53 protein-coding genes and 1 pseudogene (1 of these 54 only partly in view) are annotated in these 55,864 nt (G+C 67.5%); 25 read left to right on the plus strand and 29 right to left on the minus strand.

The features are described from left to right. The 8 genes from EXE42_RS19570 to EXE42_RS00830 form a co-directional block, all read right to left on the minus strand. The coding region (locus EXE42_RS19570; protein ID WP_206750712.1) for a hypothetical protein at positions 1 to 238 on the minus strand (238 nt) is incomplete at its 3' end. After that, positions 231 to 1,430, minus strand: a complete 1,200-nt coding sequence (locus EXE42_RS00800) for a signal peptidase I (RefSeq protein ID WP_137693444.1) — start codon at positions 1,428 to 1,430, stop codon at positions 231 to 233. The genes EXE42_RS00800 and EXE42_RS19570, both read right to left, overlap by 8 nt. After that, complete coding sequence (locus EXE42_RS00805; RefSeq protein WP_137693445.1) at positions 1,430 to 2,419, minus strand: hypothetical protein; 990 nt, start codon at positions 2,417 to 2,419, stop codon at positions 1,430 to 1,432. The genes EXE42_RS00800 and EXE42_RS00805 overlap by 1 nt, the downstream gene beginning before the upstream one ends. 137 nt (positions 2,420 to 2,556) lie before the next feature. Then, complete coding sequence (locus EXE42_RS00810) at positions 2,557 to 3,294, minus strand: hypothetical protein (RefSeq protein ID WP_137693446.1); 738 nt, start codon at positions 3,292 to 3,294, stop codon at positions 2,557 to 2,559. A 320-nt stretch (positions 3,295 to 3,614) separates the two neighbouring features. Then, positions 3,615 to 3,941: a SipW-dependent-type signal peptide-containing protein gene (locus EXE42_RS00815; RefSeq protein WP_137693447.1), complete on the minus strand. Its 327-nt coding sequence runs from the start codon at positions 3,939 to 3,941 to the stop codon at positions 3,615 to 3,617. Positions 3,942 to 4,039: 98 nt separating this feature from the next. After that, the gene (locus EXE42_RS00820; RefSeq protein ID WP_137693448.1) at positions 4,040 to 5,827 is read right to left on the minus strand and encodes a SipW-dependent-type signal peptide-containing protein; all 1,788 of its coding nucleotides are present in this window, start codon (positions 5,825 to 5,827) and stop codon (positions 4,040 to 4,042) included. Between the two features lie 211 nt (positions 5,828 to 6,038). Further along, positions 6,039 to 8,165: a SipW-dependent-type signal peptide-containing protein gene (locus tag EXE42_RS20990; protein WP_394347987.1), complete on the minus strand. Its 2,127-nt coding sequence runs from the start codon at positions 8,163 to 8,165 to the stop codon at positions 6,039 to 6,041. A 135-nt stretch (positions 8,166 to 8,300) separates the two neighbouring features. Next, positions 8,301 to 9,182, minus strand: a complete 882-nt coding sequence (locus EXE42_RS00830) for a SipW-dependent-type signal peptide-containing protein (RefSeq protein ID WP_137693449.1) — start codon at positions 9,180 to 9,182, stop codon at positions 8,301 to 8,303. 408 nt (positions 9,183 to 9,590) lie between these two features. Here EXE42_RS00830 and EXE42_RS00835 point away from each other — a divergent pair, with 408 nt between their 5' ends. Next, positions 9,591 to 10,133, plus strand: coding sequence for a hypothetical protein (locus EXE42_RS00835; RefSeq protein ID WP_137693450.1), 543 nt, complete (start codon positions 9,591 to 9,593; stop codon positions 10,131 to 10,133). Positions 10,134 to 10,264: 131 nt separating this feature from the next. On the opposite strand, the gene EXE42_RS00840 is transcribed toward EXE42_RS00835, so the two are convergent. Beyond that, on the minus strand, positions 10,265 to 10,837 hold the full coding sequence (locus EXE42_RS00840) for a hypothetical protein (RefSeq protein WP_137693451.1): 573 nt from the start codon (positions 10,835 to 10,837) through the stop codon (positions 10,265 to 10,267). 670 nt (positions 10,838 to 11,507) lie between these two features. On the opposite strand from EXE42_RS00840, the gene EXE42_RS00845 reads away from it, so the two are divergent. Both EXE42_RS00845 and EXE42_RS00850 read left to right on the plus strand, forming a co-directional pair. Beyond that, entirely contained in the window at positions 11,508 to 12,356 is an 849-nt protein-coding gene (locus EXE42_RS00845) for a hypothetical protein (protein ID WP_137693452.1), read from the plus strand. 157 nt (positions 12,357 to 12,513) lie between these two features. After that, a complete protein-coding gene (locus tag EXE42_RS00850; protein ID WP_137705720.1) occupies positions 12,514 to 12,882 on the plus strand; it encodes a hypothetical protein in 369 nt (122 codons plus the stop codon). A 479-nt stretch (positions 12,883 to 13,361) separates the two neighbouring features. On the opposite strand, the gene EXE42_RS00855 is transcribed toward EXE42_RS00850, so the two are convergent. Beyond that, positions 13,362 to 13,619 (minus strand): hypothetical protein, encoded by a 258-nt coding sequence (locus EXE42_RS00855; protein ID WP_092919985.1) that lies wholly within the window; start codon positions 13,617 to 13,619, stop codon positions 13,362 to 13,364. Positions 13,620 to 13,736: 117 nt separating this feature from the next. On the opposite strand from EXE42_RS00855, the gene EXE42_RS00860 reads away from it, so the two are divergent. From EXE42_RS00860 to EXE42_RS00875, 4 genes are all read left to right on the plus strand, one after another. Next, entirely contained in the window at positions 13,737 to 14,585 is an 849-nt protein-coding gene (locus tag EXE42_RS00860) for an inositol monophosphatase (protein ID WP_137705721.1), read from the plus strand. 463 nt (positions 14,586 to 15,048) lie between these two features. Beyond that, positions 15,049 to 15,579: a DUF5817 domain-containing protein gene (locus tag EXE42_RS00865; protein WP_137705722.1), complete on the plus strand. Its 531-nt coding sequence runs from the start codon at positions 15,049 to 15,051 to the stop codon at positions 15,577 to 15,579. Positions 15,580 to 15,647: 68 nt separating this feature from the next. Then, a complete protein-coding gene (locus EXE42_RS00870; RefSeq protein WP_137705723.1) occupies positions 15,648 to 16,661 on the plus strand; it encodes a PGF-CTERM sorting domain-containing protein in 1,014 nt (337 codons plus the stop codon). Further along, on the plus strand, positions 16,658 to 17,170 hold the full coding sequence (locus tag EXE42_RS00875) for a hypothetical protein (RefSeq protein ID WP_394347988.1): 513 nt from the start codon (positions 16,658 to 16,660) through the stop codon (positions 17,168 to 17,170). The genes EXE42_RS00870 and EXE42_RS00875 overlap by 4 nt, the downstream gene beginning before the upstream one ends. A gap of 27 nt (positions 17,171 to 17,197) precedes the next feature. On the opposite strand, the gene EXE42_RS00880 is transcribed toward EXE42_RS00875, so the two are convergent. Both EXE42_RS00880 and EXE42_RS00885 read right to left on the minus strand, forming a co-directional pair. Further along, positions 17,198 to 17,545, minus strand: coding sequence for a hypothetical protein (locus EXE42_RS00880; RefSeq protein WP_092919980.1), 348 nt, complete (start codon positions 17,543 to 17,545; stop codon positions 17,198 to 17,200). A 78-nt stretch (positions 17,546 to 17,623) separates the two neighbouring features. Beyond that, positions 17,624 to 18,463, minus strand: a complete 840-nt coding sequence (locus EXE42_RS00885; RefSeq protein ID WP_092919979.1) for a cytochrome B — start codon at positions 18,461 to 18,463, stop codon at positions 17,624 to 17,626. 225 nt (positions 18,464 to 18,688) lie between these two features. On the opposite strand from EXE42_RS00885, the gene ppc reads away from it, so the two are divergent. After that, positions 18,689 to 21,391, plus strand: coding sequence for a phosphoenolpyruvate carboxylase (ppc, locus tag EXE42_RS00890; RefSeq protein WP_137705724.1), 2,703 nt, complete (start codon positions 18,689 to 18,691; stop codon positions 21,389 to 21,391). Positions 21,392 to 21,698: 307 nt separating this feature from the next. Here the strand turns inward: ppc and EXE42_RS00895 are convergent, their stop codons facing one another. The 7 genes from EXE42_RS00895 to EXE42_RS00925 all read right to left on the minus strand — a co-directional run bounded on the left by EXE42_RS00895 (position 21,699) and on the right by EXE42_RS00925 (position 28,846). Continuing rightward, positions 21,699 to 22,154 (minus strand): 30S ribosomal protein S19e, encoded by a 456-nt coding sequence (locus EXE42_RS00895; RefSeq protein ID WP_092919977.1) that lies wholly within the window; start codon positions 22,152 to 22,154, stop codon positions 21,699 to 21,701. 156 nt (positions 22,155 to 22,310) lie between these two features. After that, a complete protein-coding gene (gene hmgB / locus EXE42_RS00900; RefSeq protein WP_137705725.1) occupies positions 22,311 to 23,654 on the minus strand; it encodes a hydroxymethylglutaryl-CoA synthase in 1,344 nt (447 codons plus the stop codon). 64 nt (positions 23,655 to 23,718) lie between these two features. After that, on the minus strand, positions 23,719 to 25,050 hold the full coding sequence (locus tag EXE42_RS00905) for a hypothetical protein (protein WP_206750713.1): 1,332 nt from the start codon (positions 25,048 to 25,050) through the stop codon (positions 23,719 to 23,721). A gap of 95 nt (positions 25,051 to 25,145) precedes the next feature. After that, complete coding sequence (locus EXE42_RS00910; RefSeq protein WP_092919975.1) at positions 25,146 to 25,334, minus strand: hypothetical protein; 189 nt, start codon at positions 25,332 to 25,334, stop codon at positions 25,146 to 25,148. 543 nt (positions 25,335 to 25,877) lie between these two features. Then, positions 25,878 to 26,906, minus strand: coding sequence for an ABC transporter ATP-binding protein (locus EXE42_RS00915; protein WP_137705727.1), 1,029 nt, complete (start codon positions 26,904 to 26,906; stop codon positions 25,878 to 25,880). Next, complete coding sequence (locus tag EXE42_RS00920) at positions 26,903 to 27,880, minus strand: ABC transporter permease (RefSeq protein WP_092919973.1); 978 nt, start codon at positions 27,878 to 27,880, stop codon at positions 26,903 to 26,905. Before EXE42_RS00920 ends, EXE42_RS00915 begins: the two co-directional genes overlap by 4 nt. 57 nt (positions 27,881 to 27,937) lie before the next feature. Beyond that, the gene (locus EXE42_RS00925) at positions 27,938 to 28,846 is read right to left on the minus strand and encodes an extracellular solute-binding protein (protein WP_241988306.1); all 909 of its coding nucleotides are present in this window, start codon (positions 28,844 to 28,846) and stop codon (positions 27,938 to 27,940) included. Positions 28,847 to 29,042: 196 nt separating this feature from the next. On the opposite strand from EXE42_RS00925, the gene EXE42_RS00930 reads away from it, so the two are divergent. The 3 genes and pseudogenes from EXE42_RS00930 to EXE42_RS00940 all read left to right on the plus strand — a co-directional run bounded on the left by EXE42_RS00930 (position 29,043) and on the right by EXE42_RS00940 (position 32,158). Further along, positions 29,043 to 29,723 (plus strand): TOBE domain-containing protein, encoded by a 681-nt coding sequence (locus EXE42_RS00930; protein WP_137693462.1) that lies wholly within the window; start codon positions 29,043 to 29,045, stop codon positions 29,721 to 29,723. Between the two features lie 203 nt (positions 29,724 to 29,926). Further along, positions 29,927 to 31,134, plus strand: a pseudogene (locus EXE42_RS20755) (transposase). 298 nt (positions 31,135 to 31,432) lie between these two features. After that, entirely contained in the window at positions 31,433 to 32,158 is a 726-nt protein-coding gene (locus tag EXE42_RS00940; protein WP_092919970.1) for a nucleoside phosphorylase, read from the plus strand. Between the two features lie 28 nt (positions 32,159 to 32,186). On the opposite strand, the gene EXE42_RS00945 is transcribed toward EXE42_RS00940, so the two are convergent. Then, positions 32,187 to 32,633: a UPF0179 family protein gene (locus tag EXE42_RS00945; protein ID WP_092919969.1), complete on the minus strand. Its 447-nt coding sequence runs from the start codon at positions 32,631 to 32,633 to the stop codon at positions 32,187 to 32,189. 137 nt (positions 32,634 to 32,770) lie between these two features. Here EXE42_RS00945 and tmcA point away from each other — a divergent pair, with 137 nt between their 5' ends. Then, a complete protein-coding gene (tmcA, locus tag EXE42_RS00950; RefSeq protein ID WP_137705728.1) occupies positions 32,771 to 35,104 on the plus strand; it encodes a tRNA(Met) cytidine acetyltransferase TmcA in 2,334 nt (777 codons plus the stop codon). A gap of 487 nt (positions 35,105 to 35,591) precedes the next feature. Here the strand turns inward: tmcA and EXE42_RS00960 are convergent, their stop codons facing one another. Both EXE42_RS00960 and EXE42_RS00965 read right to left on the minus strand, forming a co-directional pair. Then, positions 35,592 to 35,921, minus strand: a complete 330-nt coding sequence (locus tag EXE42_RS00960; RefSeq protein ID WP_092919966.1) for a ferredoxin family protein — start codon at positions 35,919 to 35,921, stop codon at positions 35,592 to 35,594. 99 nt (positions 35,922 to 36,020) lie between these two features. Further along, complete coding sequence (locus EXE42_RS00965; RefSeq protein ID WP_137705730.1) at positions 36,021 to 37,793, minus strand: glutamate--tRNA ligase; 1,773 nt, start codon at positions 37,791 to 37,793, stop codon at positions 36,021 to 36,023. Between the two features lie 404 nt (positions 37,794 to 38,197). Here EXE42_RS00965 and EXE42_RS00970 point away from each other — a divergent pair, with 404 nt between their 5' ends. After that, positions 38,198 to 38,437, plus strand: coding sequence for a hypothetical protein (locus EXE42_RS00970; protein WP_092919964.1), 240 nt, complete (start codon positions 38,198 to 38,200; stop codon positions 38,435 to 38,437). A 61-nt stretch (positions 38,438 to 38,498) separates the two neighbouring features. Here the strand turns inward: EXE42_RS00970 and surE are convergent, their stop codons facing one another. Both surE and carA read right to left on the minus strand, forming a co-directional pair. Next, positions 38,499 to 39,398, minus strand: a complete 900-nt coding sequence (gene surE / locus EXE42_RS00975; protein ID WP_092919963.1) for a 5'/3'-nucleotidase SurE — start codon at positions 39,396 to 39,398, stop codon at positions 38,499 to 38,501. A 150-nt stretch (positions 39,399 to 39,548) separates the two neighbouring features. Beyond that, a complete protein-coding gene (gene carA, locus EXE42_RS00980; RefSeq protein ID WP_137694741.1) occupies positions 39,549 to 40,616 on the minus strand; it encodes a glutamine-hydrolyzing carbamoyl-phosphate synthase small subunit in 1,068 nt (355 codons plus the stop codon). A gap of 97 nt (positions 40,617 to 40,713) precedes the next feature. On the opposite strand from carA, the gene EXE42_RS00985 reads away from it, so the two are divergent. Next, a complete protein-coding gene (locus tag EXE42_RS00985; protein ID WP_092919961.1) occupies positions 40,714 to 41,127 on the plus strand; it encodes an Lrp/AsnC family transcriptional regulator in 414 nt (137 codons plus the stop codon). 346 nt (positions 41,128 to 41,473) lie between these two features. Here EXE42_RS00985 and icd read toward each other — a convergent pair whose 3' ends face one another. From icd to EXE42_RS01000, 3 genes are all read right to left on the minus strand, one after another. Continuing rightward, on the minus strand, positions 41,474 to 42,736 hold the full coding sequence (gene icd / locus EXE42_RS00990; RefSeq protein ID WP_137705731.1) for an isocitrate dehydrogenase (NADP(+)): 1,263 nt from the start codon (positions 42,734 to 42,736) through the stop codon (positions 41,474 to 41,476). Between the two features lie 128 nt (positions 42,737 to 42,864). Then, positions 42,865 to 43,839: a glycosyltransferase gene (locus EXE42_RS00995; RefSeq protein WP_092919959.1), complete on the minus strand. Its 975-nt coding sequence runs from the start codon at positions 43,837 to 43,839 to the stop codon at positions 42,865 to 42,867. Positions 43,840 to 43,871: 32 nt separating this feature from the next. After that, positions 43,872 to 45,449: an HTTM domain-containing protein gene (locus tag EXE42_RS01000; RefSeq protein WP_137705732.1), complete on the minus strand. Its 1,578-nt coding sequence runs from the start codon at positions 45,447 to 45,449 to the stop codon at positions 43,872 to 43,874. A 125-nt stretch (positions 45,450 to 45,574) separates the two neighbouring features. Here EXE42_RS01000 and EXE42_RS01005 point away from each other — a divergent pair, with 125 nt between their 5' ends. The 9 genes from EXE42_RS01005 to EXE42_RS01045 all read left to right on the plus strand — a co-directional run bounded on the left by EXE42_RS01005 (position 45,575) and on the right by EXE42_RS01045 (position 52,484). Further along, complete coding sequence (locus EXE42_RS01005) at positions 45,575 to 46,480, plus strand: isoaspartyl peptidase/L-asparaginase (protein WP_092919957.1); 906 nt, start codon at positions 45,575 to 45,577, stop codon at positions 46,478 to 46,480. A 295-nt stretch (positions 46,481 to 46,775) separates the two neighbouring features. Further along, positions 46,776 to 47,828 carry a 2-phospho-L-lactate transferase gene (cofD, locus tag EXE42_RS01010; protein WP_092919956.1) on the plus strand — a complete coding sequence of 351 codons (1,053 nt, stop codon included), beginning with the start codon at positions 46,776 to 46,778 and terminating at the stop codon, positions 47,826 to 47,828. Continuing rightward, positions 47,825 to 48,652, plus strand: a complete 828-nt coding sequence (locus tag EXE42_RS01015; RefSeq protein ID WP_137705733.1) for a tRNA-dihydrouridine synthase — start codon at positions 47,825 to 47,827, stop codon at positions 48,650 to 48,652. The genes cofD and EXE42_RS01015 overlap by 4 nt, the downstream gene beginning before the upstream one ends. Continuing rightward, positions 48,649 to 49,659 (plus strand): triphosphoribosyl-dephospho-CoA synthase, encoded by a 1,011-nt coding sequence (locus EXE42_RS01020; protein ID WP_137694745.1) that lies wholly within the window; start codon positions 48,649 to 48,651, stop codon positions 49,657 to 49,659. Before EXE42_RS01015 ends, EXE42_RS01020 begins: the two co-directional genes overlap by 4 nt. After that, positions 49,656 to 50,288, plus strand: a complete 633-nt coding sequence (locus EXE42_RS01025; RefSeq protein ID WP_137694746.1) for a DUF447 domain-containing protein — start codon at positions 49,656 to 49,658, stop codon at positions 50,286 to 50,288. The genes EXE42_RS01020 and EXE42_RS01025 overlap by 4 nt, the downstream gene beginning before the upstream one ends. 108 nt (positions 50,289 to 50,396) lie before the next feature. Next, positions 50,397 to 50,591, plus strand: a complete 195-nt coding sequence (locus tag EXE42_RS01030) for a 30S ribosomal protein S17e (RefSeq protein ID WP_092919952.1) — start codon at positions 50,397 to 50,399, stop codon at positions 50,589 to 50,591. Between the two features lie 86 nt (positions 50,592 to 50,677). Next, on the plus strand, positions 50,678 to 51,913 hold the full coding sequence (locus EXE42_RS01035) for a tripartite tricarboxylate transporter permease (protein ID WP_137694747.1): 1,236 nt from the start codon (positions 50,678 to 50,680) through the stop codon (positions 51,911 to 51,913). Between the two features lie 123 nt (positions 51,914 to 52,036). Next, positions 52,037 to 52,216: an HVO_2753 family zinc finger protein gene (locus EXE42_RS01040; protein ID WP_092919950.1), complete on the plus strand. Its 180-nt coding sequence runs from the start codon at positions 52,037 to 52,039 to the stop codon at positions 52,214 to 52,216. Between the two features lies 1 nt (position 52,217). Beyond that, on the plus strand, positions 52,218 to 52,484 hold the full coding sequence (locus EXE42_RS01045) for an elongation factor 1-beta (protein WP_092919949.1): 267 nt from the start codon (positions 52,218 to 52,220) through the stop codon (positions 52,482 to 52,484). A gap of 126 nt (positions 52,485 to 52,610) precedes the next feature. On the opposite strand, the gene EXE42_RS01050 is transcribed toward EXE42_RS01045, so the two are convergent. Together EXE42_RS01050 and EXE42_RS01055 are read right to left on the minus strand one after the other, a co-directional pair. Then, positions 52,611 to 53,048, minus strand: a complete 438-nt coding sequence (locus tag EXE42_RS01050; RefSeq protein ID WP_092919948.1) for a DUF5809 family protein — start codon at positions 53,046 to 53,048, stop codon at positions 52,611 to 52,613. 36 nt (positions 53,049 to 53,084) lie between these two features. Continuing rightward, entirely contained in the window at positions 53,085 to 53,576 is a 492-nt protein-coding gene (locus tag EXE42_RS01055; protein WP_092919947.1) for a DUF5810 domain-containing protein, read from the minus strand. A gap of 137 nt (positions 53,577 to 53,713) precedes the next feature. On the opposite strand from EXE42_RS01055, the gene EXE42_RS01060 reads away from it, so the two are divergent. Both EXE42_RS01060 and EXE42_RS01065 read left to right on the plus strand, forming a co-directional pair. Then, on the plus strand, positions 53,714 to 54,544 hold the full coding sequence (locus EXE42_RS01060) for a hypothetical protein (RefSeq protein ID WP_092919946.1): 831 nt from the start codon (positions 53,714 to 53,716) through the stop codon (positions 54,542 to 54,544). A gap of 207 nt (positions 54,545 to 54,751) precedes the next feature. Then, a protein-coding gene (locus tag EXE42_RS01065; RefSeq protein ID WP_092919945.1) for a translation initiation factor IF-2 subunit gamma crosses the window boundary here: on the plus strand, positions 54,752 to 55,864 show its 5' portion. The gene runs 132 nt beyond the window's last position; only the first 1,113 of its 1,245 coding nucleotides appear in the window; its start codon is at positions 54,752 to 54,754; its stop codon lies beyond the right edge, outside the window.

A 55,864-nucleotide genomic window follows, 5' to 3' on the forward strand; every position in this document is an offset into this window, starting at 1 on the left:
CCGACGTATTGCTCGTCGTTGTGTTACTGGCCGACGTATTGCTCGTCGTTGTGTTACTGGTTGGCGTGTTGGAAATCGATGTCACGGTGGTTCCGTTCGTTTCCGAAGAGTTCTGGACAGACAGCGTGCTCGAGACCGTCTCGCTGTCGGAGAGAACGCCGACCGTTACGCCGCCTGAGGCCGCAGCGGTCACCAGAAAGACCGCTAAAACGACCGAGATGAAGGCGCGTTTACGCATCGCTCTTACCCCCCGAACTATTGGCGTCCGAAGCCGAGTCTCCGTGGTCGCGTTTCGGAGTGGCCGTTTGTTCGTCGCCGTTGGTTCGCCGAGAGACAGCGTCGTCCGCCGCTTCGGAACCGGCCTCAACGTCGGAACTCTCCGAGTACACGGATTCACTTCCGGTGTGGGTGTCGTCAGTCTCGCTCGGAGAGATGACGGGCTGACCCGACTCGGCGTTCGGGTGCGACTCGGAGCCGCGATCTCCCCCGTCAGTCGCGTCGCCGTCACCACCGAACACGTACAGCCCACTGAGCAGAAGGAACGACGCCCCAACGGCGCCGACGACGCCGAGCGCCCACGTTTCGACGGTATCGTAAGCGGTCCAAATACTGTACACCACCCAGACGCTGTACGCCAAAAATGCACCATTCACTCCCAGTCCGAGCTGTAGCTCCGCAGCGGTGAAGCTGATTCCCGTATCGTCAGCATCGGATGCCGCGGCGGTACCGTTGTGCTGTGTCGTCGCTTCCGCCGCCGCCGTATCGCCCGAGATAACTGGTTCCCCTTCGACGGCTGTCGCAGTGCCCGTGGTCTCTGCGTCCGCGGCCGCCTCGGCATCGGCGTTGCCATCGCTTTCCGGGCTCGAACGAGCCGACGCAATGACGTTCCAAATCTCGTTGAGAACGAGCAACGAGACCGGGAGCGCAACGAACAGGACGAACCCGGATTGTGTGCTGGCGAAGTTGATCAGGTATCCGATGAGCGGAATGACTAGGAGGTAGCCGCCGGGCGACAGCACCTTCCCTTGGAGCTGGTCCGGCGTGACGAGCGACCCGTCCGGGTCTTCGTTCGCATCGCCCTGCGTTCGGAACGCCGTGGTCCCGTCCCGTTCGACCACCTCGATCACGCGGTGGGTCGTCGGGGTATCTCCTCCCTGTCCCCCGAAGGTGATGACATCGTTTCGCTCGATCGCCGCGGCCGGAACGCTGTTCACGATGATGACGTCACCGGGACTCATCGCCGGTTCCATGCTCCCCGAGAGGACGACGTAGCTCTGGTCCGCACCGACGACTTGCGGAACCGCGAAAACGACGAACGGAACGACGATGGCAACGAGTATCATCAGCCCAACGATGTTCGCGATCCGTCTCCAAGAGACGTCCGCGAACGGTGAGTCCGTGGTCGTGGATGAGGTGTTTTCGTCGGTCATTAGCTTTCACTGATGAATTCTTTGTTCTCTTCGTCCCAGTCCAGTTTCACCGACGTTTCAATATCTGAGGGACTACCGTCAACCTTCTCAACTAAGTTACACGGGGTACTCGACACGTTGTTGGGCGGGTCGGTATCATAATAATCCGCACCTCCGTCGTTGCCAGACATTACTGTGCCGTCTGTTGTGCTGCTGCTGTCGCTGTAGTTGTATACGGTAAAGTTCTGTCCAGATTTGACAGTGACATAGTCTACGTCCGACTCAGTTTTCCAGTCAACCGAAGTTGGTTCGTCGCCGTCGGTAGCATTTATTTCGGGAATTGGGTCGAGATCGGCGTTATTCTCCGAGCAAAATGCGATCCAGCTGATCGCATTAACCGTCTGTGTGGTTGTTCCGCCACAGGAACCCAGCGATGGAAACGGCGTGCTCGTTCCGGTGTTGTATCGACACTGCTCGGCGTAGAACTCCAGTTCGAAGTCGAAGTCCGCGTCGGTCGCAGACGAGATCACTTCGAGCACGAGATCCACGCTCTCGCCCGGCTCGAAGCACCGTGGGTCGTCGTTGACAGAACGGAGTACTGCTCCCTCGTCCTCGCGTAACTCGTTGATGACGCTTTTTAGCGTCCCGGCGACGATGACGACACTGTCGCCGCCGTCGCGATCGATCCGGAGTTCGACATCGACCTGCTCGGCCTCGTCGATCGGCTCGGGGCAGGTCGCCGGCTGAACCCAGATGTACGACGGGTTGTTGTTGGTGAGATCGGGAACGCTGATCGTACAGTTGAGCCCGTCGGCGCTATCCAAAGAATCGACAGTTACATCTAATTCCACCACGCCCGCGGAACTCGTCGACGCCGTGAGGGCGTTGTTCGTGAACGTCTCCTCGTCGGTGAAAATCGCAGCCGTACCTCTCCCGGTGAGCGCCCCGGCCCCGCCGGTCACGGCGATGCCCGAGAGCACCTGTCGACGGGTCAGGTCCGGCTGTTGCATGTGTTACCCCCCCTGGGAGCCGCGACATCGTGTCCGGTTACGTGTCAATTCTTTATCTGCTACTGACATATAGTTACTGGATGATAGACCGGTGTCAGACGACGCGGGGGTGAAGCGCCGGTCGGGGTGCGGAGCGCTCATGCGCTATCACCCCCGCAACCGATATCGAGTGCGAAGGTGACGGAGTCGGTTTGCGCCTCGTTGATGTGCGCGTCGTTGGCGAACTCCCATCGGAGCGTCACCGACACGGAATCGTCGTCCACGGTAGCGTCGATAGTTCCGAGTTCCTCGTCACTCAGGTCGGCAGCCACGTCGGCGAGCGTCCCCTCGGACAGCGTCGGCTCCGTGATCTGCTGAGTGAGGTCGTCGGCCCCGAGCGCGTCGATTCCCAAGATGCCCGTGTTCTTCCAGACGGTGACCTGGAGGTACTCCTGGAGCTCGCCGACCGTTTCGGTGGTGTCGCCCGCGGCTTCCTCGGGGTCGGTGAGACCGTTTTCGGCACGGTCGGTGAGATCGATTCCGAGCGTCGGCGAGACCGTGTCGCTCGCGTCGGGATTCGTTCGATCCGCCGTGAGACTGAAACTGACCGTCCCCCTGTCGCCCGGGAGTACGTTGTCCAACTGGATGAGCCCGGGCTCGTCGGGCTCGCTTCCGCTTCCGTCCGGCGTCGTGTCCTCGAGCAGGGTCGTCTCCCCGTTCCTGGTGTACGTCTCCCGCCATTCGGCGTCAAGCGTGTACTCGTCACAGCTGTGCGAGGACGCGTACGTGTACCTGATCGGGTCCCCGGCCGCATATCCGAGACCGACGAATGCGGCTATTCCGGTACCCGAGAGCATGCCGATCAGCCGCCGCCGGTTGATGCTGTGGTCTGTCATCTACGGTCCGTGTTCGGCTGTGGTTGCGTGGGTTCGACTGGTCACCTCACCGCCGCTCCGGGACGCACTGCCGTCAGAGTGCGCGCAGGTCGAGGCCCACTCGGGGCTGTCGAACACGTCCACTGGGTCGCCTCGGACGCATTTCGCGTGCGTGTCTCTCACACAATATAATAATTGTTTGGCTGTCAGGTTTCGAATCGTCGCTCGGTGGGTTCCGTCGTCGATGTACACCCTGATGGGACTCCTATGGGGAGATCCGCGAGTGGCGGCGCCCTCTATCATGTGTCGGCGCGGTCGGTGCGAGTTGGTCATGCGTCGGGTCAGTTTCCCGAGACCCACCGGCGGAGTCGAACCGCCGTCGGATCCTCCGGCCGAGCCGGAGACGCCGGACACCTGTGTGGGTGAGAGTCGGAGTCGTATTCGTCGAAATCGACAGCGTCGGCCCACTCGTCGTTGATCGCACCGTCGGGGACGCGCGCGTCGACGGTCATGTCGAGCGTGCCCGCGGTGATCGAGTTGTCTTCGAACGATTCCTCGTCGCTGAAGAGCGCGCTCGTCCCGAGCCCGGCCGCGGCTCCCGCCGCGCCGACCGCTCCCACGCTCCCCAGGATCTTCCGCCGCGATAGTTCCAAGTTATTGTTTGACATGGTCTCTCCCCTCGCTTCCCCATCCGTGGGGAATGCCCACCGCCGGAATCGAACCGGCGAAATGCCAGCGTGGGTTACCGCCGTTAGTTAGGCGTACACTACTGCGGGACGATCGCCTGCTGATATGCTCCGAACGGCCCGTCTGATTCCACCCCAACATCGTATGAGTTGTCGGCGATAAACGTCGCGAGGGGTGCGTTTCCGGTCTGGTCCCCGAGATACAGCGGTGGGACGCCCGGGTTATTGGTGTTGTTGACGCTGTTGTCGATGTTACTGATGCTATTCCCAGTTAGAACCGTCTCTGTAGCGGCCCCTTTTAATTCAACACCAATATTGACGTTATTAATCGTATTGCCGCGGGCCAGATAGTCGGTCCCGTCGGCCTCGACACCGAAGCCAACTCCCAAGTACGGTGTGCTGTCACTGGCGAGGACCGAGCTAATGTCGTTACTGACGATGTCGACGTTCTTCGGGTCAACACTGTGATTATCGGTCCCACGAATCACCACACCGAACGCGTATGAGGACTCCTCTTCTCCCACCTCGGATACGTTGTTGTCTCTTACTGTGGCCCCATCGACGTTGCCTTGGATGCTGATCCCGACGGAACCAGAGCCGCTCGGTCCGTCAATGCGCCGGACAACGTTGTTCGAGACGGTCACGTTCTCGACCGCATCGGCGCTGTTGCCACCGAAAACGTTGATCGCTGAGAGATCCTCGCTGAAGCCACTACTCGTATCGTGCTCGAAGTCTTCGACGATATTATTCGCAATAACGACGTCGTCGGACGAATTGCTGACTCTAACTGCTTCACCAGTGGGATTACTGTCCGCTGGAGGCGGCGAGATTCTGAAACCAGACAGCCTAGTCTCGTTGGCGCTGGCGACTACCTGCGCCTTGATGAACGGGCGCTCGGCGCTCGCTCTTGCCAGCGTCAGCCCCTGAGTGTCAATGTCGAGCGGATTTGTGTACGGATTTCCGTCTCCGAAAGCGCCACCGAAGACGCTGATTATCTCGTCTTGGCTGGCGTTACTGACGATATTCGCGATGTCGTCACCCGGGAATACCGTCGTATCGGCGAACGGGTTCTCCGGTTCCCCGTTGTTCCGGGACTGGAGCGCGGAGAACGTGATGTCGAACTCGACCGCGTCGGACTGAATCTCGTTCCCGACGCTCGTCGGCACCTCCCACTCGATAACGACGCCGGGTCCGTTCTGTGCGCTCTGGTCCGGCGAACTCGGGTAGGGCTGCGTACCGGGTGGATCGGCGGAGAACGGCTTTCCGTCGAGGAGGAAGCCGCTTTCGAGTTCCTTGAGCAGATCGGCGAGCGTGTAATCCGTGGGGTTGTTGAGTTCGCGTTCCCCGCCGTTCGGGTCGATGTACTTCACCGTGACCTGGATCGCCTCGGAGAGTTCGCCGGCTCCTTGGCCGTCATTCGTCCCGTTATCGAGGTTGCCGCCGCCCGAACTGTCGACATCTTCCTCCGGTTCGGTCCGCCCGTTCTCGTAGTCCGTCACCCCGTCGACGCTGCCGACGAACACCCACCCGCTGTTGTCGACGATCTTCGGGTCGAACTCCAGTTCACCGCTGTCACCGGGCTTAACGTCCGCGATCTGGTACTCGCCCGATACCCCGCCCTGGATCGTGCCAGTGTTTGGTGAGCCGTCTTCAGGCGTGCCACCGGTTTCGACCCCGCCCTGGTCGACCGATGTCCTGTAGTCGACGTACAGGTCGAGCTCGCCCGCAGTGATCGAGTTATCATCGAACGACTCCTCGTCGCTGAACAGCGCGCTGGTCCCGACGCCCGCCCCCGCGCCGGCGACACCGACGGCCGCTGTCGCGCCTAGGATCTTCCGCCGCGATAGATTCATGTTATCTTCCGACATGGTGTTGTCTTCGTTCACCCCTGGTGTAGGGGAAACCCACCGGCGGAGTCGAACCGCCGTTCCGCAGCGAACCTGCGCAACGAGCCTCCGGCAGAGCCGGAGACGCCGTTCCGCGGCGCGGCCGCGTCACGGGCCGTCGATGCCGACGGCGCCGTGCTCCGAGTGGGCGAACTGCGCGGGAGGGGACGATTGGCGTGCGATGCTATCCCTGTCAGAATCCGAACGTCTGACCAGGGTCGTCGTTGTTGCGCGCCTGTTCGGTGACGAATCCGAGGTCGAAGCTCGCCGAGTCGCTCTGGATCTCGTTTCCGACGTCCTCCGGCACCCACCAGGCTAGGCCGAAGCAGTGGGTGCTGCTCGCGGGATACGGGTCCTGCGCGTCGGTCACGCGGTCGAAGTCGAGCGCGACCGGACCGTCTTGTGCTGGGTCCAGTTCGGTTGCTAGCTCGTCGAGCGTCCCGCGGAAGATGATCTCCTCGCCGCCGGTCTGGACGTTAGTGTCCGCGAAGACGTCGTCTCCGACGTCTTCCGGAGTGCTCTGTGGGAGGTTGTAGAAGTTCCCGGCACCTTGCCCCGTTGAGATCGCCTGGAGCGTGTTTTCTGCCCTGTCTTCTGCGTCAGGGTCAAGATTGCTTGGATCGTAGCTTACGATCCCCTTAACGGTTATTCCGTTGTCTCCAGAGATGTCAGCGGGGTCTCCGTCTTGATCAGGATTGTCGACTTTGGCGGTTTGCGTCTGTTCTTGCGGAGTACCCGGTGCGAAGGTCTCACCGTCGAGGTCTCGTGCGACAAGCACTGTCTCAGCTCGGGCCGTCCCAAAGGAAGGATCTGTTTCTGGGTTGGGATATTTGATATCAGAGTTGTTCGCACTTCCGTCGAAGAAGTCGGAAACGATGTTATCGCCGCTGCTATCTTGTACCAAGTTGTCATCGGGGTCGATTAGTGCGCCCCGGCCGGTTCCCGCCTGCGAACCGCCGCCACCTGTCCCGTAGCTAGGCGCCCCATCCGACAGCAGTATGATCTCTTTGTTTGGGTCACTCGGTAGGCCAACCCCGTTAGGATCGTTAGCGACCTGGTCGTTGAGGTACTCGCGAGCGACGTCGAGCGCGTGCGGAAGCGGCGAGTTACCACCTACCTCGTCCTCACCAGGAATGATATCTCCGCCAAGTTCGAACCTCGCGTCCCCGTTCGAGTCGACGTAGTCTTCGACCTCAGTGATCGGGGGTCTGTCGGGAGTAGACAGACTCCGCAACGTTGCATCCCGGCCGTCACCCGTGTCGTCAAGCGTGATCACGCCGGCGTAAACCTCGGCGTCCGCGTCGGCGGCCAACCGCTCAACGTACTGGGCTCCAGCATCGAGGATGTCCTGGAGGACAGATTGCTGAGACTGGGAGGTGTCCAAGACGGCCAGCACGACCAATGGTTCCGCCGCACCGTCGATCCTGTTGTTACAATTATTGTCGTACCACAGGGTCGTTTCGACGTTCTCGGCGAGTTCGGGGTCGCCACCTGGCTCGCTCACCGTGCCGTCTTCGTTCGACGACTCCGCTTCGGCCTCCGTGACGCCGTTCTCCGCCTCAGTGAGTCCACCGGGCATCGTCATCCAGAGGTACCCGGGGTTGTCGCAGAGGTGCGTACTGAAGGTGAACTCCCCGAAGTCGCCCGGCTTGACGTCGGTGAGGTTGAGGAGCGGGTTGTACTCCTCGGCGTCGCTGTCGTAGGTGTCGGCGTTGAACGTCCGACCGGGGTTCTGGAAGTTACCGCCCGCGACCCCGTCCTCGTTATACGTCAACAGCCCCGGTTCCGGAACGTCAGAGAGGGCGTTACACGGAGACTCGACGCGGATCCCGTCCTCGTCGACGGTCGTGAACGTCCCTTTGGGGTCCGTAGCGTTGTCGTCCGGGAAGGCCTCGATGACCGTGTTCGCGAAGTAGAGTTCGAGGCTGGACTCACCGGTGCCCGTCGGATCGTCGTTGTTTCGCGCCCAAACGACCGGGTCCCGTCCCTCCGCGTCCGACTCCGGAATCGGCAGGCCGGTGTAGTTGTCTGCGTTGAGCCCGGAAACGTCCGCCGGGTCCTCTCTGATCACGTCGAGTTCGGTCCCGCCTTCGACAGTCGGGTCACCGAAGTCGTCGTAGATCTGTGGGAAGGAGTAGTGTTCCTCCCAGTCTATCTTGAGGTCGAGGCTTCCCGCCGTCAGTTGGTTGTCCTCGAAGCTCTCCGTATCGTTGAACAGGGCGCTCGTCCCGATCCCCGCGCCGGCGCCGGCCGCACCGACCGCGCCCATACCGGCGAGGATCTTGCGCCGCGAGAGTTCTAAGTTGTTGTCGCTTGACATTGTTCGTCCCCTCCTGGGGAAGACCCACCGGCGGAGTCGAACCGCCGTTACGCGGCGTCACCGCGGACCGGGCCGCCTACGAGGCGACCCCGGACACCGTATGGGTCGGGAACTGCTTCGGTTGGTTCGAGTATCTTAGTTCGCGCTACCGTCGACCTCAGAGGCGTTCGCGGGTTCGGAGTTGTTCCGCACCTGCTCGAGGCTCCAAGTGAGGTCGAAAGTGAGACTGTCCCCCTGAACGACGTTTCCAACACTAACCGGTAGTGTGAATTCGACGAGATGGGTCACGCGATTCGTATCGACGTTAGCTTGACTGGTGTCACCGCCGACTCGCGTAGCAGAGTCACCAGCAGCACCGTGGCCGGCAGGAGTGCCTCCGTCCCGTCCCCGGTAGAGCAGTCCGCTCAGGAGGTCGGCCAACAGGATCGAGTTACCGGTGCTGTTGGGGAAGTCACCCGGGAATCCGTCGTCATCTGTGATCGAGACAGAACTACTTGGGGCCCCATTATTCGCATCACCAGATTCGTACCCAAGAGACGTGATTTCGAGGTAGTTGAGGAGTTCACCCTGGGTACCCTGGGTAGCAGTTGAGTTAGTGATGTTGCCGTCCGCACTAGCTTCGGGCTCAGTATTGACGTTGTCCGCGTTTTCAGTCACGTCACCCGTGAGAGCGAGGTAGCCTGGGTTCCCAGTCACCACAGGGTCAACGGCGATGACGAAGCTGTCACCGGGCTTGATGTCCTCGACAGTAATTCCCACTGCCGGTTCTGCTCCGTCCACGGTAGTGTTTTCGATGCTGACCGAACCAGCATTCCCTTCGAAGGTCGTAGCGTCGACGATTTCCGCGTTTACGATCAGGTTCTGCGTTCCCGCTGTGATCGTGTTGTCTTCGAACGATTCGGTATCGCTGAACAGTGCGCTCGTCCCGACTCCAGCGCCGGCGCCGGCGATACCGACCGTGCCGAGTCCGAGGAGCGCCTTCCGCCGGGAGAGGCTGTATTTGCTGTCGTTTGACATGGGTTTGGTGTCCGGCTTCCACCCGTCACGGGCGGGCCGAACGTACGCAGCCCATTGACACCCCAACTTAAAGTTATAAACACCTCAGTTTTGTTGAACATACTGTTCAGCGGTTTCAACCCGCTATTAAAGTTTAAGAATTATGATGGATTTTGGATCAATATCACTCTGTAATCCGTCAACTTGGTCCTGTGATCCGTTAGGCGAGGATTGAAATACGATAACGACCGATTGAGGTGGTCTTTTCGGTACTAGTACCGGGGGCCCCGTAGCTGGGAGACTAACTGCCATCGCGTGTTTTGCTCTCACGTTACTATTGAATTTCTGATATTTGAAAAACTATATGAACCATGTTTACGCTGTTTGTATCAGACACAGCAAACAACGGATCGGGGTGGACTGTCACACATGTTTACGCAGCAACTACGGCGGGACCGCACCGACACGAAGGAGATTCACGACGTCCTCCGAAACGACCGGCGGCGACTGGCGCTCGAGTATCTCAAGCAGCGACTGAGACCGGTCGAGGTCCGCGAGCTGTCCGACCACATCGCCGAACGCGAGGTGGGCGAGTCGCCGCCGCCCCGAGACTGCCGGCAGAGCGTCTACAACACGCTGAGTCAAACCCACCTGCCGAAGCTCGAAGAACTCGGGTTCGTCGACTTCGACAGGGACGAGAAGGTCGTCACCCTCCGCGAGACCGCCCGGGAGGTCGACGTGTACATGAACGTCGTCACGCCGCTGGGCATCACTTGGGATACGTATTACCGGAGCCTCGGTGTACTCGGGCTCATCACCGTGGTGGCGGCTGACACGGACATCGCGTTCTTCGCCGAGGTCGAATCGCTGCTGTTTGCGACCGTGTTCCTGTTCGCGTTCGTTATCTCCATCTCCTACCAGCTGTGGACGCTGCGGTGGTTCTACCTCCAGAAATTCGCGTCTGAAGACTGATCGAGCCACCTCGCGGCGGGCCAGCGTTGCCCCGGTGACGGACATCGGTGCGGCGTACGGTAGTCCGCTCGCCGTCTGCTATCGCTCAGATGCGTCTCGGAGCGGTTGAGTGCGCGGCGCGTTCGAGTCGCCTACTGACCGAGCGTCCCCGAAACGTCCCACTCCTCGTCGTTGTGCCGCTGGTGTCGTCGAGCGATCCGCTCGAAGTACGGTACCATCACGTCGGTCATCTCGTCGAACCGTCGCGTGTCGTGTAGCTCGACGCCGAGCGCGTACTGCGCCGCCTCCGGCCCGTGACCTGACTGACCGCCCCGCGGCTTGTGGGGGTACTCGGGGTCCTGAAGCGCCGCCCGGAGCTCGTACACCTGTGCCTGCTTCATCGGGGTCCAGTAGTCGCCGCCGACCTTGTGGCGCCGCCACGCGACCGTGGACAGCTCGGCGTATTTCGGGTCCATGCCGACGACCGAGGCCCGCCGCCCGAAGGCCTCCCGGACGGGCGACCAGTCGGCGTCGTCGAGGGCGGGCAGATCGAACTCTCCGTCGACGGTACACGCCGACTCGATGCGGTCCTTCTCCCATAAGGCGTCGACGTACGCTTCGCTCGCCTCGCGCACGGCTTCCTCGTCGAGGTGTTTGAACTGAAATGCGTCGGCGACCGCGAACGCTTCTATCGCCAGCTCCCGTTCCCGTTCGTCGTGATACATGAACCCCAGACCCAGATGCTTCGCTGCGTCCTGCGGTCCTCGCTGGTTATGCTCCTGTAACATGGTTTGTGATTCCGATTGTGAGTTAACCGTCATGGGTATGCTAATTTACTCAGTAGCGGCCTCGTTGGTGCCTTAAACCCGAATTCAGCGGTCAAGAATAAAACCGTTTCGTGCGAATTTCTATCGGTGATAATTATCATCGACGATGAGCGGGACCGACGTCGCCGGGCGACCCGGTGGCTCGCGGGGCAGACGGGGGTGAAAGGCACCGAACACGGCGACCATAACGTAACGAGCGGATTAAAATTACTGGAACGAGTCGGAGAGACGTCCGAGTATCTCACGTACGAGGGCAGTACCGGGTATCTTCGCGCGTCGTCCGGTGAAGACGGCACGGGCGAACGCGTCCGTCGCCGTTCGCCTTCGAGGGATGACTCCCAGTCGGACCCCGACGCTCGTCGCTGGACGGCTTCGACCGTGCCGCTCTGGTCGGCGTCGTAAAGGCGACCAGGCCGACCCGTCTCAGCCGGCGCGATGCGATCCCGTGGATGCCGGGTCACTTCTCGTCGTGAGACGGGTTGAAATCGTCTCGGACGGCAATTCGTGTCCGTCGAGGTCGTGTAATCCATCATAAACATTTAATCTGTAGACACGATTTGTTCCGACTATGAGCATTGGCGACGTAGTGAGCCGGGTCCGACAGCCCGAGTACACGGGCGAACAGCGGTGCGTTCCGTGTACGATCGTGAACAGCGCTATCGGTGTCGTCGCCGCCGCAGTGATTGGGGGCGCGGTCGGGACGAGCGCGGGGGCGGTAGTCGGAACGGTCGTCGGAGGTATCGTACTCGGACTGTCGGCCGTGAGCATCGCTCTTCGGGGGTATCTCGTCCCCGGAACGCCGACGCTCACGAAGCGGTATTTCCCCGACTGGCTACTGCGGTGGTTTGACAAGGATCCGCAACCTAGGGGCGCGGTCTCCGCTGACGAGGACCTCGACGTGGAGACCGTCTTGCTGCGTGCGGAGGCGGTGGAACCGTGTGAGGACGTGGACGACCTCTGTCTGACCGACGAGTTCCGGACCGCATGGAGCGATCGGTTGGAGTCCGTTCGGTCGGCGGAGACTTCGCGCGCCGAGTTAGCGGATATTCTCGGTGTGGAGGCCGATATCCTACGCTTCGAGGAGTTCGGCGAGGCGTTCGTGGCGTACGCCGACGAGACGCAGGTCGGACAATGGGAATCTCGGGGGGCGTTCCTCGCGGACGTGGCGGCTGCGACGGAGCTGGGGGATCGGCTCGACGGGTGGCAAACGCTCGGTCTCCGGCAACAGAGCCAGCTCCTGTACGCTCTGCGGCTGTTCCTCGAGGAGTGTCCCGAATGTGCCGGGGCCGTCATGATGGAGGAGGATACCGTCGAGTCTTGCTGCCGGTCGATGGATATCGTCGCCGTCTCCTGTCAGGAGTGTGGAGCGCGGATATTCGAGACGGACCATCCCGGCGACGTCGCTCGGGCCGCCTGATACGGTCTCTCGCTCGCCGATGTGCCACGGAAACGAGAGTGTCTGCTACCGGCCACCGGTGGGTACGACGGAGCCATTTCGGACTCGTCGGGGAATGCGGGCCGGCGGAGCGCGGACGCGGGCAAAAGTGTTTATCCATAGACATCCAAGCCGGGGCATGAGCAGAGCCGTCCCTTTCTCGACCGGTCTCTTGGTGGGAGTGTGCGTGTTCGCGTGGCTGGCCGGCCCGGTTCTGGAGTCTCGGTTCGGCGTAGAGGCGTTGTTAGCCGTTTACGCGTCCGTCTCAGCGGGGACGGCAGTAACGGCGTACGTGTTAGTTCGGCGGATTGATGTCCTGCTTACCGAGCCGTCGGACGCACCCGGTCGCCGAGACCGAACAGGGAACGAACAGGGAACGAACCGTGATAGCGGTGAGAGGGCGTCACAGACGGTGACGGTGAGTCTCGACGAGCTTTCGGACCTCGACGTGGAGCGAGAAGTAAGGCAGTTGAAAGCCCAACGGTCAGAGAGCCTTGACGAAGACTGATCGACCACGTCCGACCCCGAATAGGGAGTGAGTACGTTCGCAGCGACTGCGGCGAATCAATACCAGTTGCCGGGCGGCGACGACCGTCACGGCGACTTCTCGATCAGTTCCCGGAGGGGTAGCTGACTCACGCGGACCACGTAGTCGACACGCGGGCCCCAGAGCGTACTGAGCGCGTTTCCGAACCGTATCGAGGTCGTAATTCCGTCTGTGAGGGAGCAGGTAGATATCAGCGGGCTGTGGCGTGCGGAGTGGTCGGAAACGCCTCGGAACCGACAGAATACGACCAGAGATCACGAGCGCGAGGGAGTACGTAGACGCCGCACCTACTGATTGCGGGAACCGCTGCCGTCTTCGGCAGGGTAGTAACTTGACGGTGGAATCGCAGATACGCTCGCAGTTCGCTCGGCGGTTAATAATTGGCCGTTCGACGGGTGTCTGATGGTCGGACCGTAGGGGAACTGTATGACAGTCTGTTACTACTCCCCGCCGTCGGTGTACGCCCAGTCGTCGAGCACGCGCTCGGCGACCGCGTTCGCCTCCGCCGGAGAGGGGCGGGAGCCGTCGACGACCTCCTGTGAGAGCTCGCCCGCGAGGTCGTACACCGCGGTCCCGTCCGCGCGCTCGGCCACGCGCTCGAAGGTGGGCCGGTAGGCCGCGGCGGCGCGCTGACCGATTTCGTCGAGCGAGACGTCGATGGTGTACTCGAGCTGGCGGACCGCTTCTTCGGGTTCCATACCCGATCCACCGGGGTCGACCCACTTAAAACTACTCGGATTCGAAATCGAGTTAATTTCGACGCGCTCCCCGCGCCGAATCGACGTTTATACGCCGCCGGGCGGTGGACTGGCGCCATGACCGACGCAGACGAGCGCGACGCCGATGACGTGCCCCCCGTCGCGGACCGCGCGGACGACGTCGCCGAGCGCGCCGCGGTCGCGGAGCGCGCGGCGCGGGCCGGCGCCGCGGTCGCGAACGAGGGGTTCCGCAGCGACATCGACGTGGAGACGAAGGGCGAGGACGACGTAGTGACGGAGGCCGACCGCGCCGCCCAGCGCACCGTCATCGAGAAAATCCGCGAGTCGTACCCAGACGACGCGGTCGTCGGCGAGGAGGAGGACGAGCGCAAGACCGTGCCCGACGACGGCGCCGCGTGGGTGATCGACCCCATCGACGGGACGAACAACTACGTCCGCGACGTCCGGATCTGGGCCACCGCGGTCGCGGCCGTCCTCGACGGCGAGCCGGTCGCGGCCGCCATCGTCGCGCCCGCGCTCGGCGACACCTACACCGCCGACGCCACGGGCGCGTACCGCAACAGCGACCCGATCGCGGTGAGCGACGCGAGCGAGCCCCGCGACGCGGCCGTCGACCCGACGATCTGGTGGGCGTACGACGCCCGCGACGAGTACGCTCGCGCCTGCGAGGCGATCGTGGCCCGCTTCGGGGACATGCGCCGGCTCGGCGCCGCGCAGGTGGTGCTGCCGACCGTCGCCGCGGGCGGGTTGGAGGGGACGATCACGAACCTCCGCGCGAACCCCTGGGACACGGTTGCGGGGGTCTTCGTGGTTCGGCGGGCCGGCGGGCGCGTGACGGACTTGGAGGGGAACCGGTGGCGCCACGACTCGAAAGGGCTGGTCGCCTCGAACGGCGCCCTCCACGACGAGGTGCTGGCAGCCGCGAACGAGATCGAATCGGACTGATACGGGGGCCCTGTGGCTGTCGCCAGTCGACACTGGGTCGTCGGTCGGTGAGACGAGGCCAACGATCGCTCGGAGACAACTGCCTCCAAAGCCCCAGCCGCTCGGCGACACTCAGCCGGGCCTCTCGGCGACACTGCCTCCAAAGCCCCAGCCGCGAGGGCTCGATGGGCTCGCTGCGGTCCTCGTCGCTCGCTTCGCTCGCTCCTGCGGTCCTTACGTCGCCCGTCTTCGCCCTCGCGGCTGCCCCTTTGAATCCCGCCCCGCACCGCCCCGCACCTCACGCCTCCCCAGCCTCGTCAGTCGCCGTCGCCTTGCTCCGGCGACTGACTCCCTCGCGCGTGCTCCTCGCGGCCGCCTTCGGCGGCCACTCGGGGGCACGCGCCACGGCAGTGATGGTGTGGTCGACGACGGCGTCGTATTCTGGGACCGAGGGTTCACATTCGGGGCCGGCGAATCCCCTCGTATGTACGCGGTCGTCGGCTGCAACGAGTGCGCCAACATGTGGCTGGTCACGGACCCGGAGACGAGCGAGACGGCGCAGTGCTCACGGTGCGGCAAGACCCACCGGACGGCGAAGCTCAAGCGCTTCTTCGAGTCCGAGGACCGCGCGGCCGCGCAGGAGGCTCGGTCGGCGCTCCTCGCGAAGAAGCGCGGCGACAGCGCCGCCTTCGCCGAGGTCGACCACGTCGCCGACCTCGAAGCCGCGGTCGAGGACGCCGGCATCGACGACCGGAAGTACCTCGAGTCCGCGGGCGTCGACGCCGACGCAGTCGACGAGGCCGGGGACCGGGCCGAGGGCGGCGGGGGCGACTCGCGGAGTCGCACCGAGATCGTCCGCGACGCGGTCGACGCGGTCGACGATCCCACCGAGTCGGCCGTGGTGGAACGCGCCGCGGCCGCCGGCGTCCCCGCCGACGCGGCCCGAGAGATTCTGACTCGCCTCGCGCGCCGAGGGGAAGTCACCGAGTCGAACGGGCGGTATCGGGCCCTCTGATCCGGTTCTGTCCCGTTCGGACCCGGAGCCGGACAAAGCACTTATATCGGGGTTGTGACGGGTCGGACATGGACACCCGCACGGCCCTCCTGACGGCCGCGGTCGCCCTCCTCGTCGCGGGCGCGGTCGGCGCCGTCGCCGCGCCGGACGCCCTCACCGACCCCCGAGAACGGGACGAACCGCCCGGTCAGATAGACATCGCCGGCACGACCGTCGCGCCCGGCGAGGTTGGCGGCGAGACCGCCGAACTCAGGCTCGGCACCGACCTCCGCCACCGCGGTGGGACGGTCGAGAACGTCACCGTCCGCCACCGGGCGATCGGAGCCGAGTCCGGCCTCCTCGTCGACGAGACGACCGTCGAGGTGGGCGACGTCGACTTCGAGGGCGAACGCACCGTCAACGGCACCGTGACCGTCGAGCGCGAGGGGGGCTACCGCATCGAGACGGTGGTCTTCGCGGACGGGCGGCGCCGCGAGCAGCGGACAACCCGTATCGCCGGCGTCGCGGCGCTCACTCCCGACTACGCGGACACGCAGGTCGGTTTCACCGACGGGACCGTCTGGCCGACGGTCGCGGTGAGCGTCGTCGAGGCCGACAACCGGACGGCGACCCTGTCGGTCTCCGTCTCGGTGACGAACCGCGGCGACGAGCCGTCTGACGACGTCGGCCTCCGCCTCTACCTCCGGCAGGCGGAGTCGAACGTGATCGCCGCGGAGGCGACGGAGACGGTCGGCACCGTTCGTCCCGGCCGCACCGACACCGTGACGGCGACCGTCGAGGTCCCTAGCGGGTACAACTACTACGTCGACGCCGCGCTGTTCGACGACGACGTGCTCGTCGACGAGACGCAGGGCGTCGCGAACCTGAATCCGCGAGAGACCATCACCGCGAACCGGACCGTCCGCGACGTGGAGTTCTCCGTCGAGGACTTCGAACAGGGGAGCGACGGCGCCGGCGCCGGCGACGACGCCGGCGCTCCGCAGGACAGGGGCACCAGCGGCGACTCGACGCCCGGCTTCGGCCCCCTCGTCGCGCTCGTCGCGTTCGTCGTCGCGGCGCTGACCGCACGGGGGCGACGATGACGGACGAACCGCCCGCGGACGACACTATCGACCGGTTCGAGACGGACGAACGCGCCACCGACGACCGCACTGCCGGCACGGCCGGCGACCGCGATCCGAACGCCGACCCACCTCAGTCCATGACCGACGACACCGATGCGACCGACCGCACGGGAACCGACTCCGACCGCATAGGGACCGACTCCGACCGCACAGGAACCGACTCCGACCGCACCGACACGAACGAGGCGACGGAACCGGCCGACGAGTCGGGGCTCGACCGCCTCTCGACGGACGACCTCCGCGGGCTGCTCGACCGCGTCGGACTGGCCGCGCTGTCGCTGCTCGCGGTCGTCGCCGGCTGGGGGTTCTACAGCCAGTCCGGAAACGCGATCCGCACCTGGTTCGACCCGGCTTACCAGTCCGTCGCGCTGGCGGTGTTCAACCTCGCCGTCCTGCTCGTCGCGCTGGCGGGCGTGACCCACCAGCTCCGCCGGATCCGCACGACGGAAGCCGGCGGTCGGAAGTAGCGCTCGCGCCGACGCGAACCGCCTCCGCTACTCGTCGGGTATCTGGTCGGTGTTCGCCGGGATCTGTTCCACCTGTCCGGCGAGCGTCGCGGCGTCGCCGGCGACGGTGGAGGGGTCGACGCCGGCCTCGCTCGCGACCAGCCTGACGTGCGCGGCGAGCAGCGCGAGCGCGCGAAGCCCGGCACCGTCCGGATCGTCGCCGTCGGTGCGCTGGGCGAACGTGGTGTCGACCTCGCCGTCGCGGACGACGCCGACGTGGACCGCGTCGACGCCGTCGCCGTCGAGGAGGTCACGGGCGCGGGAGAGTTCCGTCTGGAAGTCGTCTCCGGCGGGGTCGTCTCCGGCGGAGTCGTCGGAAGCGGGGTCGTCACTCATACCGTCGTCTCGGGCGAGCGGCGTGAAAAGCGCGGCGGCGGAAGGGGAACCCCGAGACGGGAAACCGGGCAACAGTCGTTACTCTTCGGGCCGGGGCCGTGCGATGAACAGCGCCTCTTCGATGGTGAACGGGTTGTAGGTCGACTGGTGGCAGACGCAGTACGTCCCGTCGGCGGCGCCGTAGCGGGCGGACTCCTCTAACACCTTGTAGCCCGGGATGCAACAGAAGTGCGTACAGACGTTGAGGTACGCCATGAACCCCTGATCGGTCGACGCCTGGAGCCACTCGTTGTTCTGGGCCGCCTCCTCGATCTGCGGCGAGCGGATGACGATCACGTTGAGGTTGGTCTCGGCGTCCTCGGAGCGCCACGTGACCTCCGCCGGCTTGCCGACGCCCTCGCTGCCGATCCCGTTGCCCCACTCGGTGTAGTTGGCGAAGTCGTCGACGTGGATCCGGTCGCCGCCGGAGTACGTCTCCGACTGCCAGTCGTACGGCGGGGCGCTCGCGGAACGGAACAGGTTATCCGACTCGAAGTTCGGCTGGATATTCTCCTGTGACTCGACGCCGCAGTACTGGTACCACGCGCCGGAGTAGGTCACCCCGCCGAGCTGCTGTTGGGCGACCTCGATCTCCTGTCCCTCCTGAGTGATAGTCTTCGTCTCGGGCCAGATCCCCTGAATGTACCCGTCGTCGGTGACGCGGACCGGTACCTGCGGGAGTCCTCGGGGGGCCGGACCGCCGGTGTGCTCGATGGTCTTCGCGATAGTCGACCCGCCGCCGACGCCGCCGGCGGTCGTCAGGGTGTTCACGGTCGCCGACCCCATCGCACCGACCCCTGCGAGGGCCGCGCCGCCGACGACGCCCTTCACGAAGCGTCGCCGTCCGGATTCTGACGGATACTTGTCGGACGCGCTCATACCCCGCTCTCGGGGAGGACCGGTAAAAAGGGTGACGAACCCTCCACCGCCGCGAGAATCGGCTCTCCGCGACGGCTCGCTGCGGGTCGGTGGTTCACCGCGGCGCGGACGCATCGGTTCCGGCGGCGGTCGAACAGGAACGTTCGTGTATGTATTGACTCGGAACCGAGGCAAACATTCGTTCAGACGGCGGTTTTAACCGATCCCGACCGCAGTATGTGTGGTATGAAGTTGCACAATCGGGACGTGCGGACGGACGTTCGGGAACTCGGGGCGCTGGTGGGAGACGTCCTCGCCGCGCAGGCCTCGACCGAGGCGTACGAGACCGTCGAGACGCTCCGAAACGCGGCGATCGACTACCGACGGGGAGACGCGTCGAACCGCGACGCCCTCCACGAAGTCGTCGACGGCCTGTCGACGACCCGCGAGGAGGTGGTCGCGCGGGCGTTCACGACCTACTTCGAGCTTATCAACCTCGCCGAGGAGCGCGAGCGGGTCCGCGCGGTCCGAAACGCCGACGACGGGAGCGCCCTCCACGACTCGTTCGACGCGACGATCGCCGAGTTCGCCGAGGAAGGCGTCGACGCCGCCGAGCTGGAGGAGCTGCTCGCCGACGTGCTCATCGAGCCGACGTTCACCGCCCACCCGACCGAGGCCCGTCGCTCGACGGTGAAGTCCAAGCTCCGCTCCATCGCGAACCACTTGGAGGAGCTCGACGAGCGCAACCTCACCGACCGGGAGCGGCGCGCCGTCTGGCGAGACGTCACCGCCGAGGTGACCAGCCTGTGGGGCACCCGACAGGTCCGCCAGCGATCGCCCGAGCCGGAAGACGAGGCGCGAAACGTTCAGTGGTACCTCGAGAACACGCTGTTCGACGTGGTCGGAGACGCCTACGAGGAGTTCGAGGAGACCATCTCGAAGGAGTACGACGACGTCGACTGCCCGAAGCTCTTCGAGTTCCGCTCGTGGGCGGGGTCCGACCGCGACGGCAACCCGTTCGTCACCCCCGAGGTGACAGACGAGACGCTCGAACGCCAGCGCGAGGTCGCCGTCGAGAAGTACCGGGAGCGGTGTAAGCGGCTCTCGGCCGTCCTGAGCCAGGACGGCGACCGGTACGCGAAGGGCGACGCGCTGGCGCGGTCCCTCGCGGCCGACGCCGAGCGGTTCCCGGCGGTCGTCGAGGAGGCGCGCGAGCGCTACCCCGACGAGCCGTACCGCCAGAAGCTCCGCCTGATGCGCGAGCGGCTCGACCGCGTCAACGACGTGCGGCCGGGCGAGTACCCCGACGGCGACGCCTTCCTCGACGACCTCGACGTCATCGCCGAGTCGCTGCGCGAGGACGGCCAGGAGTCGGTGCTGGAGTCGTCGATCGAGCCGTTCCGCCGGCAGGTGGACACGTTCGGTCTCACGCTGGCGTCGCTCGACCTGCGCGACCACCGCGAGAACCACACCGAGGCCGTCGCGGAGGCGGTCGGCGTCGAGGGCGTCGACTACCGCGAGATGGACGAGCCCGAGCGCGTCGACTTCCTCACCGAGGCGATCCTTCAGGAGGATCCGGTCGTCGACCTCGACGAACCCGGCGACGTCTCGGAGACGACCGAGCGCGTCCTCCGGCGGTTCGCGTCGTTCGCGGAGTGGCAAGAGGAGTACGGCCAGCAGGCGATAGACACCTACTGTATCTCGATGACCGAAGAGCCCAGCCACGTGCTCGAGGTGCTCTTCCTGGCCGACCAGGTCGGCGTCGTCTCCTTGCCCGATCACTGCGCGGTCGACGTGGTCCCCCTGCTCGAGACCGAGTCGGCGCTCAACGGCGCCGAGCGCATCCTCGGCACGCTCTTCGAGAACGAGGCGTACGCGGCCGCGCTCGAAGCCCGCGGCGAGGTTCAGGAGGTCATGCTCGGCTACTCCGACTCCAACAAGGAGAACGGGTTCCTCGCCGCGAACTGGGACCTCTACGAGAACCAGCGCCGGATCGCGCGGTTCTGCCGCGAGGAGGAGGTCACACTCCGGCTGTTCCACGGCCGCGGCGGCTCCATCTCGCGCGGCGGCGGCCCGATGAACGAGGCGCTGCTCGCGCTCCCGAACGAGACGGTCACCGGGCAGGTGAAGTTCACCGAACAGGGCGAGGCGATCGCCGAGAAGTACGCCAACCCCCGTATCGCCGAGCGCGAGCTCGAACAGATGCTCGACGCGCAGATCCGCGCCCGGAAGGAGGCGAACGAGGAGCCGGTCGAGGACGTGCCCGACCGCTGGGTGGAGGCGATGGAGATCATGGCGCCCGCCGCGCGGGAGACGTATCGCAGTCTCCTGGACACCGACGGGTTCGTCTCCTACTTCGAGCAGGCGACGCCGATCAGCGTCGTCGAGGACCTCAACCTCGGCTCGCGGCCCGCCTCGCGCTCGGGCGAGCGTAGCGTCGAGGACCTACGGGCGATCCCGTGGGTGTTCTCGTGGACCCAGACCCGGCTCATTCTCCCCGGCTGGTACGCGGTCGCCTCCGGCATCGACGCGTACCTCGACGAGGTCGGCGAGGAGGCTGGAATGGAGACCCTCCGCGAGATGTTCGACGAGTGGCCGTTCTTCCGGACCACCCTCGACAACGCCTCGCTGGCGCTCGCGCGCACCGAGCCGGAGATCGCCGCCGAGTACGCCGACCTGGCCGACGAGGACCTCCGCGAGCGCTTCTTCCCCGAGCTCGTCGACGAGTACGAGCGCGGGCGCGAGCTGGTCTTGGAGATCAGCGGCCGCGACCAGCTGCTCCGCCGCGAGTGGCTCGAAGAGAGCCTCGACCGCCGGAACCCCTACGTCGACCCGCTGAACCTGCTCCAAGCGAACCTGCTCGGGCGCACTCACCGCACCGACGAGGAGGAACGCACCCTGCGGCTCACCGTCAACGGCATCGCCGCCGGGATGAAGAACACCGGATAGCGCGACCGCGCCGGTCGAACCGAGCGGACACCGCCCGCGATCCCCTTTTCGCTTCGTCGACGTCCGACGCGGTAGCCTCACCTCTCGCTCACCGATCGCGCGAACCGACGGCACGGCGTTCGCACGAACGGGCAGGGTGCGGTGCCGGGCCAATTCTATATAGCGGAAAACGGTATAATCTGAACGATCGGCGGAGACCACTGAGCGACGGGGGAAAAACGACGAAACGTCACGGATCGGGCGTCTCGGCGGCGCTGGGCGGTGCCGAGGCTATCGAACTTCGACGAAAACGAACAGAAGAAACGGTCTACGCGTAGCGCTCGAGTTCCGGCCGGTCGAGGTCTTCGAAGACCTCGGTCGCGACCTCCGAGAGGAACGCCTCGCCCTCGTCGGAGACGCGACGCCCCTCGCCGGAGGCGGTCGTGACGAGCCCCTCCTCTTCGAGCGCCTGAAGCGCCGAGCGGATGAGCTTGCGGGAGCCCCCCTCGTGTTCGCCGGGGCGGACGGAGTAGCGGTTCGATCCGCGCTTCTTCGAGCCGTACTCGGTCGCGAGCCGCTCGATGCCGACCGGCTCGTTCTGAGCGACCTTCCGCAGGAGGCTCGCCGAGCGGACGTACCAGAAGTCGTCCTGCTCCGGCGGGAGTTCCTTGCCGGCGCCGCTCTTGGTGAACTCGACCCAATCGGGCTCGTCGATCCGGTCCTCGAGTCGCGCGGCGACGGCCTCGATGAGGTCGTCGGCCGGCACGTCGTAGACGGTTACCATTGAGGTGATTTTCAGCCTAACGTCGTTTAAACCCATCGTATTCGAGAAGCGTCGTGTGACCCGTTTTCACGGGAAAGCGGACCCACAGAACGGAACTACGGGACTCGATCCCGCCGTCGACTCTCGCCGCGCGCTCGACGTACCTCGCCGCGCGCCCTACTCGACGTACTCGTACTGCCGCTCGTTCATCCGGCCCCAGCCGGTGAAGACGAACTCGCCGTCGGGCTGGGTGAACTCCTCTATCTCGCGTTCGACGTCCATGTCGTACTCGTGGACGTCGTGAACGTCCTCGTACTCGTCCCAGGTCAGATCGTAGCGAGCGTCGAGCTGGTCGTCGACGTCGAGCCCCTCGATCTCCGCGCGCCAGCCCTCGCGGATCGTCTCGGCGTGGATCTCGGCCTGCGCGCCGGAGCCGTAGGAGGCGACGAGCAGGGTGTCCCCGACGAACTCGCGGTCGCGGGTCAGGGCGTCTCGCAGGGCGCTCACGCGGGCGATGTGGACGGAACTAGTGTACCAGTTACCGACCTCGCGGGAGAGTTCGAGCGTCGGCTCGACCGCGGTGTCGTACCACGTCCGGTACTGCTCGGTGGTCTTCAGGTCGTCCATGTACCCGCGGATCGCCTCCTCGTACGCCTCGCGGTCGTCGTACTCGTTCTCGCGGGGCTGGCGACCGATCTCGTCGGCCAGCGCGTCCTCGTGAGCGGTGTCGCGGATGACGTGGCGGTACGCCAGAAGCGCCGCCTTCCGGACCATCCCCGGGAACGGCGTGTGGAACGGGGCGTAGGTGAAGTCCTCTAGTTCGATGTCGTCCGTGACGGACTCGTAGTCCTCCAGGGCCTCGCGCATCCGAGAGAGGTACACCTGGACCGAGCGCTTCCCGTCGACGCTGGGGAACTGCTGGTTCGGCTTGAGGAAGTCCGTCTCGTCTTTCGACCCGTACCCCTGATCGGTCGAGAGTTCGACGATAGACGGATCCTCGTCGATCAGCATCGCGACGGCGCCGGCGCCCTGCGTCGCCTCGCCGGGGTCGCCCCGGGCGTAGAGGGCGGTGTCCGTCGTGATCACGATCGCGGGACGGTCTCGGTTCCGCCCCGCCCGGATCCAGTTGTACGCGTCGTCGATGGCCTGCGTGCCGGCGAGGCAGGCGAACTTGCGCTCGCCCTTGTTGGCGTGGGTGAAGTCGCCGTCGTACACCTGTTCGAGGCAGCCAGCGATGTACGTCGACACCGGCTTCGAGTGGTCGAACGCCGACTCGGTGGCGACGTCGATACGGCCGACGTCGGAGGGTTCGAGCCCCTTGCGGTCCATCAGTCGCTTCGCGGCGTTCGCGCCCATCGTGACGATGTCCTCGTACACGTCCGGGAACGAGGAGTTGGTGAGCCCGAGCCCCTTCGTGTACTTCTCCGGGTCGTCGCCCTTCTCCGGCGCGAACGTGCCCGGCAGGTCGAGCTTGAGCTTCCCGGTCCAGATCTCGATGCCGTCGATCCCGACTGCGGTCATACGCGGTCGTTCATACGGACGGCATATGGGTGTGTCGATGGTGGTTTACGTCGATTGTGGAATATTAGGAGATATTTTCAATTGTGATTGTCGTCGTAGTACCGTCATCGAGTCTCAGCGTAATTGTTACGTTATCGCCGGACATGTCTCTAGATTTAATTTTTCCAGAATTGCCAGGCGATCTGCTAAACTGTTGTAGATTGAACTTTTCCGTCGATCCCTGAGCTACTACCGCGTTCGTATCAAGATCAGTTATCCCTGCTGCACCAATGAGTAAGGCCTGCCCGGATGGAAGATTAAGATCGCCGCCAGCACCATTAAATTCGCTATTACCGTCGTTATTCACCCTGTCCGCTTGCTCATCTGTGGTACTGTCAACTCTGATCCCAGTAATTGTTACATCGCCGCTCCCGGTGTTTTCGAGTTCAAAAGCTATCCTACCATTATCATCGGTGTCGGTGCCAGTTCCAGTGACATACTTGAGTTCCGGGTCGCCTCCGGGAGAAGTATCTCCACCGTTACCACCACCAGCACCGGCACCGCCCCCGGTTACAGGCCCGACGTTATCTTTCACCGTCTCACCGCTCGGTTCTGACTGTATACCCACGGAGTTCACGGTGACGTTATCTGGGCTATCAACCTGAAGCAGCAGGGCCGAGACCTCACTCGACGTGGGGTACGCACTGTCATTCACACCCTGGTACGTGACCGAGCCGTTCTCGATCGACTCGTTCCAATAGCCGTCCTCGCTCCCCAATCTCGTTGGGATTCGAACATCGATTGTTCCGCTCAGATTCGAGAGATCGGTCGCGTCACTCGTCGGGTACAGTTCCACGGCGACTTTCCGGGTGCCGGACGCGCTGAACTCGTTCTGGACGGCGGTCAGCCTGAGCGTGTCGTTGTCGACTAAGATGTTCTGATCTTCGATGACCACTGCGGGACGGTTTGAGTTCGATTCAGCGAGGTAGAGAACGGAGTTATCGTACCACATCGACCCCGACTCAAGCTCGTTGTACCCCGGTCGGTACTCAATGAACCGCGTCGAAATGTTCACTTTGGTCCCTGAATCGTCGGTAATCGTGATGTTGTATGCGTCGCTTGTCCGCAGTGTTCCCACTGGATCGGGTGGATTAACGGTGAATACCCTCGTCTGGTACCTCGTTCCGAGTTTTACGTCGACGAACTGCGGACGCTCGGAGCTCCCGGCCGATAAGATTCCGTTCCTGAGCTCGACGAGGTCGTTCCTGACTTCCTCGAAGTGCTGAAACTCGACCTCCGCGTTCTCTTGCGGCACGATCTGTACCTGATACAGCGAGAGCGCCAGGATCAGAAAGCCGAACAGCACCACCGTCCCGACCACGACCGACTGGCCCCGACGGTCGCGATTGAATCGCATTATCCGATGTCGACGCCGAACGGGTATAAAATCCTCCGTCCGACCTCTCAGTCGCGATACTCGGGTTCGCGCGGTCAGAACCCGGACGGACCCGCTCAGTCGCCGTCCGCCCGCCGCGCCGTCAGCCACGCCGACGCGACGGCGACGACGCCGGCGAACCCGCCGAGCAGCACCGCCTGCGTCCAGTTGAAGCCGATCAGCGTTCCCGCGACCAGCGTGACGACGAGAAACGCGGCCGTGAGAGCGCCGAGCGTCGAGGCGAGCGAGGCGTCAGCGTCGGGCATACGCGAACTGGGGGTTATCGGGCGATAAATCGGCCGGTCCGGGCCGAGTCCGTCCGTCTGGTCGAGAGGAGGTTGACGGCAAATGGATCAGAAGTTGAGACTACCCATCTCAATATACACGTTTCTGAACCAGTTTATAAACAAGAACTTTCATTTGTTGACCTCTCTCGGGATCGCCGCCCTCGGTATTTACACCCGAGGACGGTGCGTCAGTCAACCGATCTAAGTGACATAGAGAGTATACTTTCACGACCGAGAGATACCTACCGGGGACCAAGCAGTCGGAGGTCACAGCCTCAATTCGAGGGACATCGGCAGAATCGGGAGACGAACACTTCCTCCGAACGACGGTCCGATATATCGACGTGAGTGCCGTATAGTCCATCGACTCAGCCGGTAGCGCACATGACCACGACACGACGGTAGTGGTTGCGACTCGCACTACTGTTCTCAATACGTCGAACACGGATGCCGCTGGCATCACCCGGTCAAACTGGTCGAGACGAACGGCTGAACAGGCTACCGTGCCAAATGGGCGCGCCGCTAACAGGGGTGGAGGCGATCGCGCGGGAACGACAGGGTGACTTCTGTGCCTACGACCGGTGGCGAGGTAGCGAACGCTTCAACAGTGATGTCGTCGAACGCGAGCGTCACGCGGTTCGTTGCATCCTCGCGCACGACGCGCTCGACGGTCGCAGACAGGTCGCCGTCAGCGTCACCGAGTGTGATTGCCTCCGGTCTGATGGCGACCTGGGGCGCTGCGTCGGTATCGCTGTCGTGATCGATTGGACTCCGACCGCTTCCGTCGGAGCGTGCCTGGGACCCGATGCCATCATCGAGAATACGGCGTAGCGAGGGCGCCGCCGAGAGGTCGATAACGTTCGACCCGGTGAACCGGGCAACCATCGGCGAAGCGGGCCGTTCGAACACGTCCTCGGGCGTACCACGCTGAACGACCCGCCCCTCCTGCATCACGACGATCCGGTCGGCGACAGCGCGGGCCGTCGTGCGGTTGTGCGTCACGTATACCGCGGTCACGTCGTCAAGTATATCCGCGAGATCGTCTCGCAGGGCCTGTTGTGTCGGGACATCGAGTGCTGCCAGCGGTTCGTCAAGCAGCATCACAGAGGGGCGAATCGCGAGCGCTCGGGCGAGGGCAACCCGCTGTTTCTCTCCGCCCGACAGGGTCGGTGGGTTTCGCTCCGAGAGATGGGCCACACCGAGTTCATCAAGCAGCTCGGCGGCATCACGCGACGACTCTCGGTACCGGGTGCCGTACTCGACGTTCTCCCGGACAGTCATATGCGGGAAGAGCGCGTAATCTTGGAACACGAAGCCGAATCCCCGCTCCTCCGGCGGTTTCCCCGTGATATCCGTTTCGTTCGCCGTCACTACCCCGTTGTGCTCGTGGAAGCCGGCTATCGTCTCTAACAGCAGCGTCTTGCCGCTCCCACTCGGACCAAGTATTACACAGGTCTCGTTGGACTCGACCTCGATTGCGGCATCGACGGTAAACGGTTCCGCACCGTCGGCGGTAAACGTCGAGCGGATGTCGGCAGTGAGCCGGGTCATGGCATCCCTCCTGCTGTGCCATCGTCGGTCAGGTAGCGGACGAGGAGGAAGATTGCTGCCGAGACGGCTAAGAGCAAGAACGCGACCGCCCCACTCTCCTCGAGTCCCCCCTGGAGGTACGTGTTGTACACGAAGACGGGTGCGTGTTGGGCGGTCACCTTCTCGCCTGCGAACGGGTAAAAGAACTCTACAGAGTAGGCAACCACCGCGACGGCACCGAATTCGGAGACAGCACGGGCCCACGCGAGCACGCCGCCGGTGATCATGCCTCGGACAGCGAGCGGGCCGGTCACCCGCCGGAACGTCTCCCACTTGTTAGCGCCGTGGATGCGAGAGGCGTACTCAAGGCGGTCGTCGATGGCCTCGAATGCCTCCCGGCTGGCGTTGACCGCGTACGGGGCCGAGACGAACGCCATCGCCAACACCATTCCAACCATCGTTCCGAGGACCGAGAACTGGGGGAATGCACCGCTCTTCCCAAAGCCGAACAGGATGATAATACCCGCGACAGAGTGGGGAACGACAAGGGGGAGGTCGACGAGACTCTCGACGAGGGGCTGGCCGGGGAATCCCTTCGCTAGCAGGTGTGCCAGTGGGACACCAAACAGGAGGCTGAGCACGGCCGCCAACAATGGACCATACACACCGAGATAGAGTACGCGGTGGACATCCGGATCCAGTGCCTTCTCGATGACGAGTGCAGGAGTCTGCCGTGCGACGAACATGAACAGGGGCAGCCCCAGGGCGATCATGAGGAGACTCCCGGCGGTCGCTGTCGCCACGGTGAATGAGGTTCCGTCGAGCGCGTACGCGGTGACGGCCGTGCTGCCCACGATGAAGTAGGCGTACCAGGTCGGCTGGCCGACCGAGTACGCAGCGGCGAATGCCAGCGCTTGGACGGCGACGAACGCCACGACTAGTGGTGTCCGCCCGACTGCGTCGATCTCGAACCGGCGTTCAGTCTCCGTTGCCATGGTCTGTGAAGCGGGGCACGTTGTGCATAAATATCGATGAAATGGCGACGGACCCCACTAGAGCTCCAGTGGCCCGAGAGAACTCTGTGCGCTGGCGACTCCCATCACGTTGTCGGGGACGGCGTCCTCCGAACTCGCGGGAACGACAATGGGATCAACAGGAACGAGGCCCTGTTCTTCGAGGATCGCCCGACCCGGCTCGGTGCCGAAATACTCGACCCACTGTGCGCCGCGGCCAGGGGCCTCGGCGACGCTCGGGACGGTCAGTCCGTACGCGATGGGCGCGCCGGTGAAGGTGCCACTGTCGGTCTCGACCTCGGCCTTCGCGTAGTGTTGTGCGTACTCATTCGTCGCCTGCGAGAGGTCAACCTCCGGCTGGAGGTCGACGTACGGCAGCCCGGAGGTGGCCGAGATAGACTGGTAGTACAGGACGTAGTCGAGTTCGCCAGACTCGAGCTGGCCCTCGAGGTTCGTCTCGGTCCCCGTTGGAACGGTCGTGTTGCTCATCAGGGCGTCAAGGGTCCCCTCGTCGTAGAGCCGCTCGCCCTGGAACTCCTCGGCACCCAACTGTAGCGTCATCACCGCGCGATAGCCGCCGGGGTCGACCGCCGGGTCCGAGTGTCCGATGGTGATGCCGTCACGCGAGAGGACCTCCCACCAGTTGTCGGCCGAGATGTCGTCCGCGCCGGGGGAGTCCTCCCGGTACTGAATCGACATCGAGTTCGTCGTGAAGATGGCGTACCAGTCGCCGTATTCCGGGAGTACCCGGTTACGGATGAGCCGGAAATCGGAGACGCCGAGTACGTCTGCCGACCGTCCCTGCTGGGTGATCTTCTGTGTCGATGCCACGGATCCCTGCGCCTCCCGGGTGACGTCAACGCCGAACTCATCCTCGAACTGCGGTTCGGCAGCCGAGAACGGCGGGGCGAGCGAGCCGGCGTGGAAGATGGTCATAGAGTCCGACATCGGTGTGCTTGTCGGGGTTCCACTGTCGCCACCGCCATCGCTCCCACCGTCACCAGTACAGCCGGCTAAACCAAGCGCCGCTGCTGTTACACTACTCGCGAGGAACGCACGTCGTGTACGATGTTCTGTCATTGATACATCGGCGTTATTTCGACACCGGCATAATTGTTTTCCTCCCTGCCCGTCTTGACCCGGTATGGACGCGAGCTTCGACGCACAGCTTCGGGCAGATAGTGTGGAATTCACACAGAAGGACGCGTCGCTCCTCAAAGCTGTAGACGAGATCGGATCGATTCACAAGGCCGCTGACGAACTCGGTCGGTCGTACTCGCGCTCGCACCAACGCATTACTGAACTGGAAGGGGCCTTCGGGACGCTAGTTGAACGGCAGCGCGGAGGATCTGGCGGTGGCGGAAGTACTCTCACTGAAAACGCCGATAAGTTACTCTCCCGATTTGAGCGGCTTTGTACAGGATACTCGTCAGTTGCGGAAACTACTGAGGCAGTATTAAACGGGACCGTCGTGACACGGACTGGCGAACTCGGAACAGTAACCACCGCTGCTGGAGATGTACGGGCAATCGTCCCGGCCGATACTGACACGGTACAGGTGAGTCTTCGTGCTGATACGGTAACGCTACACGATCTGGATGAGACGCCGACGGAGAGCGCCACGAGTGCCCGAAACCGATTCGACGGGCACGTACTCAGTGTCGACTGCGGTGACGTGATTTCGCTGGTTTCTGTCGATGTTGGGGCCGAAGACCCCCTGTATGCTCTTGTAACTGAAGACAGTCGAGAGCGGCTCCAACTTGAGTCGGGTCGTCATATTGTCGCGTCGTTCAAAGCGACAGCAACACGTGCAACCCCCAAATAGAGGAAAGAGCGCTCTCAGCGGACTCTTTCACCCGGACTGTGGCAGGCTGTTGAGGTAGTTGGTCGATACAAACCAGACGAGGCGCTCCGTGGAAAGCTATGTTTGGGTCTCGTACAGAGCACTTACAGAGTTCTGTAGTCCGTACGTCGGCGTATCTAGGGATGTGAATGCGTTCTTGAGCGTGACCTATCCAGCGTCTGTTGATGGCTCCAACTCTTGAGTCTCGGCGAGCCGTTTTTCGATACATCGCGCGACGACCGTACGCCAACTGGCCAGTTTACGATACGTCGCCGTTGTATGATCGGAGATCGCTTGCCGGAGTAGAATCGGATGTTCGGACGGTTTCGGAGACGTGGTTCCGGTCATAAGAGTCACGACTCGGTTGAGCAGCTCACCTGTTCACTTCCTATGGCGTACTTCCTATTCAATGTCCACGACCGCTACGAGGGCTCAACCCGCTACGAGGTGGACACACTCTTTCGGATGTTTGTACTGAAGGAACTCCACGGCTGGGAGCACCAAACGTCCCTCGTTGATTATCTGAGAAACGCGCCAGTCGTATGCGATCAGTTGGGGTTAGAGACGGTTCCAGATCAATCGACGCTGTGGCGCAGTTGGAACACCCGGTTCACCGCCGACCTTCGCGAGACGGTGGAGACAACTGCCCGGACTCTTTTCATTGAAGCCTAGAATACAGATATCTCGGTTCCACGCGACCCTGAGCAGAAGCTCTGTTACCGGGACACCGCCGTCGAGGATTCAGCACCGGACGAGCAACGCATCTTGGGCCGGGCAGAGACGATTATAGAACAGGTCAGCCGCGTTGTCTTCCCGGCGCTCTCGCTAGACCGTGGTAACGGGAGTGAGATTCACGAGAACGCCTACTGGGGGTTACAGACCTATCTCGGGCTCCGTGAGAACTTGGCTGCCAACGAGGGTGCTCGGAGTTTCAGCTACGAGTCAACGCGGGAGCGGACACCACCCGGACATGCTCACCGCGACCACCTACGTGACCTCCCGATACCGGAGGTTCGAGCGATGTATCGACGAGCGATCCGGCAACTCATCGGCAAAGTCGCAGAGACGGAGGAGTTCTTTCGCGCAGGCATCGTCGCGATCGACATTACCGAAGCTGACCCCTTCACGGGCGACCGTACGGGCTACGAGGACGAGATCATCGGAACGAAGGAGAACACCGACGAGTACGCCTACCAGTGGGCTACAGTCCATTGGTCGGTAACGCTGTTCCACTCGTCCTCGATGCTCGCCCCGTGCCGAGAGGCGAGTACTCTATCTGGCGGGCCGTCGACTTGCTCGTTCAGGTCGCGTTGACTGGTAAGTACGAGCACTCGCCGATGGTGACGCAGATAACACACTGACGCTGCTGAAGAAGGAGACTGGAATCGGATAGAGAGACACTCAGTCTGGGCTAGCGCGCGGTCTGAGTGGCGACACTGTTGGATGTCTCGAAAATTCGCCCTTATGATTGGAAGTATAACAAGAATGCCGCTTTGAGAGAGAATTGAGGTAGTTTCTGCTGACCAAATCGGCAAAATCCACTCATTACAGCTCTCCTATACCCGCTGTAGTCTCAACTTCCACAAATAGACCCGCTTATAAATCTCATAGCGCGATATCAAATCCGTCTCGCACCGCTACCCCGCCTGCCGACCGGTCCGTTTTTGCGCGCGGCGGCTGTCCCCGCTCGTATGGCGAAACAGCCGCACCTGCTGGTCGAGGAGGGCGACGTCCACGAAATCGCGGTCATCCCGGGCGATCCGGGGCGCGTCGACCGGATCGCGGACCTGTGCGACGACAGCGAGGTCGTCGCGCAGAACCGCGAGTACAAGGTCGTCAACGCGAGCTACGAGGGGGTCGACCTCACGATCTGCTCGACCGGGATCGGCTGTCCGTCGGCGGCCATCGCGGTCGAGGAGCTCTCGCGGGTCGGCGTCGAGACGTTCGTCCGGTGCGGCACCTGCGGCGCGCTCCAGTCGGAGATGGAGGTCGGCGACATGGTCGTCGCGACCGGCGCGGCCAAAGAGGAGGGGACGAGCAAGCGATACGAGTCCGCGAACTATCCCGCGGTGCCGGACTACGACGTGCTCACCGGACTCGTCGGGGCGGCCGAGGACAACGGCGAAGAGATCCACGTCGGCCCGATCGTCTCGGACGACGCGTTCTACAACGAAGACGAGGAGTCGGTCGACGACTGGAACGACGCGAACCTGCTCGCGGTCGAGATGGAGGCCGCGACCGTCTTCGCGCTCGCGCGCCGGAAGGGGCTGGCCGCCGGCGCCATCTGCACCGTCGACGGCAACCTCGTCGCGGGAACGCAGAAGGGCGCGGACTCCGACGACGAGCTGCCGGCGAAGGCGAAGGACAATGTCGAGCGCGCGATCCGGATCACGCTGAACGCCATCGCGTCGCTGTAACGGTCGAAAACCCGCGACCGCCGGGCGCTCACTCCTCCGCGCGGAACTCCACGAGCGTCAGGTCCCGGTCGAGCGCGCACGTCTCGTGGGGCGGGTCGCCGAGCACCTGATCGATGACGCGCTCCTCGTCGAAGTCGGCGCCGTCGGGGACGCAGTAGCCGTGGCTCGGGCACTCGGTGTGCGGGCAGGGGCCGGCGAGCGACACCTTACTTCCCGCGTACGCGCGCTCCGACGGGACGTTGGCGGGGACGGAGGCGGGTTCGACCTCGACCGCGCGGACGCCCGCGTCGTGGACCGCGCAGTCGAGCGTCTGCGCGTTCTCGCGGATCCCGGTCACCCGGTAGCGAGTCCCCTCGGAGAGGTTGAGACACTGGCTGCGATATGGACACCCCTCGCAGTCGCCCGATTCACCCTCGTAGACGAACTCGCGGCTGACGTCCGCGAGTCGAGTCCCGATGAGCGTGACCGTGGTCATGTCCGGAGCGACGCGCCGCGAGTCCGTAAGCCTCCCGCCTCCGCCGGCGCGGCGGGAGCGTCGCCGGGGCGGCTCGAAACTCGGGGCGACGACGCGGAGGGCAAGACACATGCCCGCGCCTCGGCAACGACGAGCGAATGATCGCGGGGGTCACGCGGGAACTGCGCGCCGAGGCCGAGCGGACGAACGAGCGGCGGGTCCTCGTGCTCGCGGGCGACCGCGACCGCGGTATCGACGCCGCGTACGACGCGGTCGAATCGGTCGAGGTCGACGACGGGGACGCCTCGATCGTCTCGACGCGGAAGGGGTTCCGGTTCGAGGAACACCGGCCGCGGAGCGCCGACGAACTCCTGGGCCGCACCCGCGAGGCGGTCGTCCTCGACTGCCACGACCGGTTCGTTCCGAACGCGCTCGGGCGGGCGGTCGGCGCCGTCGACGGCGGCGGCCTCCTGATCCTCCTGACGCCCGCGCTCGACGACTGGCCGGCGATTCGCGACCGCTTCGACGACTCGCTGGCGGTGCCCCCGTACCAGGTCGACGATGTGACGGGGCGGTTCCGCGAACGCCTGGTTTCGACGCTCCGGACGCATCCCGGAATCGCGGTCGTCGCGCTCGGCGAGGGACCCGACGGTGACGCGCTCGAGCGCGACGGACTCACCGGGAGCGCGGGCGAGGGGCGCGGCGAGCCCGTCGGTCCCCCGAGCGCGCCGCCTGACGCGACGTTCCCCGCGGCCGCGTACCGAGCCTGTCTCACGGGCGATCAGGCGCGGGCGCTTCGGGCGTTCGAATCGCTCGCCGCCCCCGGCTCGGCCGTCGTCGTCGAGTCGGACCGGGGGCGCGGGAAGTCGAGCGCGGCCGGGCTCGCGGCCGGCGCGCTCGCGCTCGACGGCGCCGACGTGCTCGTCACCGCGCCCGCGTTCCGGAACGCCGCGGAGGTGTTCGCCCGGGCGCGAGAACTGATCGCGGCGGAGACGGGGGGAGACGCCACCGCGAGCGAGCGGGACGACGGGGGCGGTCTCGACGGCGACCGCGACCGCGACGAGCGCGACCTCCGAACGCCCTCCGGCGGCCGCGTCCGGTTCCTCCCGCCCGCCGCCGCGGCGGAAGCCGCGGCCGAGGCGGACGCCGCGGTCGTCGACGAGGCGGCGGCGCTCCCGGTGCGGCTGCTGGAGGGGTTCCTCGACGCGCCCGCGGTCGCGTTCTGTACGACGGTTCACGGCTACGAGGGCGCGGGCCGGGGGTTCGCGGTCCGGTTCCGGGAGCGGCTGCTCGACTCGCGGTTCGCGGTCAGCGACGTGCGGCTCGACGAGCCGATCCGGTACGCGCGAAACGACCCCGTCGAGGCGTGGGCGTCGCGCGCGCTCCTGCTCGACGCCCGGCCGGCGGTCGACGCGGCAGTCGCGGACGCGTCGGTCGACGAGGCGACCTACCGAGCGCTCGACCCCGCCGACCTGCTCGCGGACGAGACGCTGCTCTCGGAGGCGTTCGGGCTGCTCGTCGCCGCGCACTACCGGACCGAGCCGAACGACCTGGCGCGGCTGCTGGACGCGCCGAACCTCGTCGCGCGGGCGCTCGTCGCGGACGGCCGGGTCGTCGCGGTGGCGCTGCTCGCACGGGAGGGCGGGCTCGACGCCGCGACCCGCCGAGGGATGTACGAGGGCGAGCGCGTGCGGGGGAACATGGTGCCGGACGTGCTCACGAGCCAACTGCGGGACGAGGCGGCCGCCGCGCCGCGCGGCCTGCGGACGGTTCGGATCGCGACCCACCACGCGCTCCGGGACGCGGGGTTCGGCTCGCGGCTGCTCGACGAGGTCCACGCGGAGTTCGGCGGCGAGCGGGGGGCCGGGAGCGAGGACGACGGCGACGGCGGCCTCGACTACTTCTCGGTCGGCTACGGCGCGACGCCGCGCCTGCTCCGCTTCTGGCGTCGGGCAGGCTACCGGACCGTTCACCTCTCGACGAGCCGGAACGACGCCTCGGGCGAGTACTCCGCGGTCATGCTCCGCCCGGAGACCGAGGCCGGCCGCGGCCTCCTGGACCGCCACGCGGTCGCCCTCCGGGACCGCGAGCGCGACGGCCTCTCGGACGCGCACCGCGACGTCGACCCGGACGTGGTCCGCGGCGCGCTCCGGGCCTGTTCCGCCCCGGTCCCGGTCGACCTCACCGAGACCGAGTGGCGCTCGGTCGTCGGCGCCTCCGTCGGCCCGGGGATGTACGACACCGCGCCCGGCGCGTTCCGGGACCTCGCGCTCGCGGCGCTGGTCGAGGGGACCGATCTCGACGACCGCGCGGAGCGCCTGCTCGTCCGGAAGGTGCTTCAGGGCCGCCCGTGGGACGAGGTCGCCGACGAACTGGACTTCGTCTCGACGAGCGCGTGTATGCGCGCGCTCGGCGACGCCTACGCCCCGCTCGTGGAGCGGTACGGGACCGAGTTCGCGCGCAAAGAGCGGGAGCGATTTATAACCGAGTGAGCGGGCAGACGACGACTATTTATAAATAGATCCGCGGTGGCGCGTGCCGGCGAGCGGCCGGAGCGAAGCGACGGCCGCGAGTCGCACGCGCGAGGGAGTCGCTGGCGGCGGAAGCCGCCAGCGACGAGGCTGGGGAGGCGTGAGGTGCTGTGCGGTCGCAGCGGGGTGGACTCAAAGGGGCAGCCGGGAGGCCGCCGTAGGCGACGCAAGCACTGGAACGAGGGAGCGAACGGAGTGAGCGACCGAGTGAAGCGCGCAGCGAGCGTACGGCGGCCTCCCGGCTGGGGCTTTAGAGGTGTTCACCGCCGATCCACAGTTAGCTGTTTATAAACGAGCGGCTGGGGTTTTGGCGGTGTCCACCGCTGATCCACAGTCGACCACGTACAGCCGAGCGGCTGGGGCTTTGGAGGTGTTCACCGTCGCTCCTCAGTCAACTACTTATAAAAACTCGAACGACGGAAACCGTCCCTACACCGACAACGACTACTTATAAGCGGTTCTCGCGCCCGGGGTCGACGTCGATGGCGTCCACGGGGCAGACGTCGACACAGAGCATACAGTCGATACACTGGTCCTCGTCGGCGGGGCTCGCCTTCCGCTCGGATTCCGGATGCCCCGGCGTCTCGACCCACTCGAACACGTCGACCGGACAGTCCTCCAGACAGGCGCCGTCTGCGAGACAGATGTCGAAGTCGACGGCGACGTGGGTGCCGCGGATCCCCTGCTTGTCCGGCGGTTCGACGGGACCCCAGACGGCGACCCCGTCCTCCTCGCCGACGTGCTCGCGGTTCGTTTCGAAGTTCGGGTCGATGGCCATCGTTGCCACCGCTTCGCCGCTCGCGGGTTTAAACTCCGCGACGAACGGATTCGGTCGGCCGAGCGGAACGGTCGTCGGCGCCGCCGAGCGCGGTCCGGTTCACGGGTGCGCGTAGTACGCCACGAGGTCCTCGGAGCCGTGCGGGCCGTCGTCCTCGTCGGTCGCCTCAGAGTCCAACGCGTCGATCCGGGCGAAGCCGACGCGGACGAACTGGACGACCGTATCGGGGTCCACGTCCGCGAGCGCGGGCTCAGCGATCCCGCGCACGTCGCCGTCGACCGTCCGCAGGAGGGTGTCGAGCCCCTCCTCGGCCGGCGCCCAGTGGATCACGTCCACGTCGCCCTCGCGGACGATCTCGATGTCGGCGTCGAGGAAGGCCAGTTCGTCGCCCTCGTAGCGGACGGGGCCGTACCCCTTCAGCCAGACGCGCTCGCCCTCGGGCGGGAGGTCGGAGGACTCGACGACGACGCGGCCGGCTGGCACCTCGCGCTCGCCCCGGTCCGGGTGTTCGGGGTGGAACCGCGGGTGGCCGGCCTCGGGCGCTGGCGCGTCGCCGTCGACGATCGGCAGCTCCACGGCGGGGTCGTCCTCGCGGTCGCGCACGAGGAAGTAGCGGTTCGCCCCGTCGTCGACCAGGTCGCGGTTGTTCGCGTAGACGGACGACATCGCGAGGTCGACGTCGGAGGTGGACATCCCGAGATCGGTCATCGAGTCGACGAGCGCCCGCCCCTGAATCCCGCGGCGACGCATCGATTGAATGGTCGGCGCGCGGGGGTCGTCCCAGCCGGTCAGCTCGCCGTCCTCGATGAGTTCCTTGATCGTCGACGTCGACAGCTTCACGTCGTACTCGTCGACCTGGACGTGACCCCAGTGGAGCACCTCGGGGTACTCCCAGCCGAAGTAGTCGTAGACGAACCGCTGGCGCTTCGCGGAGTCCTGGAGGTCGATGCCGCGGATGATGTGCGTGACGCCCGTGAGGTGGTCGTCAACGCCGGACTGGAAGTCGAGCATGGGCCAGCAGCGGTACTCGCTGGCTTCCTCGCGCGGGTGCGGCGTGTCGATCATCCGGAACGCGACCCAGTCGCGAAGCGCGGGGTTCTTGTGCTCGATGTCGGTCTTCACGCGGAGGACCATCTCCCCGGAGCCGTACCCGCCGTCGACCATCGCCGCGAACTCCTCGCGGACCGTCTCGACGTCCTTGTCGCGGTGCGGGCACGCCTCGCCCGCGTTCTTCAGCTCGGAGAACGCCTCGCCGGAACACGAGCAGGTGTACGCGCCCCCGAGGTCGATCAGCTCGCGGGCGTGGTCGTAGTACGTCTCCAGCCGGTCCGAGGCCCGAATCACGCGGTCGGGCTCGAAGCCGAGGTACTCGATGTCCTCCAAGATGGCGTCGTACGCGTCGAGGTCGGGCCGCTTCGTCTCCGGGTCGGTGTCGTCGAACCGGCAGATGAACTCGCCGTCGTAGCGCTGCTTGTACGTCCCGATGACGGCGGGCATCCGCGCGTGGCCGACGTGCCACGGGCCGTTCGGGTTCGGCGCGGCGCGCATCACGACCTCGCCGGCCTCGGCGTTCGGGAGGTCGGGGAGGACGTGCTCGTCCGCCTCGTCGTCGGTCTCCAGCTCCGCGAGCTTCTCTGGGGCGAGCTCGCCGAGCCGCTCCCGTCGCTCGGCCTCGTCCATCTCGCCGACCCGGTCGACGACCGGCGCGAGGACGCCCGGAATCTCGTCGCCGTGCGGGCGGAACTCGGGGTTCTCGCCCATGAGCGGCCCCATGATCGCGCCCACGTCCGGGTCGCTGCCGTGCTTGAGCGCGTTGTAAAGCGCCGCGGCCTCGCCGGCCGCCGCGACGCGCTCGCGGAGTTCGTCGTCCATGCGCGTCGCTTGTCGGGGTCGGGTCAAAAGCGCCGCGAAACGGCGGGGAGGGGCTGGTCCCGGAGCGGCGCGGGCGAGGCGGGCACCGCGGGCCACGCTCGGAGCGCGGGCGGCGGCCGCGGCGGCGCGCCGCGTCGGCCCGGGACGGCGGGTAGGGGCACTCGACACGAGCGGTCGGACGGGCTTAAACGACCGAGACCGTTCACGCCGGTAACGCCCCGATACCGCCGTGAACGGTCGAGACGCTTTTTACCGACCGGGCCCGACGGGCGCGGTCGGTCGCCGCGGTAAGCGGGCGTCGACGCCGGACGGACCGAACCGGTTCGTCGCCTTGATAGTCGCCGGGGGCGTGGTAGACGCATGAGCGTCGCGCCGGGAGCCGTCGGAACGCGAGGGGGAGCGCGGTGGTAGGACCCATCTCCGAGGCGGAGCGGGAGGCCGGGAACCGGAAGGTCAAGCTCGTGCTGCTCGCGATCGTCACGGTCACGCCGCCGCTTATCGCCCTCCAGTTGGACCCGACGCCGGTCCAGCTCCTGGCCGCGGCCGGGGCCGGGTTCCTCCTCGGTCTCGTGGTCGTCTGGTACCTCGGGCGGCTCGCGGCGGAGTTCGCCGGCAGCGGGCGGCGGCCGCGGCGACGGCGCTGAGGTCGACCGCGCTCCTTCCGCCGACCGAGTCGACCGCGCTCCTTCCGCCGACGCCGATCCGTCAGTCGGCGCTTCGCTCGGCGCCGCGGGCCGGTTCGATGAGGGATCCGGTCTTCTCGCCCGCGACGGCGCGTGAACTCGACAGCGGTGAGACGCTCACCTCGCCCTCGACGGCCGCGCGGCGGTCCGAACCGGGATCGTCCTGGACGTTTCCCCGCAGGAACTCGCGCCAGAAGCGGTCGCGCAGCTCCATCCCCATCTCGCCGCGCCGCTCGCCGAACTCCCAGCCCTCGGGGACGTTCTCCTCGTCCGGCCCCTCCTCGCCCGGGCGGAACTCGATCACGTCGAAGCCGCGAGCGGGCTCGGTCAGCCGGTAGGTCGGATTCTCCGCCGCCTCGTCGTCGGCAGCGGGGACGTTGACGTTCAACACGTCGGCGCCGAACGGAAGTTCGAGGTCGCCGCCGCCCGCTCCGTCGCCGGCGTCGCGTTCCGCGCGGTCGAGCAGGTCGACGACCGCCTCGCCGGCGACCGCGAAGTCGTCGTTGTCGAGCGTCGGCGGCACGGGGAGGTTGCCGCGGTCGTACAGCGAGACCGCGATCGCGGGCGTGCCGAGGAAGGAGGCCTCCATCGCGGCGCCGACGGTACCGGACTGGCCGAGGATGTGCGCGCCGATGTTCGGCCCGTGGTTGCAGCCGGAGACGACGGCGTCGGGATCGAGCCCGAGCGCCACGTCCGCGACCGCGACGCAGTCAGCGGGGGTCCCCTCGACCGCGTAGCCGCGGTCCGTCTCGGTGTAGTCGACCGTCGTTTCCCACCACGAGCGCGCGCCGCCGACGCCGGACTGGTTCGTCGCGGGCGCGACGACCGTCACGTCGTAGTCGCGAGAGAGCGCGTCCGCGAGCGCCCGGATCCCGACGGCGTCGATCCCGTCGTCGTTGGTGAGCAGGATCTCGGTTGTCACGCGTCACCGTGCGAGGCGGCGGGAGAAAACGTCGCCGGTCCGGAGCGAACGCGGAACGCGGACGGAGACGGCATCGCAGGCGTCGGCCGGGTGGTACTCCGAGTGGTCAGTCGGAGGGCTCGGGGAGTAGAAGCGGGGATCAGCCGGGGATCAGTCGGCCGCGACTCGACGCGACGAGGTGGCCAGATCGAGCACCTCGTCGAAGAAGCCAAGCGAGTCGTGCGGGCCGGGGTTCGCCTCGGGGTGGTACTGGCGGGTGATGACGTCGAGTTCCTCGCTGTCGAGCCCCTCGACGGTGTCGTCGTTGACGTTCACCTGCGTCACCTCCAACGGTCCGGTGTCGTCGACCGTGTAACCGTGGTTTTGGGTGGTCATCACGACTCTGTCCGTCCGGAGGTCCTTGACCGGCTGGTTGACGCCGCGGTGGCCGAACGCCATCTTCTCGGTCGAGCCGCCGAGCGCGCTCGTGATCACCTGCTGGCCGAGGCAGATGCCGGCCAGCGGCACCTCGCCCGCGAACTCGTCGACCACGTCCTGCGCGGCGACGAAGTTCTCCGGGTCGCCGGGGCCGTTCGAGACGAAGAGCACGTCGGGGTCGACGGCGGCCACGTCCTCGGGAGTTGCGTCGTACGGGAGGACGTGGACGTCCGCGCCGCGGTCGGTGAGCGAGGAGACGATCGAGCCCTTCGCGCCGCAGTCGAGCAGGGCCACGTCGACGTCGGCGTCGCCGTCCCCCTCGTAGGCGGTCGGCTCCGTCACGGACACCTGCGCGCCGATGTCGACGTGGTCGCTCATCGGCTCGCACGCCTCCATCTCCGCGACCGCGTCCTCGGGAGTCGCGTCCGGCCCGGCGGCGATCCCGCAGGCCATCGCGCCCTCCTCGCGGACCGTGGTGACGATCTCGCGGGTGTCGACGTGGTCGACGGCGGGCGCGCCCTCCTCGGTGAGCCACTCGGCGACGTCGTCGGTCAGCTCGCGGGCGATCGCCGCGTTCGGCTGGACCGACTCGGACTCGAACCGCTCGGTTCGGACGCCGTAGTTCCCGATGAGAGGGTACGAGAAGGTGAGGATCTGTTCGGCGTAGGAGGGGTCGGTGAGCGACTCCTCGTAGCCGGTGTACGCGGTCGTGAACACCAGTTCGCCGCGGGTCCGCCCCGGCGCACGGGCGCGCGCTTCGAGCACGCGTCCGTCGGCCAGCGCGATGTAGGCGTCCGACATTACGAGATACGTACGTGTAGTGGATAATAAATGCGTCGTTCGAAGGTTCGTTACGATATTCGTAACGGGTAAGGCGGCGGGTGAGAGAGGATCGGGTATGGACGACCTCGACCGACGGATCCTCTCGATCCTGCGACGGGACGCGCGGACCCCCTACACGGAGATCGCGGACCGGGTGGGGACCTCCGAGGGGACCGTGCGCAACCGCGTCGACCGCATGACCGAAGAGGGCGTGATCGAGCGGTTCACGGTCACGACCCGCACCGGGAACGTGAAAGCGATGATCGAGATCTCGGTGGAGATGAACGTCAACACCGACGAGGTCGGCCAGCGGATGGTGGAGTGGGAGGAGGTCGACTTCGTCTGGCAGGTGTCGGGCGAGGAGGACGTGGTCCTCGTCGTCGACGCGGTCGACACCCGCGCGGTCAACGAGCTGATCACGCAGGCCCGCGAGATGGACGAGGTCAAGTCGACGAAGACGCGGCTCATCCTCGACGAGCGGCTCGGGTAGGCGAGCGGCGACCGTTTACATGTAACTCCGCGGCGGCGCGCCTGCGAGCGGCCGCCGGCGGCGGCCGCGAGCCAGCCCGCGAGGGAGTCGGTGGTCCGTCGCTCCGCTCCGAACCACCGACAGGGCGAGAGCTTCGCTCTCGCTTGAAACCGGACGTAGTCCGGTGACGAGGCTGGGGAGGCGTGAGGTGCGGTGCGGTGCGGCTGGGCGGGGCTCAAAGGGGCTTCGGCGGTGTTCACCGTCGATCTACGGACAACTGCCGTTTATAAGTATAGACGCCGCTCGCGCTCGCAGTCGAAAAACGAGGGAAGTCGGTGAACGCGAGGTCGACGCCGCCGGCCGAGGCTTACGCCAGCTCGTCGATCTGCTCGACGACGGCGTCCGCGAACTCGCTCGTCGCGAGCTTCTCGCCGCCCTCGATCTGCCGGTGGAGGTCGTAGGTGACCTGGCCGGACGCGATCGTCTCCTCGACGGCGTCGCGCACGAGGTCCGCGGCGTCGAACCAGCCGATGTAGTCGAGCATCTCGCGGCCCGAGAGGATCATCGCGGTGGGGTTCACCTTGTCCTCGCCGGCGTACTTGGGCGCGGAGCCGTGGACGGGCTCGGCGAGACAGCGACCGTGACCGCGGTTGATGCCGGGCGCGATGCCGAGCCCGCCGATCTGCGCGCCGGCGGCGTCGGACATGTAATCGCCGTTGAGGTTCATCGTCGCGATGACCGAGTACTCGTCGGTGCGGGTCAACAGCTGCTGGAGCATGTTGTCCGCGATGCGGTCGTTGACGACGACGGTGCCCTCGGGCTGCTCGCCGTCGTACTCGTCCCAGAGCCGGTCCTCCGTGATCACGTCCTCGCCGTACTCCTCCTCGGCGACCTCGTAGCCCCAGTCGCGGAAGGCGCCCTCGGTGAACTTCATGATGTTCCCCTTGTGGACGAGGGTGACCGAGTCGCGGTCGTTGGCGACCGCGTAGTCGATCGCCTCGCGGATGAGGCGCTTCGAGCCGAACTCGGAGATGGGTTTGACGCCGATGCCGACCGGGCCGTCGTGGATGACGTCGGCGACCTCCATGTCGTCTTCGAGGAACTCGCGTACCGCCTCGACCTCGTCGGTGCCGGCCTCCCACTCGATGCCGGCGTAGACGTCCTCCGTGTTCTCACGGAAGGTGATCATGTCCATCTCCTCCGGGCTCTTGACCGGCGACGGAACGCCCTCGATGTAGTACGTCGGGCGGACGTTCGCGTAGAGGTCGAGCGTCTTTCGGAGCGCGACGTTCAGCGAGCGGAAGCCGGCGCCGACCGGCGTCGTCAGCGGGCCCTTGATCGCGACGCGGTGGTCGCGGATGGCCGAGACGGTGTCCTCGGGGAGGTTCTCGTCGTACATCTCGCGGGCGCTCCCGCCGGCGTAGACGCGCATCCACGCGATGGATCGACCCGTCGCCTCGGCGGCTGCGTCGAGTACCCGCTGTGCGGCCGGCCCGACGTCGGTGCCGATTCCGTCGCCGTGGATGATCGGGATGATCGGGTTGGACGGAACGTTCAGCTCGCCGGTCTCCTCGTCGGCGAGCGTGATGGCTTCGCCGTCGTCGGGGACGTCGACCTTATCGTAGCTCATGAACGTCCGCCGATTCAGTTGGGCCCCTAAAGTGCCTGCCGTTTTCGGCGTGAGCGTCGCGCTCGCAGCGTTTGCCGGTTTCGGCGCGCGCTCGCCGCCGCGTCTGACCGCCTCGATCGTCCCCCGACTCAGACCGGCTCGACCTCGACGTCGAACATCGACCGCCAGCGGTAGCGGCGGCCGCCCCAGACGAACGTCCGGCGCGCGAACGCGTACGCCATCAGCGGCGGGGCGATCAACACGCCGGGCGCCGCGAGCAGGAACGTCGCGCGCCGGACCCCGAACCGGGCGTAGGCGACGCCGGCGAGCGCCGTGACGAGGGTCACGCCGGCGACCGGTGCGAATAGACAGATCGCGGCCATGACGACGCCGAAGAGGACGTTGAACGCGGTCGCCGCCGGCGCGTGGTGCCGGGTGATCGACAGGAAGCGGACGAACCGCTCCAGCGATCCGCGGAGCGAACCGCCGGCTCGGACGCGTCGCGTCCGGTCGACCGCGGTCACGTCGAGGTGCTCGCTGAGCGTCCCGTCGTCGCTGACCGTCCGCCTGAGGTCTCGGCGGAACGCCGCCTCGCCGTCGCGGAGGTCGCCGCGCTCGAATATCACCGCGCCGCCCCACGCGACCCCGGCCGCGAACACCGCGAGCGTCCCGCCGATGACGTACGCCGGCTCGAACAGCCGGGCGAGCGGGTCCGGCCCGACGAACACCGGGAGCTCCGTCGTGGGCCCCTGCCGGTCGTAGTCGTCGTCGAGCGTCGCCACCCAGTCCGGCGGGTGGTGGAAGTCGTCGTCGGTCCAGGCGATCCGGTCGTTCGCGGCCGCCGCCATCCCGACCGCTATCGCGTTCGCCTTCCCGGAGCACCCCTCGGGCTCGCCCGCGATCAGGACGCGGACCCGGTCGGGGAGGTCGCCGCGCCGGTCCGCGACGGGGTCGTCCGGGGAGTCGCAGATCACGAGGAGCTCGTCGCTGCCCTCGGCGTGGAACGCCCCCGGGCCCCGGAGCTGTGCTGCGACCTCGTCGCAGGCGTCGGTCCAGCGGACGGTCGGCAGCAGCACCGACACGGGCGTCGGACTCGCCGCCGCGGTCGGGTCCGAATCGGTCACGCCGATCCGTTCGCGCGGCGAGGGCTAAACGGTCACGGCGTCGAACACGAGCGCGTCCCGAGCTCGTCGACGCGGGTCTCACCGGTCTCGACATCGACGTCGACCGCCGAGACCGTGACCGACCGGATCGGAGCGCCGTCCTCGCCCGCGAACTCAGCCGCGCGGTCGCAGAGGTGTGCGAGCGCCGGCCCGACGCGGTTCGGGTCGGGATCGTCCGCGAGCCGGGTGAGGAACTTCCGCCAGCGCGCGGTCGGGTAGGCGCGGGCGTCGGACGGCGGCCGGTCGCGTGCGACCCGGTCGCCGTAGAGGGCGTCGATCCGGTCGCCGTCGGCGGTCGTCGCGGTCGCCAGGACGAGCGCGTCGGTCGAGGGGGGATCGGGCGCGAACATGTCCCAACCCCTCTCGGTCGGGTCCGACACCGACGCGACCGGCCCGGGCGCCTCGACGAGCCCGAGCGCCATCCCGTTCCACGCGACGAGCGCGACGAGGAGGACCGCGGCCAGGGCCGGGACCGCGGCCGCGGCCCACCCGCGGAGGACCCGGATCGGTCCGTCTCCGATCGGCGGACCGGCGGCCCCGGGCGCGCCCGGAAGGCGACGAAGTCGCTCGGCCGCCGGAGCGACCGCGCGCTCGACCCGGTCCCAGACGAACGGCGGGAAGAAGGGGACCAGCGCGGTCGCGGAGACGACGGAGAAGACGCCGATCTGGAGCGTGAGGGCCATCGAGAGGTGCGCCGCGAGGAGCGTCCCCGCGAGCGCCGCCCGGATCCGGCCGGCGGCCGCGATCAGCAGCGGGGACGCGACGAGGAGCGCGAGCCAACCGTAGGTGGCCGCCGAAAGCAGGACTGGCCACTCGGGGACGAGCCCCCCGAGCGGGCCGTGGAGGTAGGTGAGCCGGAAGACGAGCCCGACGGCCTCGCCCGCGGGCCAGGTCGTCCCGCGGAACTTCGCGACCGCGTTGGAGACGTACACCACGACCGCGAGGGACAGGAGGAGCGCCGAGGCGGGACCGGCGACGCGGTCGGCCGCGACAGCGACGCGGTCGGCCGGGGTGGCCGCCGTCGACTCCGGCGAGTCGGTCGTCGAGTCCGCGATCTCGGCGCCGCTGCGTCGGACCGCGTCGAGCGACCAGCGCGCGCCGAGCGGACACAACAGCCCGGCGCCGAGCAGCTGGAGGAGGAGGGTGTCGCCGGCGTTGAGGACGAACGGGTTCCGCGCCTGAAGCGACGCGAGCAGGAGCAGAGAGACCGCGGTCGCGACGCGGGTCCGATACCCGACCGCGAGCGCGACGGCGACGACCGCGGCGAGGGCGAACAGCAGGGAGACGACCCGCGGGTCGCCGGAGAGGGCGTGGAGCGAGAGGCGGGCGCCGAGCGGGCGCGCCTCGGCGAGCGTCGCCCGCGGGAGGACGCCCGCGTCGGTGTAGAAGGCGGTGAGGTTCCGCGCGCGGAGCGCGAGGTCGACGAGGAGGACGACGCCGAGCGCGATTCGGAACGCGGCGAGCGCGCGCGGGTCGATCCCGAGGCGGCGTCGGATCGCGGCGCGGAGTCGCGGGGCGAGGCGCTCGCGGCTCGTTGACCTCCCGGCGCCGGCGGAATCGGCGGTCGTCACGGTTGCCGTCGGATCGCCCAGCGGCGGGAATAGGTCTTGCGGCGTCGACGCGCGGACGCCGGGCGACTCCCCGCGGTCGCCGCCGGGTTCCGGGCGCTTATGTGGCCGCCGCGGCAGCCCCCCGTATGCGAGTCATCGTCCACGGCGGCGCCGGCGGCACTCCAGACGACCCGGAGCCCAGACAGGCGGTCCTCGACGAGGCGGCCGCTCGCGGCGCCGACGCCGTGACGCCGCTCGACGCGGTGGAGTCCGCGGTCGGCGTCCTCGAAGCGGATCCGCGGTTCAACGCGGGCGTCGGCGGCGCAATACAGTCGGACGGCGCCGTCCGTACCGACGCCGGGGTGATGACCTCGGACCGCGAGATCGGCGCGGCCTGCTCGATGCCCGGCGTCGAACGCGCGGCGAGCGTCGCCCGCGTCGTCCACACGGAGACGCCCCATATCTTCGTCTCGGGCGGCCACGCCGTCGATCTCGCGGACGAATTCGGCGTCGAGACGGGCGTCGACCTGCTCACCGACGAGACGCGGGAGCGCTACGAGGCCGAGGACCCGCCGCGGGGCGGTCCCCGCGAGCACCTCGGCTGGCTCGCCTCGCGGTTCGGCTCGGGCGACGACCAGGCGGGCGGAGGGTCGGAAGACGGCGCGAAGGGCGACGCGCCCGACCACGACACGGTCGGCGCGGTGGCGACCGACGGCGAGGCGTTCGCGGCGGTGACCTCCACCGGCGGCCGGTCGTTCGCGCTCGCCGGCCGCGTCGGCGACGTGCCGCAGGTCGGCTCGGGCTTCTTCTGCACCGAGGCGGGCGGCGCGAGCGCGACGGGGGCCGGCGAGGACATCGCCCGCGTGACGCTCTCGCGGCGCGCCGTCGACCACCTCGACGACGGACTCGACGCCCAACAGGCGGCCGACCGCGCGATCGAGGAGTTCGAGGAGATCACCGGGTCGGGGGCGGGCGTCATCGTCCTCGGCGACGAAGGGGCGGGGAGCGCGTTCAACACCGAGGGAATGCAGACGAGCGTCGCTGATACGTAGCTGACAGCGGACTGGCGGCGTGAGCTTCCGAAGCGCCGGCCGCTCGTTGGAAACCGTGTCCGGCGGTGAACCGCCTCGGGGTCAAGCCCCGAGGCACTCGGCCTGCTCCGCCTACAGACCCGGCGAGGGCTTGCGCGACTCGCGGCCCCGAAGGCGGCCGCTCGCGGGCACGCGCCGGTCGTGAGGATCGATTGAGCGTCGTCGATCGCTGACAGACAAATTCGCGGCTCGATCCCGGTTCCCCGCGACGCCCGCGGAGGCGAGGATACAAATCCGGCGGCCGCCTTGCGCCGGTATGGTAACCTTCCTCGCCGGGGGGACGGGCACGCCGAAGCTCCTCGACGGCGCGGCTCGGGTGTGGGACCCGGCCGAGACCGCGGTCGTCGCCAACACGGGCGACGACGTCGAGATCGGCGGCCACCTCGTCTGCCCCGACGTCGACACCGTGCTGTTCGCGGGCGGCGGCGTCCTCGACCGCGAGACGTGGTGGGGGATCGACGGCGACACGACCGCGACCCACGAGGAGCTCTCCCGACTCGCGGCCGCGGCCGGGGACGCGATCGAGGGCGAGCCGGGCGCTCCCCGCTACCTCGACGACGCGGTACAGACCGCGGGCCGCGAGCTCGCCCGCTGGCGGCGGTTCTCGGCGGTCGGTGAGTTCATGGAGATCGGCGACCGCGACCGCGCGGTCCACCTCACGCGCACGAGCCTGCTCGACGAGGGGAAGTCGCTCACCGAAGCGGTCCGAGTCCTCGCGGACGCGTTCGACCTCGACGTCGACCTCCTCCCGATGTCCGACGAGCCGGTCGCGACGCTGATCCACACCGAGGGCGGCGAGACGCTCCACTTCCAGGCGTACTGGGTCGCGCGCCGCGGCGAGCCGCCGGTCGCCGACGTGGAGTTCCGAGGCGCGGACGACGCCGAGCCGACCGACGCGGTCGTCGAGGCGCTCGCGGACCCGGTCGTGATCGGTCCCTCGAACCCCGTGACGAGCCTCGGGCCGATGCTGGCGCTGCCCGGCTTCGAGCGCGCGCTCCGGGAGACGCCGGTGGTCGCCGTCTCGCCGTTCGTCGGCGACGAGGTGTTCTCCGGGCCGGCGGCGGAGCTGATGTCGGGCGTCGGCCGCGAACCGTCGACGGCGGGCGTCGCGGAGGCGTACCCCTTCGCGGACGCGTTCGTCCTCGACGAGGCGGACCGGACCGACCTCGACCGCCACGTCGAGCGCACAGACACGCGGATCGACGACGCAGACGACGCCGAGCGCGTCGCTCTGGCCTGCGAGCGCGCCCTGGAAGCGGTCGCCGGCGACGCGCCGGCTTCCCGGGCTCCGCGGGGGGGTGGGAAGTGACCCGGGGACCCCTCCTCGTCGCCGCGAGCCTCAGCGGGGCCGCGGACGCCGAGTGGGCCCGCGCCGCGGCCGACCACGTCGACGTCGCGCTCCTCGGCGGGATCGCGATCGACCCGGTGAGCCGGGCGGCCGCCCGGGACCTCGTCTCGCGCGGGCGAGACGAGTTCCTCCCCGCCGACCCGCTCGCCTTCGCCGCCGATCAGCTCGACGCGCTCGCGGACGCGCCGGTTCGACCCGGGGTCAACGTCCGGAGCGCGACCCGGGGTCCGGTCCGCGAAGCGGCGAAGGTCTGCGCCGACCGCGGCGCGGTCTGTGAGATCAACGCCCACTGCCGGCAGCCCGAACTGCGCGCGGTCGGCTGCGGCGAGTCCCTCCTCCGCGATCCCGGTCGCCTCGCGCGGTACGTCGCCGCCGCGGCCGAGACGGACGCGACGACGAGCGTGAAGGTCCGCGCCGAGGTCCCCGGTGTCGACCTCGTCGCGGTCGCGGAGACCGCCGCGGACGCCGGCGCGGACTGGCTCCACGTCGACGCGATGGACTCGGAGGCGGTGATCGCCGATATCGCGACGGCGGTCGACGCGGCGCCCGAGAGGGGCGACGGGGACGGCCTCGCTGACCTGACGCTCGTCGCCAACAACGGCGTTCGCGGCCGGGAGACCGTCGCGGAGTACGCCGCGTACGGCGCGGACGCGGTGAGCGTCGGCCGCCCGACGGAGGACCCGCCCGCCCTCGCGCGCGTCGGTGACGCGGTCGAGGCGTGGCGTTCGGGGACGGTGTCGAGGGGCGGCGACAAGGCGGATCCCGAACGGGAGGCGAGACCGTGAGCCGGGACGCGCGAGGGGGCCGGCGACCCACCGACCCCGTCGACGACGCGACGCTGGCGCTCCTGGTAGAGGTGGCCGGCACGCCGAAGCCGGGGAACGTCGACCGGCGTCGCGACCTCGACGACCTGCGGTTCGAGTCGTTCCTCGGCGGCGCGGTCGGCGCCCGAGAGGGGCTCGAACTGGCGGCGGGCGAGGGTCCCGGAGACGAGGTCGCATCGGTCGGCGGCGCCTTCGAGCGCGCCGTCTCCGGGATGGCCGAGCGCGCGCGCACGAACACGCAGTTCGGCTGTCTGCTGCTCCTGGTCCCGTTGGTACGGGCGGCAGCGGACTCCGACCGCGAACTCTCGCCCGCCGGCGTCGACGCGGTCTGCCGGGCGACGACCGTCGACGACGCGGTCGCCTTCTACCGCGCGTTCGAGGTCGTCGACGTCGCGGTCGACGACCCGCCGCCGGGCGCCGACGACCTCGACGTGCGCCGCGGAGGCGACGCCGAGCCCGCCGTCCGCGAGCGCGAGATGACCCTGCGCGACGTGCTGGCGCTGTCCGCGGCGCCGAGTGATTCGGCGGAGGCGACCGATTCGGCGGAGGCGAACCGCGTCCCAGACCGCAACGCCGCGGAGTGGACCGAGGGGTTCCCGCGGACGTTCCGCGCGGCCGAGTGGATCCTGACCGACGAGGGGCCCCTCGCGGACCGGGCCGCGCGGGCGTTCCTGGGACTGCTCGCGGCGGGGCCCGACACGCTGGTCGCGTCGACGCAGGGGGCGGAGACGGCCCGCGAGGCGAGCGCGCGGGCGGCGGCGCTGCTGGGAGTGGAGTCGGCGGGACCGGACGGCATCGGCGGCGTCGACGCGGTCCCGGCAGAGGCCGTTCACGGGGCCGACCTCGCCGCCGCGGAGGTGCTCGCGGAGGCGTTCGTCGACGAGGGAATAAACCCCGGGACGACCGCCGACCTCACCTGCGCGGCGCTGTTCGTCGCGCTCCGACGGGGCGCGGAGGTGGCGCCGTGAGCGACGAACGGGGGGCAGACCCCTCCGGCGTCGTCCCCGACGGCTGGCCGGTCCCGCTCCGCGGCGTCACCGAATCCGTCGTGACGACGCGCGGCCCGAACGACCGGTGGAACGTCGCGGCGCTGGGACTTCACGCGCCGGACGACCCCGACGGTCCCGTCACCGCGCGAACCTACGGACGCACTCGCACGTGGCGGAACTTCACCGAGCGCGGCGGCGGCGTGGTCCAGTTCACCGTCGACCCGCGGACGTTCGTCGACGCGGCGCTGACGGTCCGGGAAGTCGACGCGGCGGTCCTCCCGAGCGCCGACGCGTGGGTCGAGGTCGATGTCGAAGAGGTCGCGGTCGAGACCGAGGGCGACACCACGGTCCGGACGTGGGCGCTGTCGCCGGTCGAGTCGGAGGTCGTGACCGAGCGCGTGCCGACGGTGAACCGCGGGTTCGGCGCGGTCGTCGACGCCACGGTGGCCGCCTCGCGGCTGGACGTGCCGGCGTTCGACGCCGACGAGCTACTGGAGCGACTGGAGTACTTCGCGGACGTGGTGGAACGCTGCGGCGGACCGGCCGAGCGCGAGGCGTTCGCGCGGATCGACGAGGCGACCGGCTGGCGGGAGCGCGACCGGTCCTGACGGCGCGGGGGCGGCGCGGCGAGCCGGACCCGAGCCGCGGTGACCGGGGCTCGCGGCCGCTCACGGCGGAACGAACCCTTTTAGTTCGGGCCGCCGGTACCGCTCGGTATGGCCATCAAACCCAAGTACATCAAGCAGCTCGGGACCGTCCTGCTGGAGCGGTACCCCGACTCGTTCAACACCGACTTCGAGACGAACAAGGAGAGCGTCACCGCCCTGACCACCGTCGAGTCGAAGGGCGTCCGCAACCGCATCGCCGGCTACGTCACGCAGAAGAAGGCGCAGGCGGCGAACCACGCCTAACCGTTCGGATTCGAGCCGAGACAGGTTCCGCTGACGGGCGGCGTCGGCCGACACGTTAAGTCAGGAGCCGCGGCCACCCCACCTCGATGGACGCGCTCGTGCGGCCGGTGGTCGATCCGACGTTCGCGGCCGGCGCGCTCGCGTTTCTGCTCGGCGGCGTCGCACTCGGGACCGCGAGCGGGCTGGTCCCCGGGCTCCACGCCAACAACTTCGCGCTCCTCCTGGCCGGGTTCGCCCCGTCGGTGCCCGCGGACCCGCTGTTCGTCGGCGTCGCGATGCTCGGCGCCGGCGTCGTCCACTCGTTCCTCGACATCGTTCCCGCGCTCGCGCTCGGCGTGCCGGACGCCGCGACCGCGGTCGCCGCCCTCCCCGGGCACCGGTTGGTGATCGCGGGCCGGGGGCGCGAGGCGGTCCGTCTCTCCGCGGTCGGCTCCGGGCTGGCGGTCGCGCTCGCGGTCCCGCTGGCGGTCCCGATCACGTGGCTCATGGTTCGGGGGTACCCGACGCTGCGCGCGCACCTGCCGCTGCTGCTCGCCGGCGTCGTCGCCCTGCTCGTGCTCACGGAGTCGTCGCGGCGGGCCGCGGTCGGCGGCCTCGTCGCGTTCCTCGCGAGCGCCGCGCTCGGACTGGCGACGCTCGACGCCGACCCCGCGGCGCCGCTGTCGACCGGGGGCGTCCTGGCGCCGCTTTTCGCCGGGCTGTTCGGCGTCCCGGTCCTCGTCGACGCGCTCGGCGGGGAGGGGGTTCCGCCGCAGGCGGACCCGCGGATCGCGATGGACGCCCGCGACCTCGGGACGAGCGCGGGAGCCGGATCGCTCGCGGGAGCCCTGGTCGGGTACGTCCCGGGCGTGTCGGCCGCCATCGCCGCCGTGGCCGCGATGCCCGCGGTGCCGCGCGCGTCGGCCGACCGCGGGTTCGTCGTGGCGACGAGCGGCGCGAGCACGGCGAACACGATATTCGCACTGTTCGCGCTGGTCGCGCTCGAGACACCGCGGACGGGCGTGACCGTCGCGCTCGACCGGGCCGGCGTGCCGTTCGCGCTGCCGATACTGCTCGTCGCGGCCGCGACGGCCGCCTGCTTCGGGTTCTCGCTGGTCGTGCTGGTCGGTGACCCGTACCTGCGGATCGTCGGGAACGCCGACTACACCCGGCTCTCGGTCGGGGTGTTGGGGCTGCTCGCGCTCCTCTCGTACGCGTTCGCCGGGATGTTCGGCGTCGGCGTCCTCCTCGTCGCCGGCGCGCTGGGGCTCGTTCCGCCGCGGGTCGGAGCGCGCCGCGTCCATCTCATGGGCGTGTTGATCGGACCGCTGATCGTCGGGTGAGACTCCCCACGGGACCGCGACGGTCCGCCGTGAGCGCGCCTATCGAGCGGTGCGGTATCGAGGCGCACGCCGCTCGCGGGGCAAAGAACAACGGTTAAAAGTCGCGCGCTGGTGAGTAGACGTATGAGCCAGAGCGACTCTCAGGGTACCCCGCAGTGCGTCTCCTGTGGGATCCAGGTGTCCGGCATGAACGCCGCGCGGTTCTCCTGTCCGGACTGCGGCGCCACCATCTACCGGTGCTCGAAGTGCCGGAAGCAGAGCAACCTCTACGAGTGCCACGACTGCGGCTTCCGGGGGCCGTAAGATGGGCGACGTCGCCGCCAAGATCAAGGTCATGCCGAACAGCCCCGAGGTCGACCTCGACGACCTCCAGGACCGTCTGGAAGAGGTCCTCCCCGAGGGCGCGAAGATCCGCGGCTTCGAGCGCGACGACGTCGCGTTCGGGCTGGTCGCGCTCCTCCCGACCGTCATCGTCCCCGACGGCGCGGGCGGCACGGAAGCCGTCGAGGAGGCGTTCTCGCAGGTCGAGAAGGTCGAATCCGTCGCGGTCGAGAACGTCGGTCGCCTGTAGAGCGCCGACGCTAGCGCGTCGCCGTCAGCGACGCTCGCGGTCCGATTCTGCGGCTTCGTTCGTCTCGGAGAGCGGCCGCTCCGGCGTTCGCGACCGGCCCGTCGCCGTGACGCTGCCGTCGGCCGGCTACCGGCCCGACTCGTAGAACTCCTCGCGGTACACGCGCCCGAAAGCGTTGCGGCGCAGGGTGCTGGCCGCCGCGTCCGGCTCCTCCTGATACGTGGCCGCGATCACCGCATCCGCGAAGGGGACCGGATGCCAGACGACGTTGTCGACGTTGTCGGAGCCGATCCGCACCACGTCCTCGTCGTCGAACTCGCTGGCCGCGAGCCACTCGTCGAACTCGTCGCCCTCACCGACGTGGACCGCGAGCAGTTCGGCGAACGTCGCGTCGCGGGCGGTCCGGATCACCTCGGGCGTGACGCGCTCGTCGTACTCGTCGGCGTCGAACGACATCGCCTTCGTCGCCTCGCGGACGACCACCTGCGCGACGGGCCCGACCTCCTCGTACCGTTCGAGCGCGTCGGCGCGGGTCTCCGGGGCGAACGTGCCTCTGGTCTCCATGCCTGGAGTTGGCCGAGGGGCGGGAAGGGCGTTCCGCTACGAGTCGGGGGCGTCGGCGTCGTCCGCTTCGTCTTCCGCGCCCGCGTCGCCGTCGTCCGCGGCCCCCTCCCGGGTCAGCTCGCGCGCTTCGCGGAGCGCCTCGGCGACGGTCGGGTCGTCGACCGCGTCGGGGTCCGGGACGCCCGCGTCGGGGGCGGGATCCGGGTCGGCGCCGTGGTCGTGAGCGGAGCCGCGACCGTGGTCGTGGCCGTGGTCCGAGGAGGCCGCCTCTCCGCCCGAGCCCATCCCCACGTCCGGGCGGCCGCGCGGGACGGTGTCCTCGAACACCTCGTCGTACTCGGCGTCCTCGGCGTGCGGCGTCACCTCGGCGGCGAGCGCCGTCGGTTCCCGCTCGCTCCAGTCGTCGACGCGCTCGTCGAGCCACGACTCGTGGTCGCCGCCGTGGAGCATCGCCGTGAACGCGAGGTGGTGCGCGAGGTGTTCGCCGTCGCGCTGCGGCGTGTCGCAGACCGGGCACGCGTATCCCATGTCGAGCGGTGGTAGGCGAGTGGGGTGTAAAGTCGCGTCGGACGTGCGCTCTCTTCCGGGCGACGGGTCCTGCCGGGCCTCGCGCGCGTTCGGCGCCGACGGGACGATTTTTTGCGGTCGCGCCCGAACGGGGCGGTATGCGAGAGCGACGGGCCCTCGAAGCCCTCATCGGGACGTACGTCGCGACGGTCGCGACGCCCGCCCTCGCGCTGTCGGGCCGGTCGCCCGCGCTGAGTGTGACACGGATTCCCGCGCTCGCCGCGGCCGGCGCCGTCGTCGCCGTCGTCGTCGCGGTCGCCGCTCGGCGGATCGACGACATCGCGGGCGCCGCCGCGACGCTACCCGTGGCGGTCGCCTCGGTCGTCCCGGCGCTCGCCTACCTACCGTACATGGTCTTGGCGACGACTCCCGGGTCCGCCGCGGCGCGCGTCGCCGCGGTCGGGCTCCTCGCCGTGCTCCCCGGGATCGGCGTTCCGGTGGGCGGCGCGGTCCTTCGGAGCCGGCGCGTCCGCGAGGCCGCGACGGAGGTGGCGGTCGTCACCGTCGGCGGGACCGACGACGAGGGGCGGGACTGGCCGGTCCTCGCCGGCGGCGCGGTCCTCGCCGGCTCGCTCGTGGCCGTCGCCGCGTTCCTCGCGGTGACGGTCGACGGCGGCTTCGAAGCGGTCTGGCCGGCGTTCGGCGGCGTCTCGACGACGTTCCTCCTCCTCTTCGGAGACGACGGTTCGGAGGTGGCCGTGACCGACGAGGGGCTCCGCGTCGACCGGGCGGTCACGGGCTGGGACGACCTCGACGGGTACCGGGTGACCGACGAGCGGATCGAACTCGTCCGCTCGCGGTGGTACCTCCCCGCCCGGACCTTCGAGCGGGAACGGATCAGCGACGAGGACGCGCTCCTCGAAGGGCTCGGCGAGTTCCTGCCGCGCCTCGATCGGCACGGACGCGTCGAGGCGGGACCGACACGGTAACGCGTCGAGGCGGGACCGCGCCGCGGGGTCGGCACGGTAACGCGTCGAGGCGGGGCCGCGCCGCGGAGTCGGCGCGGGGCCGGCTCCTCGCGGGCGCGCCGCTCAGACGGCCGCCGTCACCGGCGACGCTGACGCTACGATAACAGCAACTTTATCACTCGCACGGGGCGAAATTCGCATAAGACTACTCCGTTAGGAGGTTCAACAGTGACTGAAGCCAACACACAACCGGAGGTGAACATCGGTCTCGTCGGTCACGTCGACCACGGGAAGACCACGCTGGTACAGGCGTTGTCCGGCTCGTGGACCGACCAGCACAGCGAGGAGATGAAACGCGGCATCTCGATCCGGCTGGGGTACGCGGACGCGACGTTCCGCCGCTGTCCCGGCGTCGACGAGCCCGAGTGTTACACCGTCGACGAGGAGTGCGAGGACGGCTCCGCGAGCGAGCCGGTCCGCACGGTGTCGTTCGTCGACGCGCCCGGCCACGAGACGCTGATGGCGACGATGCTCTCGGGCGCCTCGATCATGGACGGGGCGGTCCTCGTCGTGAGCGCGACCGAGGACGTCCCGCAGGCCCAGACGGAAGAACACCTGATGGCGCTCGATCTCATCGGGATCGAGAACATCGTCATCGCGCAGAACAAGGTCGACCTGGTCGACCGCGACCGCGCCGTCGACAACTACGAGCAGATCCGGGAGTTCGTCGAGGGCACCGTCGCGGAGGACGCGCCGATCGTCCCCGTGTCGGCCCAACAGGAGGTCAACATGGACCTCCTCATCGACGCGGTCGAGTCCGAGATCCCGACCCCGGACCGCGACCCGGACGAGAGCGCCCGGATGTACGCGGCCCGCTCGTTCGACATCAACCGTCCGGGCGCGAGCGCCGAGGACCTCAAGGGCGGCGTCGTCGGCGGCTCGCTGGTCCGCGGCGAGCTGTCGGTCGGCGACGGGCTGGAGATCCGACCGGGGCGCGAGGTCGACGAGGAGGGCCAGACCGAGTGGCGGCCGCTGGAGACGACCGTCCGGTCGCTCCAGGCCGGCAGCAACGACGTCGAGACCGCCCGCCCCGGCGGACTCTTGGGCGTCGGAACGGGGCTCGACCCGAGCCTGACGAAGGGCGACGCCCTCGCCGGCCAGGTCGCCGGCGAACCGGGGACGCTCCCGCCGACCCGCGAGGAGTTCGAGATGACGGTCGACCTCCTCGACCGCGTCGTCGGCAAGGAGGACGACGAGAGCGGCGAGAGCGACATCGAGGAGATCAGCACCGGAGAGCCCCTGATGCTCACGGTCGGCACGGCGACGACGGTCGGCGCCGTG

It is taken from the genome of Halorubrum sp. SP3 (genome assembly GCF_005435195.1).
In the GTDB taxonomy this organism is placed as follows: domain Archaea; phylum Halobacteriota; class Halobacteria; order Halobacteriales; family Haloferacaceae; genus Halorubrum; species Halorubrum sodomense.

What these genes read in the sequence shown, in the direction of transcription:
- EXE42_RS00840 (WP_137693451.1), bottom strand. Translation starts at nt 10,837, where the DNA reads ATGTATCACGACGAACGGGAACGGGAGCTGGCGATAGAAGCGTTCGCG.
- EXE42_RS00810 (WP_137693446.1), bottom strand. Translation starts at nt 3,294, where the DNA reads ATGACAGACCACAGCATCAACCGGCGGCGGCTGATCGGCATGCTCTCG.
- EXE42_RS00905 (WP_206750713.1), bottom strand. Translation starts at nt 25,050, where the DNA reads ATGCGATTCAATCGCGACCGTCGGGGCCAGTCGGTCGTGGTCGGGACG.
- EXE42_RS01040 (WP_092919950.1), top strand. Translation starts at nt 52,037, where the DNA reads ATGAGCCAGAGCGACTCTCAGGGTACCCCGCAGTGCGTCTCCTGTGGG.
- EXE42_RS00815 (WP_137693447.1), bottom strand. Translation starts at nt 3,941, where the DNA reads ATGTCAAACAATAACTTGGAACTATCGCGGCGGAAGATCCTGGGGAGC.
- EXE42_RS00850 (WP_137705720.1), top strand. Translation starts at nt 12,514, where the DNA reads ATGAGCAGAGCCGTCCCTTTCTCGACCGGTCTCTTGGTGGGAGTGTGC.
- EXE42_RS00830 (WP_137693449.1), bottom strand. Translation starts at nt 9,182, where the DNA reads ATGTCAAACGACAGCAAATACAGCCTCTCCCGGCGGAAGGCGCTCCTC.
- EXE42_RS01030 (WP_092919952.1), top strand. Translation starts at nt 50,397, where the DNA reads ATGGCCATCAAACCCAAGTACATCAAGCAGCTCGGGACCGTCCTGCTG.
- EXE42_RS00945 (WP_092919969.1), bottom strand. Translation starts at nt 32,633, where the DNA reads ATGACCACGGTCACGCTCATCGGGACTCGACTCGCGGACGTCAGCCGC.
- EXE42_RS00920 (WP_092919973.1), bottom strand. Translation starts at nt 27,880, where the DNA reads ATGGCAACGGAGACTGAACGCCGGTTCGAGATCGACGCAGTCGGGCGG.
- EXE42_RS01035 (WP_137694747.1), top strand. Translation starts at nt 50,678, where the DNA reads ATGGACGCGCTCGTGCGGCCGGTGGTCGATCCGACGTTCGCGGCCGGC.
- tmcA (WP_137705728.1), top strand. Translation starts at nt 32,771, where the DNA reads ATGATCGCGGGGGTCACGCGGGAACTGCGCGCCGAGGCCGAGCGGACG.
- cofD (WP_092919956.1), top strand. Translation starts at nt 46,776, where the DNA reads ATGGTAACCTTCCTCGCCGGGGGGACGGGCACGCCGAAGCTCCTCGAC.
- EXE42_RS00895 (WP_092919977.1), bottom strand. Translation starts at nt 22,154, where the DNA reads ATGGTAACCGTCTACGACGTGCCGGCCGACGACCTCATCGAGGCCGTC.
- EXE42_RS01055 (WP_092919947.1), bottom strand. Translation starts at nt 53,576, where the DNA reads ATGGGATACGCGTGCCCGGTCTGCGACACGCCGCAGCGCGACGGCGAA.
- EXE42_RS00910 (WP_092919975.1), bottom strand. Translation starts at nt 25,334, where the DNA reads ATGCCCGACGCTGACGCCTCGCTCGCCTCGACGCTCGGCGCTCTCACG.
- EXE42_RS00885 (WP_092919979.1), bottom strand. Translation starts at nt 18,463, where the DNA reads ATGAGCGCGTCCGACAAGTATCCGTCAGAATCCGGACGGCGACGCTTC.
- EXE42_RS00875 (WP_394347988.1), top strand. Translation starts at nt 16,658, where the DNA reads ATGACGGACGAACCGCCCGCGGACGACACTATCGACCGGTTCGAGACG.
- EXE42_RS00800 (WP_137693444.1), bottom strand. Translation starts at nt 1,430, where the DNA reads ATGACCGACGAAAACACCTCATCCACGACCACGGACTCACCGTTCGCG.
- EXE42_RS00960 (WP_092919966.1), bottom strand. Translation starts at nt 35,921, where the DNA reads ATGGCCATCGACCCGAACTTCGAAACGAACCGCGAGCACGTCGGCGAG.
- EXE42_RS00985 (WP_092919961.1), top strand. Translation starts at nt 40,714, where the DNA reads ATGGACGACCTCGACCGACGGATCCTCTCGATCCTGCGACGGGACGCG.
- EXE42_RS01050 (WP_092919948.1), bottom strand. Translation starts at nt 53,048, where the DNA reads ATGGAGACCAGAGGCACGTTCGCCCCGGAGACCCGCGCCGACGCGCTC.
- EXE42_RS00835 (WP_137693450.1), top strand. Translation starts at nt 9,591, where the DNA reads ATGTTTACGCAGCAACTACGGCGGGACCGCACCGACACGAAGGAGATT.
- EXE42_RS01060 (WP_092919946.1), top strand. Translation starts at nt 53,714, where the DNA reads ATGCGAGAGCGACGGGCCCTCGAAGCCCTCATCGGGACGTACGTCGCG.
- EXE42_RS00965 (WP_137705730.1), bottom strand. Translation starts at nt 37,793, where the DNA reads ATGGACGACGAACTCCGCGAGCGCGTCGCGGCGGCCGGCGAGGCCGCG.
- EXE42_RS00855 (WP_092919985.1), bottom strand. Translation starts at nt 13,619, where the DNA reads ATGGAACCCGAAGAAGCGGTCCGCCAGCTCGAGTACACCATCGACGTC.
- EXE42_RS00860 (WP_137705721.1), top strand. Translation starts at nt 13,737, where the DNA reads ATGACCGACGCAGACGAGCGCGACGCCGATGACGTGCCCCCCGTCGCG.
- EXE42_RS00845 (WP_137693452.1), top strand. Translation starts at nt 11,508, where the DNA reads ATGAGCATTGGCGACGTAGTGAGCCGGGTCCGACAGCCCGAGTACACG.
- EXE42_RS20990 (WP_394347987.1), bottom strand. Translation starts at nt 8,165, where the DNA reads ATGTCAAGCGACAACAACTTAGAACTCTCGCGGCGCAAGATCCTCGCC.
- carA (WP_137694741.1), bottom strand. Translation starts at nt 40,616, where the DNA reads ATGTCGGACGCCTACATCGCGCTGGCCGACGGACGCGTGCTCGAAGCG.
- EXE42_RS01045 (WP_092919949.1), top strand. Translation starts at nt 52,218, where the DNA reads ATGGGCGACGTCGCCGCCAAGATCAAGGTCATGCCGAACAGCCCCGAG.
- EXE42_RS00870 (WP_137705723.1), top strand. Translation starts at nt 15,648, where the DNA reads ATGGACACCCGCACGGCCCTCCTGACGGCCGCGGTCGCCCTCCTCGTC.
- EXE42_RS00820 (WP_137693448.1), bottom strand. Translation starts at nt 5,827, where the DNA reads ATGTCGGAAGATAACATGAATCTATCGCGGCGGAAGATCCTAGGCGCG.
- EXE42_RS00940 (WP_092919970.1), top strand. Translation starts at nt 31,433, where the DNA reads ATGGCGAAACAGCCGCACCTGCTGGTCGAGGAGGGCGACGTCCACGAA.
- hmgB (WP_137705725.1), bottom strand. Translation starts at nt 23,654, where the DNA reads ATGACCGCAGTCGGGATCGACGGCATCGAGATCTGGACCGGGAAGCTC.
- EXE42_RS00925 (WP_241988306.1), bottom strand. Translation starts at nt 28,846, where the DNA reads ATGTCGGACTCTATGACCATCTTCCACGCCGGCTCGCTCGCCCCGCCG.
- ppc (WP_137705724.1), top strand. Translation starts at nt 18,689, where the DNA reads ATGAAGTTGCACAATCGGGACGTGCGGACGGACGTTCGGGAACTCGGG.
- EXE42_RS00865 (WP_137705722.1), top strand. Translation starts at nt 15,049, where the DNA reads ATGTACGCGGTCGTCGGCTGCAACGAGTGCGCCAACATGTGGCTGGTC.
- EXE42_RS00805 (WP_137693445.1), bottom strand. Translation starts at nt 2,419, where the DNA reads ATGCAACAGCCGGACCTGACCCGTCGACAGGTGCTCTCGGGCATCGCC.
- EXE42_RS01005 (WP_092919957.1), top strand. Translation starts at nt 45,575, where the DNA reads ATGCGAGTCATCGTCCACGGCGGCGCCGGCGGCACTCCAGACGACCCG.
- EXE42_RS00915 (WP_137705727.1), bottom strand. Translation starts at nt 26,906, where the DNA reads ATGACCCGGCTCACTGCCGACATCCGCTCGACGTTTACCGCCGACGGT.
- EXE42_RS00880 (WP_092919980.1), bottom strand. Translation starts at nt 17,545, where the DNA reads ATGAGTGACGACCCCGCTTCCGACGACTCCGCCGGAGACGACCCCGCC.
- EXE42_RS00930 (WP_137693462.1), top strand. Translation starts at nt 29,043, where the DNA reads ATGGACGCGAGCTTCGACGCACAGCTTCGGGCAGATAGTGTGGAATTC.
- icd (WP_137705731.1), bottom strand. Translation starts at nt 42,736, where the DNA reads ATGAGCTACGATAAGGTCGACGTCCCCGACGACGGCGAAGCCATCACG.